This is a genomic window from Streptosporangium longisporum, assembly GCF_039534895.1.
GTDB classification, from domain to species: Bacteria; Actinomycetota; Actinomycetes; order Streptosporangiales; family Streptosporangiaceae; genus Streptosporangium; species Streptosporangium longisporum.
The window spans coordinates 572,546-630,216 of record NZ_BAAAWD010000015.1 but is presented as its reverse complement, the minus strand read 5'-3'; the positions used below and the strand labels follow the sequence as shown (position 1 = coordinate 630,216).

Below are 57,671 nucleotides of genomic sequence, written 5' to 3'. Positions count from 1 at the left end.
ACCGTCACGTCGCTGGCCGACTACCTGTTCACCGCGCTGGCACCCGAGGCGCCCTCGGCGGAGGACGCGCTGCGCGCCGCCGTGGACCAGGCCGAGTCGGCGCTGCGGGCGGCCAACGGGGAGTCGGAGATCGTCCGTGGCCAGCTCGTCGCCATCCTGCAGAGCGCGCTCACCAGGATCGGTGCCTCCGCCGTCACCCCCTCCGCCGGTCCCATCGGCTCCGGCGGGGTCGAGGAGATCGGTTCCGCTTCGGACGAGGAGATCTTCGCCCTCATCGACAACCGGGCGATGACGTCCCCACTGTCTATGGAAAGGCCAGAGCGTGGCGAATGACGAGAAGCTCCGCGCCTACCTCAAGCGGGTGACCGTCGAGCTGGCGGAGACCCGCAGACGTCTCGCCGACGAGGAGGGTCGCCGGCACGAGCCGGTGGCGATCGTCGGTATGGCCTGCCGTTTTCCCGGTGGGGTGACCGGTCCGGAGGAGTTGTGGGATCTGGTGGCCTCCGGCAGGGACGCGATCAGCGGTTTCCCGGACGATCGCGGCTGGGACCTGGAGGGGTTGTACGACCCCGATCCCGAGGCGCTGGGCAGGTCGTACGTGCGTCATGGCGGGTTCGTGCACGATGCGGGGGAGTTCGACGCGGCGTTCTTCGGGATGAGCCCGCGCAGCGCGCTGGCGACCGATCCGCAGCACCGGTTGTTCCTGGAGTCGTGCTGGGAGGCGCTGGAGCGGGCCGGGATCGACCCGGGCACGCTGCGCGGCAGCCGCACCGGCGTCTACGCGGGAAGCATGTACGAGCTCTACTCGAACCGGTTCCTCGACCGGTTGCCCGAGTCGGTCGAGGGTACCCTGCTCACCTCCAGCACGCCGAGCGTGCTGTCCGGCCGCGTCTCCTACACCCTCGGCCTCGAAGGGCCGTCCATCACGGTCGACACCGCCTGCTCCTCCTCCCTGGTCGCGCTCCACCTCGCGACCCGCGCGCTGCGCCAGGAGGAGTGCACGCTCGCGCTGGCCGGGGGCGTCACCGTGATCGCCACCCCCGACGTCTTCGTGGAGTTCTCGCGGCAGCGGGCGTTGTCGGCGGACGGGCGGTGCAAGTCGTTCTCGGCGTCGGCCGATGGTGCGGCGTGGGCCGAGGGGGTGGGGGTGCTGGTGCTGGAGCGCCTGTCGCAGGCGGTGCGTAACGGGCATCGGGTGCTGGCGGTGATCCGGGGCTCTGCGGTCAATCAGGACGGGGCCAGCAACGGGATGACCGCGCCCAGTGGTCCGGCGCAGGAGCGGGTGATCCAGCAGGCGTTGGCGGATGCGTTGCTGGACACGCGGGATGTGGACGCGGTGGAGGCGCACGGGACCGGTACCCGGCTGGGGGACCCGATCGAGGCGGGGGCGTTGCTGGCGACCTACGGGCGGGGGCGGGGCGAGGATCGGCCGCTGTGGGTGGGGTCGGTGAAGTCCAACATCGGTCACACCCAGGCCGCCGCCGGGGTGGCCGGGGTGATCAAGATGGTGCAGGCGATGCGGCACGGGGTGCTGCCGCCGACGTTGCACGTCACCGAACCCACCCCCCACGTCGACTGGTCGGCCGGACGGGTCGAGCTGCTCACCGGGGCCCGTGCCTGGCCGGCCGGTACCCGGCCCCGCCGCGCGGGCGTCTCCTCGTTCGGCATCAGCGGCACCAACGCCCACCTCATCGTCGAGGAGGCCCCCGGACCCACGGTTCCCCAGAGCACCCCCGTCCCGGGCGCCATGGGCGACGTTCCCGCCCCGGCGATCCCGTCCCCGGCGACCGGCACCGGCCCGGAGCCGGAGGTTCCCGTCCCGGGACCGATCGCCTGGCCGATCAGCGCCCGCAGTGCCCGGTCCCTGCGGTCCCAGGCCGTCCGGCTGCACGCGGCCGTCACCTCCGGCGAGCGGCCCGCCCCCGCCGACGTGGCGCGCGCGCTCGCCGGCCGCGCCGCCTTCCCCCACCGCGCCGTCGTGACCGCCCACGATCATGACGGCCTCACCGCCGCGCTCTCGGCGTACGCCGCCGGTACGCAGGAACTCGCGGCCGTCGCCGAGGGAGTGGCCACGGAGCGGCCGAGGACGGCGTTCCTGTTCACCGGGCAGGGCGGGCAGCGCGCCGGGATGGGCCGGGAGCTCGCGGCCACCGCGCCTGTGTTCGCCGCCGCCCTCGACGAGGTGTGCGCCGCCCTCGACCCCCACCTCGGCAGGCCGCTGCGCGACGTCATGTGGGCCGAACCCGGCAGCCCCGGCGCCGGCCTGCTCGACCGGACCGCCTACACGCAACCGGCGCTGTTCGCCTTCGAGGTGGCCGCCTTCCGGCTGCTGGAGTCGTACGGGATGAGCCCCGACCTCGTCGCCGGGCACTCGGTGGGCGAGTACGCGGCCGCGCACGCCGCCGGGGTCTGGTCCCTGGCCGACGCGGCCCGCCTCATCGCCGCCCGCGGCCGGCTCATGCAGGAACTGCGCGAACCCGGCGCCATGGTCGCGGTGGAGGCGACGGCCGAGGAGGTCGCCGAGACGCTGGTCGGGCTGGAGTCGCGCGTCGGCGTCGCCGCCGTCAACGGCCCCGCAGCCGTGGTCGTGTCCGGCGCGGAGCGGGAGTGCCTGGCGCTCGCCGAGCAGTGGAGCTCCCGCGGCCGGCGCACCCGGCGGCTGTCCGTCAGCCACGCCTTCCACTCCCCGCTCATGGAGCCGATGCTCCCCGCGTTCGCCGCCGAGCTGGCGAGGGTGACGTTCGGCCACCCCCGCACGGCCGCCGTCACCGGCATCGACGGGACCTGGACCGACGCCCGCTACTGGCTCGACCAGATCACCCGGCCCGTCCTGTTCCGGACGGTGATCTCCCGGCTGGAGGACGAGAGAGCCGGTGTCCTGGTGGAGGTGGGGCCGCGGGCGGTGCTGTCGGGCATGGCGCACGACTGCGTCACCCGCGAGGGCACCGTGATCCTCCCGCTGCACCGGCGCGACCGTACCGAACCCGACGCGCTCGCCGACTGCCTGGCCCGCGCCTGGACGGCCGGGGCGGGCGTGGACTGGTCCGCGCCGGTGGGTGCGGGCGACCACGCGGACCTGCCCACCTACGCCTTCGAGCGCGAGCGCTTCTGGCTCGACCCGCCCGCGTCCGCCGCAGACCTGGCCTCGGCGGGCCTGCGCGAGGCCGGGCACCCGCTGCTCGGCGCGGCCGTCAACCTGCCCGAGGACGGCCCGGACGTGCTGACCGGCAGGCTGTCGGTCACCGCCACGCCGTGGCTGGCCGGGCACGTGGTGTCCGGCACGATCGTGCTCCCCGGGGCCGCGCTCGCCGAGCTGGTCCTGGAGGCCGGTGGCCGCGCGGGCTGCGACCTGGTCGACGAGCTGGTGTTCGAGGCCCCGCTGACGCTGCCCGCGGGCGGCGGCACGGCGGTCCAGGTGGTCGTGGAGCGCGCCGACGCCTCCGGCGCCCGGCCGGTACGCGTGTACTCGCGCCCCTGCGACCAGAACTCCGCGAGCTCCGCGGGCTCCGCCGACTCCTCCTGGACCCGTCACGTGTCGGCCACGGTCACCCCCGCCGGTGACGGCCCCTCCGCGCCGGGCTCCGGTGTCTCGTACGCGTGGGCGGTGGAGTGGCCGCCGGTGGGTGCCGAGGTGGTGGAGGTGGAGGGTGGTTATGAGCGGCTGGCCGAGCGGGGGTATGAGTACGGTCCTGCGTTTCAGGGGTTGCGTGCGGTGTGGCGCCGGGGTGACGAGGTGTTCGCCGAGGTGGCGCTGCCCGCCGAGGTCGACCCTGCCGGGTACGGCATCCACCCCGCCCTCCTCGACGCGGCCTTCCACCCGCTCCTCGTCGCCGGGGAGACCACGACGGTACGGCTGCCGTTCGAGCTGCGCGGCCTGCGACTTCTCCAGCCCGGGACGGGCGCGCTGCGGGTCCGCCTGAGGGGCGCGGAGACGGACGAGTGCGCCGTCGAGGCCGCCGACACCGCCGGGCGTCCCGTGCTCTCCCTCGCCTCGATCCGGGTGCGGGCGGTTCCGTCCGGGGCCCTGACCGGCTCCGCCCAGGCCGCCTACGGGGTGGACTGGGTCGAGACGCCGGCCGGGGACGGTGTGGCGGAGGCCGTGGTGATCCCGTGCGTGAGCGACCTGCCCGACGTGCCCGCCCGCGTCCGCGAGCTGACCACGCAGGTGCTGGAGGCCATCCGGGACGAGCGGCTGGCCGAGTCCCGGCTGACGTTCGTCACCCGGGCGGGCGACCCGGCGGGTGCCGCGGTCTGGGGCCTGGTGCGGTCGGCGCAGTCGGAGCAGCCCGGCCGGTTCGTCCTGGCCGAGGTCGAGGACGACCACACCGACTGGGGGCCGCTGGCCGCGGTCACCGAGCCCCAGGTACGCGTCCGCGACGGCAGGATGCTGACCCCCCGGCTCACCCGCCGCACCCTTGAGGCACGGCCGTCGGTGCCCGTGCCGGGCACGGTGGTGGTGACCGGTGGCACCGGTGGTCTCGGAGCTCTGGTGGCGCGGCGGCTGGTGACGGGCCACGGGGTGCGGGACCTGCTGCTGCTGTCGCGGCGGGGTCTGTCGGCCCCGGGAGCGGCCGAGCTGGTGGCCGACCTGGAGGGCCTGGGTGCCCGTGTGGCGGTGGTGGCGTGTGACGTTTCCGATCGTGACGCGCTGGCCGCGGTGCTGGACGGCGTGGTGCTCGGCGGGGTGGTGCACACCGCCGGGGTGCTGGACGACGCGGTGGTCGAAGGGCTGTCGGCCTCGCGTCTGGACGCGGTGCTGGCGCCGAAGGCGGATGCGGCGTGGTACCTGCACGAGCTGACCGCCGGCCGTCCGCTGTCGATGTTCGTGCTGTTCTCCTCCTTGGCCGGGGTGGTGGGCAATCCCGGGCAGGGTAATTACGCGGCGGCGAACGCGTTCTTGGACGCGCTGGCCGCTCATCGTCGCCGGGAGGGGCTGGCGGGGGTGTCGATCGCGTGGGGACTGTGGGACACCGCCTCGCAGATGACCGGTGGCCTGTCCCCGGCGGATGTGGCGCGTCTGGCACGGGCCGGGGTGGCGCCGTTGAGCGTGCAGCAGGGACTGGAGCTGTTCGACGCCGCACTGGCAAGTCCCGACCCGCTGGTGGTGGCGGCGCGGTGGGATGCGGCCGGGTTGCGGGCCCGCGCCGAGGCGGGGGACCTGCCGCCGATGCTGCGCGGGCTGGTCCGCACCCCCCGGCGTACCGCGGGAACCGGGAGTGCCACCGGCGTGGCCGAGCTGATGACCCGACTCGCCACCCTCACCAGGGACGAGGCGATCCGGTTGCTCACCGAGAGGGTCCGCGTTCACGTCGCCGCCGTCCTCGCCCACGGCAGCCCCGAGCAGGTCAGCGTGGACCGCGCCTTCAACCAGCTCGGCTTCGACTCCCTGACCGCCGTCGAGCTGCGCAACCGTCTCAACACCGACACCGGGCTCCGCCTGCCGCCCACCGTCGTCTTCGACCACCCCACGATCAGCTCGCTCGCCGAGTTCCTGTTCAGCACGCTCGCACCGGCACCGCCCTCTCCCGAGGAGATGCTGCGCGGCGCGCTCGAACGCGTGGGATCCATGCTCACCAGCGCCAACGGCGACGGGGAGGCCGTCCGCAGCAAGCTCGTCGCCGTACTGCAGAGCGGCCTGGCCAGATTCGGCGCGGCACCGGACGGCGCGGACCGTCCCGACACGGTGGTGGGAAAGATCGACTCCGCATCCGACGAGGAGATCTTCGCCCTCATCGACAACGAACTCTGACGACATGAACGCGACCGGAAAGGCCCGACCGATGGGAACCGAGGACAAGCTCCGCGCCTACCTCAAGCGTGCGACCGTCGAGCTGGCGGAGACCCGCAGGCTACTCGCCGACGAGGAGGGTCGCCGGCACGAGCCGGTGGCGATCGTCGGTATGGCCTGCCGTTTCCCGGGTGGGGTGACCGGTCCGGAAGAACTGTGGGATCTGGTGGCCTCCGGCAGGGACGCGATCAGTGGCTTCCCCGAGGACCGCGGCTGGGATCTGGAGGGGTTGTACGACCCCGATCCGGAGGCGCTGGGCAGGTCGTACGTGCGTCATGGCGGGTTCGTGCACGACGCGGGGGAGTTCGACGCGGCGTTCTTCGGGATGAGCCCGCGCAGCGCGCTGGCGACCGACCCGCAGCACCGGTTGTTCCTGGAGTCGTCGTGGGAGGCGCTGGAGCGGGCCGGGATCGACCCGGGCACGCTGCGCGGCAGCCGCACCGGCGTCTACGCCGGATGCATGTACGAGCACTACTCCACCCGCTTCCTGGAACTCGCCCCCGGCTCCGTCGAGGGCACCCTCTTCACCTCCAGCGCCTCCAGCGTGCTGTCCGGCCGCGTCTCCTACACCCTCGGCCTCGAGGGACCCAGCATGACCGTCGACACGGCCTGCTCCTCCTCCCTGGTCGCCATGCACCTGGCCGTGCAGGCGCTCCGCCGCGGGGAGTGCTCGCTCGCCCTCACCGGAGGGGTGACCGTCATGGCCTCACCGGTGCCGTTCGTGGAGTTCTCGCGGCAGCGGGCGTTGTCGGCGGACGGGCGGTGCAAGTCGTTCTCGGCGTCGGCCGATGGTGCGGCGTGGGCCGAGGGGGTGGGGGTGCTGGTGCTGGAGCGCCTGTCGCAGGCGGTGCGTAACGGGCATCGGGTGCTGGCGGTGATCCGGGGCTCTGCGGTCAATCAGGACGGGGCCAGCAACGGGATGACCGCGCCCAGTGGTCCGGCGCAGGAGCGGGTGATCCAGCAGGCGTTGGCGGATGCGTTGCTGGACACGCGGGATGTGGACGCGGTGGAGGCGCACGGGACCGGTACCCGGCTGGGGGACCCGATCGAGGCGGGGGCGTTGCTGGCGACCTACGGGCGGGGGCGGGGCGAGGATCGGCCGCTGTGGGTGGGGTCGGTGAAGTCCAACATCGGTCACACCCAGGCCGCCGCCGGGGTGGCCGGGGTGATCAAGATGGTGCAGGCGATGCGGCACGGGGTGCTGCCGCCGACGTTGCACGTCACCGAACCCACCCCCCACGTCGACTGGGACTCCGGAGGCGTCCGCGTGGCCACCCGCCCGGTGGAGCTCCCCGGCGACCGGCCGGCCCGCACCGCGGTCTCCAGCTTCGGCGTCAGCGGCACCAATGCCCACATCGTCCTGGAAGGCCCGCCCGCTCCCGCCCCCGGCCCGGACGAGCGCCCCGCCGCCCCCGGCGAACCGCTCGTCTGGATCGTGTCGGCCAAGACCGACACCGCCCTGCGGGCCCAGGCCGGACGGCTGCACCGGTACGCCACCGGCGCCTCCGACGACGACCTGCGCGCCACCGGCCGTACCCTGGCCTCACGGGCGGGGTTCGCCCACCGCGCCGTGGTGGTGGCCGCCGGCCGCGACGAGCTGCTCGCAGCGCTCGCCGCCGTCGCCGACGGCACCCCCCACGCCGCCGCCGTCCAGGCGGAGGCGCTGCCCGCCGCCCGGCCCGTGTTCGTCTTCCCCGGCCAGGGCTCCCAGTGGGAGGGCATGGCCGTCGACCTCCTGGACACCAGCGAGGTCTTCCGCACCCGTCTGCTGGACTGCGACGAGGCACTGCGACCGCACACCGGATGGTCGGTCGTCGACGTGCTGCGCGGACGTGACGGCGCCCCCGCCCTGGAGGGCACCGACGTCATCCAGCCCGTCCTGTTCGCCGTCATGGTCTCCCTCGCCGAGCTGTGGCGCTCCTGCGGCGTCGACCCCACGGCGGTCGTCGGCCACTCCCAGGGCGAGATCGCCGCCGCGTGCGTCGCCGGGGCGCTCACCCTGTCCGACGCCGCCACGGTCGTCGCCCTGCGCTCCCGGGCACTGATCCGGCTCAGCGGCACCGGCGGCATGCTCGCGGTCGCCCTGCCCGCCGCCGAGACCCGGACACGGCTCCAGCCGTGGGAGGGCCGCCTCTGGGTGGCCGTCCACAGCGGCCCGGCCTCCTGCGTCGTCGCCGGGGAGGCCACCGCGCTGGACGAGTTCACCACGGCCTGCGGCGAAGACGTCCGCGTGCGCCGCATCGCCGTCGACTACGCCTCCCACACCCCGCTCGTCGAGCCCATCGCCGACGAGCTCGCCACCGTTCTCGACGGCATACGGCCGGACGACACCGGAATCGCCTTCTGCTCCTCCCTCGCCGGACGGTTCATCGAGCCGTCCCGGCTGACCGCCGGCTACTGGTACGACAACCTGCGCAACCCGGTGCTGTTCGACGAGGCGATCAGGGCGTGCGCGGGAGCGGGCACGCCGCTGTTCGTCGAGGTCAGCCCGCACCCGGTACTGGGCGCCGACGCCGACGAGATCTGCCACGCCGCGGGCGTCACCGCCGGGGTCTGCGCGACCCTGCGCCGCGGCGCCGGCGACCGGCCGCGTTTCCTGCTCGCGCTCGCCCACGCCTGGGCGCTCGGCGCGGACGTCGACTGGCTCACCACGCTCGCCCCCGCTCCGCGACCGGAGACGGACCCGCCCACCTACGCCTTCGAACGGCGCCGCTACTGGCTCGGGGACCACGAGCCGGTGGCCCGCCCCACCGGCGCGGGCATCGACGCCGCCCGGCACCCCCTGCTGGCCGCCGTCGTCCCCGTGGCCGGTGACGCCTACGTCCTGTCCGGCCAGATCTCGGCCGGGAGCCCGGCCTGGCTCGCGGACCACGCCGTGGAGGGCGGCGTCCTGCTGCCCGGCACCGCGTTCGCCGAACTCGCCCTCGAAGGCGGTACCCACGCGGACTGCGGGCGCCTGGACGAGCTCGTCATCGAGGCGCCGCTGCTCCTCCCGCAGAGCGGCTCCGTCACCGTCCAGGTCACCGTGGACCCGCCCGACGACGAGCGGCGCCGCGCCGTCGCCGTCCACTCCCGCACCCCCGACGGCTGGCTCCGGCACGCCTCCGGCACCCTGTCGGCCGACGCCCCCACCGGTGTCTCGTACGCGTGGGCGGTGGAGTGGCCGCCGGTGGGTGCCGAGGCGGTGGAGGTGGAGGGTGGTTATGAGCGGCTGGCCGAGCGGGGGTATGAGTACGGTCCTGCGTTTCAGGGGTTGCGTGCGGTGTGGCGCCGGGGTGATGAGGTGTTCGCCGAGGTGGCGCTGCCCGCCGAGGTCGACCCGGCCGGGTACGGCATCCACCCCGCCCTCCTCGACGCCGCCCTGCATCCCCTCGTCCTGACCGGCGACGGCGACGAGCTGCTCCTGCCCTTCGCGTTCGGCGGCGTGCTGCTGCACGCCACCGAGGCCCCCGAACTGCGGGTACGGCTGATCACCACCGGCGAGGACACCCTCGTCGAGGCGGCCGACCCGGCCGGCGCGCCGGTCCTGTCGATCGACGCCCTCCGCGTACGGGCCGCCGCCCCCCGCCGGAGCGCCCCGGGCGGTACGGCGGTGCACGGCGTCGACTGGATCGAGGCACCCGTCGTCACCGACGGAACCGCCGGGGATGCTCCGGCGGAGACCGTGGTGATCCCGTGCGTGAGCGACCTGCCCGACGTGCCCGCCCGTGTCCGCGAGCTGACCGGCCGGGTCCTCGACGCCATCGCCGTGCACCCCGCCGATACCACCCTGATCTTCGTCACCCGGGCGGGCGACCCGGCGGGTGCCGCGGTCTGGGGCCTGGTGCGGTCGGCGCAGTCGGAGCAGCCCGGCCGGTTCGTCCTGGCCGAGACCGAGGACGACCATGTCGACGATGTCGACGATGTCGGCCACGTCGACCGGTCCCTCGTCACGGCGACCGGCGAACCCCAGGTCCGCATCGTGCACGGCAGACCCCTCGTCCCGCGCCTGACGCGGCGTGAGGTGCCCGCCGAGGCACGGCCACCGGTGTCGGGCACGGTGCTGGTGACCGGTGGCACCGGTGGTCTGGGGGCGTTGGTGGCGCGGCGGCTGGTGACGGGTCACGGGGTGCGGGATCTGCTGCTGCTGTCGCGGCGGGGCCTGTCGGCCCCGGGAGCGGCCGAGCTGGTGGCCGACCTGGAAGGCCTGGGCGCCCGCGTCGCGGTCGTGGCGTGCGACGTGTCCGATCGTGACGCGCTGGCCGCCGTACTGGACGGGGTGGTGCTCGGCGGGGTCGTGCACACCGCCGGGGTGCTGGACGACGCGGTCGTCGAAGGACTGTCGGCCTCGCGTCTGGACGCGGTGCTGGCGCCGAAGGCGGACGCGGCCTGGTACCTGCACGAGCTGACCGCCGATCACCCGTTGTCGATGTTCGTGCTGTTCTCCTCCCTGGCCGGGGTGGTGGGCAACCCCGGGCAGGGCAACTACGCGGCCGCGAACGCGTTCCTGGACGCGCTGGCCGCCCACCGCCGCCGGGAAGGCCTGGCGGGGGTGTCGATCGCCTGGGGACTGTGGGACACCGCCTCGCAGATGACCGGCGGCCTGTCCCAAGCCGACGTGGCCCGCCTGGCGCGGGCCGGGGTCGCGCCGCTGAGCGTGCAGCAGGGCCTGGAGCTGTTCGACGCCGCACTGACAAGCCCCGACCCGCTGGTGGTCGCCACCCGCTGGGACGCGGCCGGACTGCGGGCCCGCGCCGAGGCCGGGGACCTGCCGCCCATGCTGCGCGGGTTGGTCCGCACCCCCCGCCGCACCGCGGGAACCGGCACGGTCACCCCGGCCGGACCCGGCGCGCTCGCCGGACGCCTGGCCACGCTGCCCCGGCAGGACGCGCTCCGCCTCCTCGTCGACACCGTCCGCGCCCAGGTCGCCTCCGTCCTCGCGCACGGCGGCCCCGACAGCGTCGAGCTCGAACGCCCCTTCAACCAGCTCGGCTTCGACTCCCTGACCGCCGTCGAGCTGCGCAACCGCCTCAACACCGACACCGGACTCCGCCTGCCGCCCACCCTCGTCTTCGACCACCCCACCGTCAACGCCCTGGCCTCCTACCTGGCCGAGGTCCTCACCCCCGCGCCACCCTCGGCCGAGGACACCCTGCGCGGCGCGCTGGAACAGATCGACGACCTGCTCCTGGCCGCCAACGGCGAGGGGGACGCCGTCCGCGCCCGGCTGGTGCCGATCCTGCAAGGGGCCCTCACCAGGCTCGGAGCCGCCCCCGCGGACGCCGGCGGGGTGATGGCCACGATCGACTCTGCATCCGACGAGGAGATCTTCGCCCTCATCGACAACGAACTGTGACGACATGACCGCGACAGGAAAGGCTCCGCCGATGGGGACCGAGGACAAGCTCCGCGCCTACCTCAAGCGCGTGACCGTCGAACTGGCCCAGACCCGCCGCAACCTTGCCGAGGTGGAGGAGCGACGCGACGAGCCCATCGCCGTCATCGGCATGGCCTGCCGCTACCCCGGCGGCGCGGACACCACCGACGACTTCTGGGAACTGCTCAGGGAGGGCCGGAACGCGGTCCGCGAGATACCGGCCACCCGCTGGGACATCGACGACTACTACGACCCCGACCCGCGCGTCCCCGGCGGCATCTACACCCGCTACGGCACCTTCCTGGAGGACGTCGCCGGCTGGGACGCCGAGTTCTTCGGCCTGTCGCCCCGCGAGGCCCTGCGCATGGACCCCCAGCAGCGCATGCTCCTGGAGCTCGCCTGGGAGGGACTGGAGAGCGCCGGCCTGTCACCGTCACGCCTGCGGGGCAGCCGCACCGGCGTCATGGTCGGCTACATGGACACCCTGCAGTACGGCAGGCTCCAGATGGAGTGGCAGGGCCGCGACGCCCTGTCCGACCCCTACCTCGGCCAGGGTGCCATCGCCAGCGTCGCCGCCGGGCGCATCGCCTACCAGCTCGACCTGATCGGCCCCACCCTCACCGTCGACACCGCCTGCTCCTCCTCGCTCATCGCCGTCCACCTGGCCGCCGAGAGCCTGCGCAGGGGGGAGTGCGACCTCGCGCTGGCGGCCGGGGCCTCCCTGTCGCTGCACCCCACCCTCTACATCCAGGCGTGCGCCGGGCTCATGATGTGCTCCGACGGCCGGTGCAAGACCTTCGACGAGAACGCCGACGGCTACGTCATGGGCGAGGGCGGCGGCCTGGTCGTGCTCGAACCGCTGTCGAAGGCCCTGGCCAACGGCCGCCGCATCCGCGCCGTGATACGCGGCTCGGCCGTCAACCAGGACGGCCGCAGCAACGGGCTCACCGCTCCCAGCCGCAAGGCCCAGGTCGACGTGATCACCCGCGCGCTCGCCGCCGCCCGCGTCACGCCCGACGAGATCGACTACGTCGAGGCGCACGGCTCCGGCACCCACCTCGGCGACGCCATCGAGCTGTCGGCGCTGCACGACGTCTTCGGCGGGCGCCGCGCGGACCACCCGCTCCGCGTCGGAGCCGTCAAGACCAACATCGGCCACACCCAGGCCGCCGCCGGGGTCGCCGGGCTGATCAAGACGGTGCTCATCCTGGAGAACGAGCTGATCCCGCCCAACCTCAACCTCACCGTCCCGGCCGCCGCCATCCCCGGCGACGGCACCGTGCGGCCCGTCACCGACCCGCTGCCGCTGCCGCACCGGGACACCCCCCGGCTCGCCGGCGTCAGCTCCTTCGGGCTGTCGGGCACCAACGCCCACCTCGTCGTCCAGGCGGCCCCGTCCCCGGAGAGCCCGGCCCTCCCGGCCGGCACGACCCCGGCCGCGCCGTACGTGCTGCCGCTGTCGGCGGGCGACGAGACGGCGCTGCGCGAGCAGGCGGACCGCCTCGCCGGCTGGCTCCAGGAGCGGCCCGGCGCCGACCTGGCCGACGTCGCCCACACGCTCCAGACCGGCCGCGCCGAGCTCGACCACCGCCGCGCCGTCGTCTGCGCCGACACGGCCGAAGCCCTGCGGCGGTTGCGCGCCACCGCCGCGGACGGCCACCGCGTCAGGCGCCGCCCCCGCATCGCGTTCCTGCTGCCCGGCGTCGGCGACCAGTACGCCGGCCTCGGCAGGGAACTGTACGCCGCGGAACCCGTCTACGCCGAGGCCGTCGACCGGTGCGTCGAGCTCGTCCACCGGCGCTCCGGCGTGGACCTGCGTCCCCTGTTCTTCCCCGACGACGCCCCCGCCGCCCCCGCCGTCACCGACCTGGCCGCCCTCCTCGGCCGGGCCCCCGAGAAGTCCCGCGACGACCGCGGCACCGGCGATGCCAGTGATGCCGGTGACGCACACGACCCGCTCGACCAGGCCGCGATCGCCCACCCCTTCCTGTTCACCGTCGAGTACGCGCTCGCCCGCCTCCTCGCCCACTGGGGCGTCACCCCCGACCTGCTCGTCGGCTACAGCCTCGGCGAGTACGTCGCCGCCACCCTGGCCGGGGTGTTCACCCTGGAGGACGCCCTGCACGTGGTCGTCGAGCGGGCCCACCTGATCGGCACCGTGCCCGCCGGGCGCATGGTCGCGGTCGCCGCCCCGGAGGACCGCGTCCGCGCCGTCCTCGCCGCGAGCGGGACCGACGTGGACGTCGCCGCCCGCAACGGGCCCGCGATGACCGTGCTCAGCGGCCTGCCCGCCGAGATCGACGCCGCGACCGCCGCGCTCGCGGCCGACGGCCTGGCCTGCCGCCCCCTGCGCTCGGCCCACGCCTTCCACTCCACGCTGCTGCAGCCCGCCCGGGAGAAGCTCGCCGCCGTGCTGGAGGGCGTGACCATGCGTCCCCCCCGCCGTCGCCATCGTGTCCAACCTCACCGGGAGCCGCCTCACCGCCGAACAGGCCACCAGCGCCTCCTACTGGGCCGACCAACTCGTCGGCACCGTCCGCTTCGCCGACGGCGTACGGCACTGCCTGGAGCAGGAGGTGTCCGCGTTCGTCGAGCTCGGCCCCGGCCAGACGCTCGGCGGGCTGGTCCGCCAGAACCTCACCGGTGGCGGCGGTGGAGCCGCCGTCCTCGGCACGCTCGCCCCGCACTGGAACGCGGCGGGGAGCCGGGACGCCCACGGCGACCTCCTGGCCACCTGCGCCACGCTGTGGGAGCTCGGCGCCGACGTCACCTGGGACCTCGCCCGGCCGGGCGGCGGCCGGGTCGTCGACCTGCCCACCTACCCCTTCCAGCGCGTCCGCTTCTGGCCCGAGCCGACCCGGGGCCTGCCGGAGCCCTCCCGGGCCGGGGCGGCGGAACCCGCCGACCACGTCTTCGTCCCCACCTGGCGGCACGACCCGGCCGCCCGCGCGACCCCGCCGGCCGCCCGCCCGCTGCCCGGCCCGCTCGTCGTCTTCACCGACCCGGGCGGGACCGGCACGGCACTCGCCGACCTGGCCGCCGCGTCCGGCACCCCCGTCGTCGAGGTCGTGCCCGGCCCCGGGCCGCACCGCGACGGCCGCCGCCTCACCATCGACCCGACCGACCCCGGGCAGTACGCCGAGGCGTTCGCCGGGCTCGGTGACGGGCCCGTACAGGTGGCCCACCTGTGGAGCCTGGCCGTCCCAGGCCCCGCGGCGGGCACCTCGCCCGGGGACGACGACCTGCGCGCCGCCGTCGGGCACGGCTTCGACAGCCTCATGCTCGTCCTGCAGGCACTGGGGGAGCGGCCCGCCCGGCTGCTCACCGTGACGCGGGGGGGCCGCCGACATCCTCGGCGGCGACGCCACCGCACCCCACCAGGCACTGGCCCACGGGCTGGGCCGGGCGGCGCGGCACGAGTACCCGGGCCTGACCTGGTCCGGCGCCGACCTCGACCCCGGCGACCCCGGCGACCCCGGCGACCGGGCCGCCTCGTTCGAGGGCGCGGCACGGCAGCTGCTCACCGAACTGCTCACCGAACCCGGCGCGGGCGACACCCCCGAGTCACCCGACCCGCTCACCGGCTGGCGGCGCGGCCGGCGCTGGGTACGCGGCTGGACCCCGGTCCCCGACACGCCCCCCGGCACCGTTCCCGCCACGACCTCCAGCACGGACACGGAGCGCACGGGGCAGGACCGGCCCGTCTGGCGTCCCGACGGCGCCTACCTCATCACCGGCGGCACCCGCGGCCTCGGCATGGCCCTGGCCGGGCACCTCGTCCGCTCGGGCGTCCGCCGCCTCGCCCTGCTGGCCCGTACCGCCCCGCCCGACGGCGACGAGGGGGTCGCGCGGCTGAAGGCCGCGGGCGCCGAGGTGCTGCTGCTGACCGCCGACGCCGGGATGCCCGACCAGCTGCGCGCCGCCCTGAAGCGGGCACGGGAGCACTTCGGCGGTCTGCACGGCGTGATCCACGCGGCCGGGCTGCCCGCCGGGGGACTGCTGCTGCGCCGCACCCCCGCCGAGACCGCCCGGGTGCTCGCCCCCAAGGTGCACGCCATGGGCCCGCTCGCCGAGCTGGTCGGCCCCGGCACCCCCGAGAGCGAGCGGCCCGAGCTGCTCGTCCTGTACTCCTCGGCCGTCACCGCGTTCGGCGGCATCGGCGAGGGCGACTACTGCGCCGCCAACACCGTGCTCGACGCCTACGGCCAGGCCCTGGCGGGCACCGCACCCTCCACCCGGGTCGTCACCGTCGCCTGGGGACCCTGGCGGCACGACGTCTGGCAGTCGGAACGGCTCAAGACCGCCGGCGGCCTCGCCGACAAGGTCGCCGCCTACCGCGACCGCTACGGCTTCGCCGACGAGGCCGGATGTGTCCTCCTGGACCGGATCGTCGCCGGAGGCCACGGCTGCGTCATGGCCGTCCGGCAGCCGCTCCGCGAGGTGCTCGACGCCTGGACGAACATGCTCGACCTGGACGGCCTCCTGCAGTCGGCCACCGCCACGCCGCAGGGCGAGCGCTTCCCCAGACCCGGCCTGCGCACCGACTACACCGCCCCCAGGACCGAGGCCGAGGCCAGGATGGCCGACCTGTGGGGCGCCTACCTCGGCATCGACCGGGTCGGCGTGCACGACCCCTTCTTCGACCTGGGAGGCAACTCCCTGACCGGCATGGCCATGGTGCTCGCCATCGAAAAGGACCTCGGCCGCCCCGTCGCGCCCGCCGTGCTGTTCGAGCACCCCACCGTGGCCGCGTTCGCCGCCGCCCTGGACGGCGACGACGACCCCGGCGCCCAGGAGGCGCTCGCCGGCAGTTCCGCACGGGGGCAGCGGCGCCGCCGCGCCCGTTCCAGCAACCGCACATGAGACCGGACACGAGGACGGTAGACGTGATGGACGACATCGAGGGCCCGGGCACCGACATCGCGATCGTCGGCATGTCCGGCCGCTTCCCGGGGGCGTCCGGCGTCGCCGAGCTCTGGTCCGCGATCCGCGCCGGAGCCTCCGGGATCACCCGCTTCACCGACGACGAGCTGCGCGCCGCAGGCGTCCCCGCCGACCTCGTCGACGACCCCGCGTACGTGAAGGCCGCACCGGTCATCGACGGCGTCGAGGAGTTCGACGCGGCCTTCTTCGGCTTCGGCCCGAAGGAGGCCCAGATCCTCGACCCGCAGCACCGGCTGTTCCTGGAGCACAGCTGGGCGGCGCTGGAGGACGCGGGCTGCGACCCCAAGCGGTTCGACGGCTCCATCGGCGTGTTCGGCGGCTGCGCCCACAGCTCCTACATGCAGAACAACCTGCTGCCCAGCGGCATCAGCGCCATCATGGGCGACCTCGCCGTCGGCCTGGCCAACGACAAGGACTCCCTCACCACCCGGGTGGCGCACACGATCGGCCTGTCGGGCCCCAGCTACGGCGTGCAGAGCTACTGCTCGACCTCGCTCGTCGCGGTGTGCGCCGGCGCCTCCAGCCTGGCCGGCTACGAGTGCGACCTGGCCCTGGCCGGCGGTGTCGCGGTCAACGTGCCGCAACGGGTCGGCTACCTGTACCAGCAGGGCGGCATCGCGCCGCCCGACGGCCTGTGCCGCGCCTTCGACGCGCGCGGCCTGGGCAGCCCGCTCGGCAGCGGCGTCGGCGTCGTCGCCCTGCGACGCCTGGAGGACGCCCTCGCCGACGGCGACCAGATCTACGCGGTCATCCGGGGCTGGGCGGTCAACAACGACGGCGGTCGCAAGGTGGGCTTCACCGCGCCCGGCGTGCAGGGCCAGGCCGCCGTCATGGCCGAGGCGCTGGCCAGCGCCGACCTCGCACCGGCCGACATCGACTACGTCGAGGCGCACGGCACCGGCACCGCGCTCGGCGACGCCGCCGAGCTGGCCGCGCTCCAGCAGGTCTACGGCGGACAGTCGCTGCTGATCGGCTCCGTCAAGCCCAACGTCGGCCACCTGGACCGCGCCGCCGGCGTCACCAACCTGATCAAGGCCGCGCTCGCCCTGCGTCACGACGAGATCCCGCCCACGCTCAACCTGTCGGAGCCCAACCCGCAGCTCGGCGCCGGTGAGGCCCGCCTCGACGTGGTCACCCGGCTGCGGAGCTGGCCGCGCGAGGCCGGCCGCATCCGCCGGGCCGGGGTGAGCGCGTTCGGCATCGGCGGCACCAACGCCCACGTGGTCCTGGAGGAGGCGCCGCTGGTGCCCAGGACCGAGGAGACGCCGCGCCCGGAACCGCTGATCTGGTCGGCGCGCACGGCCGCGGCGGCCGACGAGATGACCACCCGGCTCGCCGGCCACCTCGCCGGCGACGGGAGCGGGCACCGGCTCGCCGACGTGGCCCACACCCTTCAGGCCGGACGGCAGGGGTTCGGCCACCGCAGGCTGCTGGTCGCCTCCTCCGCCGCCGAGGCCGCCGAGGCGCTGGCCGCCGGGGACGTGCTCGGCCGCGCCGAGAGCCGCGCCGACCGGCCCGTCGCCTTCCTCGTCGCGGGCACCGGTGAGCAGTACCCCGGCATGGCCGCCGAGCTGTACGAGAGCGAGCCGGTCTTCCGCGAGGTGCTCGACGACTGCCGCGCGCGGCTGCGCAGGCTCATGGGCGGCACCGACCCGCTCACCGAGATGCTCGCCCCCCGGACGCCCCCCGCGGACGGCGGCCTCGGCGCGCTGCTCGGCCGCGCGCCCGGACCCGCCGCCGCGACCCCGACCGCCGTCCTGCAACCGGCCCTGTTCGCGGTCGAGTACGCGCTCGCCGTGCTCGTCCGGTCCTGGGGGATCCAGCCGTCGGTGCTGGCCGGATACAGCCTCGGCGAGTACGTGGCCGCCTGCCTGGCCGGCGTGCTCTCCCTGGAGTCGGCCCTCGCCCTGGTCGCCCACCGTGCCCGCCTCATCGGCGAGCTGCCCGCGGGCGCCATGGCCGCGGTGCCGCTGGCCGCCGAGGACGTGATGGAGCGCATCGGACGCGCGGGCATCACCGGCGTCGGCGTCGGCGCGGTCAACGGGCCCGAGCTCACCGTGCTGTCCGGCGAGGTGCGGGGCATCGCCGCCGTCAGGGCCCTGCTGGAGGCCGACGCGGTGCCGTGCCGTCCGCTGGCCACCACCCACGCCTTCCACTCCGCCATGATGGAGCCGATCCGCGAGCGGCTGACCTCCTGGATCGCCGCCAACGTGACGCTGCACGCGCCGAGCGTCCCGTACGTGTCCAACGTCACGGGCGAGCGGGCCACCGCCGAGCAGGTCACCGACCCCGCCTACTGGGCCGAGCACATGTGCGCGCCCGTCCGGTTCCACGACGTGCTGCGCACCCTGCTGCGCCACGAGGGCGAGCCCGCGCTCCTGGAGATCGGCCCCGGCCGGTCGCTGGGCGCGATGGCGCGCGGCCACGCCGACTGCCCGCCGGAGCGCTGGCCGCTCATCGTGGCGACCCTGCCCGGCGCGAGCGACCCCGGCCCGGCCCAGGCCGTGCTCGCCGAGGCGGCGGGACGGCTCTGGCTGACGGGCGTCCCGATCGACTGGGCCGGCTACCGCCAGGACCGCCCCGTCGCCAAGGTCGGCCTCCCGACGTACCCCTTCCAGCGTGAGCGCTTCTGGGTGAACCCGCCCGCGCCCGGCGCCGCCCTCCCCGGCGAACCCGCGCTCTCCCCGAACGGACGGGGCCACGGCGCGTCCTCCGGCGGGACGCTCCTGGACGGCGCGTCCCTCGGTGGCGTGCCCTCCCCGGGCGGGACGGCCGGCGGCGCCTCACGGACCGCGCACGTGACGCTGATGACCCCCCGCTGGGTTCCCGGCGCACCCGGCGCACCCGGCGCGATCGGCGCGTCCGGCGGGACCGGTGCGATCGGCGCGGCGGGGGAGCGGGCCGCGCGCTGCGTCGTCCTGCCCGACGCCACCGGAGCCGGTGAGGCACTGGCCCGCGCGCTGCGCGCCGAGGGCACCGAGGTCGTCACCGTCACCGCCGGGGACGCCTTCGCCGAGACGCCGGACGGCTTCACCGTCGACCCCGCCTCGCCCGCCGACCACGCCGCCCTGGCGGGCCGCCTCAGTACCCCCGGCGGCGTCACCGTGGTCGACCTGCGCCTTCTCGACCGCCCCGGCGGCGGTGACGGTGACGGCCGGGACACGCTTCCCGCCGTGGCGCGGCTGCTCGCCGCCTGGGGGGAGGAGGCCGCCGACCCCGTCCGCGTCCTCCTCGTCACCCGGGGCGGCCAGGCCGTGACCGGTGACGACCGTCCCGACCCCGGCCAGGCCGCCGCCGCGACGCTCCCCATGGTCGCCAACCAGGAGTACCTGAACCTCGACTGCGCCACCGTCGACGTGGCGGCCGGCGCGGAGGCCGCCGACGTGGCCGAAGCGCTCGCCGCCGAGGTGTGCCGCCCGTCCGGCGACGTCTTCGTCGCCTACCGGGACGGCTCCCGCCTGGTCCGCATCTACACCCCCGCCGAGACCGGGACTACAGCCGGGACGGAGACCGCAGCCGGGACGGGGACCGGGGTCACGCCCGGGACCGATCCCGGGGAGGGAACCGCAGCCGGGGCACCCATCCGGAAGGGCGGGACGTACCTCGTCACCGGCGGCCTCGGGGACGTCGGCCTGCTGCTGGCCGCGCACCTGGCCGACGAGGGCGCCGGAAGGCTGATCCTGCTGAGCCGGGGCGGCGTACCCGACTCCGCCGACGGCGAGGCGCACCCGCGCCGCACGGCCGTGGACGCGCTGCGCGCGCGGGGCGTCGAGGTGAGCACCCCCAGGGTGGACGTCGCCGACGCCGGCGCCCTGCGCGCGCTGCTCGCGCAGGAGAGCCGCCTGGACGGCGTCGTGCACGCCGCCGCCGTCACCACCCCCGACACCTTCGCCCCACTGCGGGACCTCGACGGCGACGGCGTCGCCCGGCACTTCGACGCCAAGGTCACCGGCGCCCTGGCGCTGGAGCGGGCCCTCGCCGGGACGGGCCTCGCACCGGACTTCTGCGTGCTGTTCTCCTCCACCTCCGCGCTGCTCGGCGGCATCACGTTCGGCAGCTACGCCGCCGCCAACGCCGCGCTGACCGCCGTCGCCCACCGCCACCACGGCGGGCCCGTCCGGTGGACGGCCGCGAGCTGGGACACCTGGTCGGTGACGCTGGAGCGCATCGAGGGCGGGCTCGGCGCGGCCATGGCCGCCCACTCCATGTCCGCGGACGAGGCCCTGGCCGCCTTCGACCGGCTGCGGGCCGGAAGCGGCCCGCACGTCGTCGTGGCCGCGGGCGGCCTGGACGACCGGCTCCCCACGGCGGTGCTCGCCCCGGCCGACGCGGGATCCGGCACCGGGCCGGGCGCCGGCTTTGCGGGGGGTGCCGACCGGTTCCCGCGGCCCGAGCTGCCCCAGCCGTACGCGGCGCCGGTCTCGCAGTCCGAGCGGGACCTCGCCGGGCTCTGGTCGGAGGTGCTCGGCGTCGAGCCGGTCGGCACCCGCGACAACTTCTTCGACCTGGGCGGCAACTCCCTGGTGGCGCTGCAGATGCTGGCGCTGGTCAGGAAGCGCCACGGCGTCGCGGTGCCGACCGTGACCCTGTTCGAGGCGCCGACCGTGCGGACGCTGGCCGCCTTCCTCGACGAGCGGCGCGCCACCGTCCAGGGCTCCCCGCCGCGGCCCGCCCCCGCCCCGAGGCCCGTCCGGGAGACGCCCGTACGCGTCACCGGGCGGGCCGACGACGACCGGCGGATCGCGATCGTCGGCATGGCCGGTCGTTTCCCCGGCGCCCCGGACGTGTCCGCGTTCTGGCGGAACCTCCGCGACGGCGTCGAGTCGATCACGTTCTTCTCCGAGGAGGAGCTGCTCGCCGCCGGGGCCGACCCCGAGCAGGTGCGCGACCCCGCCTACGTGCCCGCCAGGCCGGTCCTCGACGACGTCGGCGGCTTCGACGCGTCGTTCTTCGGCATGAGCCCGCGGATGGCCGCGATCACCGACCCGCAGCAGCGGGCCTTTTTGGAGGTCTGCTGGGAGGCCCTGGAGCAGGCCGGCTACGCCGCGCCGGGGAACCGAGGCCGGGTCGGCGTGTTCGGCGGCGCCAACATCAGCACCTACCTGCTCAGGATGACCGACCACCTGCTCGGCGGCGGGCAGAAGGACTTCAGCGACTTCGAAGTGATCATGGGCAACGACAAGGACGCCCTGCCCACCACCGTCTCCTACCTGCTCGACCTGCACGGGCCCAGCGTCGCGGTGCAGACGTTCTGCTCCACCTCGCTGGTCGCCGCCCACCTGGCGGTGCAGAGCCTGCGCAACGGGGAGTGCGAGCTGGCCCTGGCAGGCGGCGTCTCCATCCGCGTGCCGGACCGGGTGGGACACCTGTACGGGCCGGGCGGGCAGGAGTCGCCCGACGGGCACGTGCGCACCTTCGACGCCTTGGCCAAGGGCAGCATGTTCGGTGACGGCGCCGCCGCCGTCCTGCTCAAGCGGCTGCCCGACGCGGTACGCGACGGCGACCACATCTGGGCGGTGATCCGCGGCACGGCCATGAACAACGACGGCGCCCTCAAGGTCGGCTACACCGCGCCGAGCGTCGTGGGCCAGTCCCGCGTGATCGCCGACGCGATGGCCGACGCCGGCGTCACCGGCGAGGACATCAGCTACGTCGAGGCGCACGGCACCGCGACCGAGCTGGGCGACCCGATCGAGGTGGCGGCCCTCGCCCGCGCCTTCGGGCCCACCCGCGACAACCGGTACTGCGCGATCGGCTCGGTCAAGACCAACGTCGGACACCTCGACCGCGCGGCCGGGGCGAGCGGCCTGATCAAGACCGCGTTCTCGCTGCGCGACGGGGTGATCCCGGCCAGCCTGCACTACACCAGCCCCAACCCGGAGATCGACTTCGAGTCCGGCCCCTTCTACGTCAACACCGAGCTGTCGCCGTGGCGGACCCGCGACGGCCGGCCGCGCATCGCGGGACTCAACTCGCTCGGCATGGGGGGCACCAACGTGCACATGGTGATCGAGGAGCCGCCCGCCCGTCCCGACGCCCCGCCGCCCGCCCGGCGCCACCAGGTGCTGCCGATCTCGGCCCGCGCCGCCGCCGCGGCCGACGAGTCCTGCCGCCGCCTCGGCCGTCACCTGGCCGCCGAGCCGGGCACGCATCTCGCGGACGTGGCCTACACCCTGCAGGCCGGGCGGAAGACGTTCGAGCACCGGCGCGTGCTGGTCGCCGCCGACACCGCCGCTGCGGCCGCCGCGCTGGAGGACGGCACGGGCCTGCTCGCCCGCGTGGAGACCGCCCAGGACCGAAAGGTCGCCTTCCTGCTCGCCGGGGTCGGCGAGCAGTACCCCGGGCTCGCCGGGGACCTGTACCGGCACGAGCCCGTCTTCCGCCGGGCCCTCGACGAGTGCCTCCACCTGCTGAACGAGACCCTCGACGGCCTCGACGGTGACGGCGAGGGGCCCGGCGCGGACGGCGGTGCCCGGGTGGACATCGCCGGCCTGCTGACCGGCGCCCGCGCCGCGGGCCCCGGCCTGGCCGCCCTGCTGGGCCGCGACGGCTCCTCCAACGGCACCCGCGACGGCTCCCCGAACGGCTCCCCGAACGGCACCCCGAGCGGTTCACCGAACGGCACCCCGAGCGGTTCACCGAACGGCACCCGCGACGAGCGGGCCGCGGCGCTGGCACGGACCGAGATCGCACAGCCCGCCCTGTTCGCCGTGGAGTACGCGCTGGCGCGCACCCTCATGGCATGGGGCCTGCAACCGGAGATCATGCTCGGCTACAGCCTCGGCGAGTACGTCGCGGCCTGCCTGGCGGGCGTGCTCTCCCTCGAGGACGCCGTCGCCCTGGTCACGTACCGGGCCCGGCTCATCGCCGCCCTGCCCGCCGGGTCCATGCTCGCCGTCTCGATGCCCGCCACCACGCTGGACCGCCGCTTCCGGCTGGAGGGACGCGGGCTCGACGTCGCCGCGGTCAACGGCCCCCAGGTCACCGTCGTCGCCGGCCCCGCCGAGCCCGTCGCCGCCCTGGCCGCCGAGCTGCGCGCGGACGGGATCCCCTGCCGCCCCCTGGAGACCACCCACGCCTTCCACTCCCGCATGCTGGAACCGGCGGCCCACGACCTCACCCAGTGGATCAAGGCCAACGTCACGCTCAACCCGCCCGCCGTCCCGTACGTCTCGAACGTGACCGGCGACGTCGCGGACGCCGAGCTGGTGTGCGACCCCGGCTACTGGGCCCGGCACATGTGCGCGACCGTGCGGTTCGCCGACGGCGCCGACCGGCTGCTGGCCGACCCCGGGTCTGCCGTCGTGGAGATCGGGCCCGGCCAGTCGCTCGGCGCGCTGGTGCGCGGCGGCGGCTGCCCGCCGGAGCGATGGCCGCTGATCACGCACACCATGCCCGCCGCGGGCGACGCCACGCCCGGCGACAAGGCGCTGGCCGACTGCCTGGGACGGCTCTGGCTGTCCGGCGTCACCCTCGACTGGGACGCCTACCACGGCCGCACCGCGGACCCGGCCGCCGAAGTCATCGCCACCGAAGCCCTCGCCACCGCGGAGCGCGCCGGAGACCCCCTCGGAGACCCCGCCGGGTCGCCCGGCCGCGTCCCGCTGCCCACCTACCCCTTCCAGCGGCAGCGCCACTGGATCGACCCGCCCGCCCGCCGCGCCATGGTCGCCGCCGAGCCCGAGGACCTGTTCGAGGCCGTCGCGAGCCTGGCCAGGTTGCCCGAGGACGAGTGGCTCTACCTGCCCGTGTGGCGGCAGACCGCGGCCCCCGCGCCCGCCGCCCACGGGCCCGGCTCCCGGCTGGTCCTCACCCGGGACGGCCTCGCCGACGACGTCGCGCGACGGCTGGCCGCCGACGGTGCCGACGGTGCCGACGGTGCCGACGGTGCCGACGGTGCCGACGGTGCCGACGGTGCCGACGGGGCCGACGGGGCCGCCGTCACCCTGGTACGGCCGGGCGAGGCCTACGCCGCCACCCCCGGCGGGTACACGATCCGGCCCGGCAGCGTCGCCGACGCCGCCGCCCTGCTGCGCGACCTGCGCGCCACCGGCCGCCCCCTGGAGCGGGTCGTCCACCTGTGGACGCTGGAGCCCGGACCGCACGACCTCACCGTCGCCCGCGGCCTGCACACGCTCGTCGCGCTCGCCCGTGCCGCCGGAGAGGCGGGAATCGGCGAATGGTCGCTCGACGTGGCCGTCTCCGGCACCCAGCAGGTGCTGGGCGAGGAGGTGACCGACCCGTCGGGCGCCACCCTGACCGGCCCCTGCCTGGTGATCCCGCTGGAGTACCCGGGCGTGACCACCCGCCTCGTCGACCTGCCCGCCGATCCGGCCGCCGCCGACCTGGACGCGCTGGCCGCGGAACTGGCCCGCCCGCACGGCGACCGCACGGTGGCGCTGCGCCGGGGCCGGCGCTGGCTGCCCGGCCACGACCGGATGCCCGTACCGGCCGTCCCGGAGACGCTGCGCGACGGCGGCGTCTACCTGATCACCGGCGGGCTCGGCGGCATCGCCCTCGGCCTGGCCGAGCAGCTGGCGCGCGAGCACCGCGCCCGGCTCGTGCTGCTCGCCAGGAACGGCCTGCCGCCCCGCGCCGAATGGTCCGCCGTCCTGGACGGCCGGCAGGCGGCCACCGAGACCGTCCGGCGGCGCGTGGCCCAGGTCACCGCGCTGGTAGAGCTCGGCGCCGAGGTCGAGGTCGTCACCGGCGACACGGCACGGGCCGAGGACGTGCGGCGCGCCGTGGAGACGGCCCTGGACCGCTTCGGCGCCCTGCACGGCGTCCTGCACGCCGCCGGGGTGCCCGCCATGGGGCTCATGCAGTTCAAGCGCCCCGAGGAGCTCGACGCGGTGCTCGCCCCCAAGGTCGAGGGCACGCTCGCGATCGCCGAGGCGCTGCGCATCGGCCGGCCCGACGAGATCGAGCTCGACTTCCTCGTCCTGTTCTCCTCGATCACCTCCGCCACCGGCGGCGGACCCGGCCAGGTCGACTACTGCGCCGCCAACGCCTACCTGGACGCCTACGCCTGCGCGCTCTCGGCCACCGGCCGCCGCGTGGTCGCCGTCGGCTGGGGCGAGTGGGCCTGGAACGCCTGGGAGGCCGGGCTCGAAGGGTACGAGGAGGCGCTGCGCGACTTCTTCCGCGAGAACCGGGCCCGCATCGGCATCGGGTTCACCGACGGCTGGCGCGCCCTGCTGCGCGCCCTGGCCACCGGGGAGCCGCGCGTCGTCGTCTCCACCCAGGACTTCCCCACCCTGGTGGCCGGCAGCGCCCGGTTCACGCTGGAGGCGGTGACCTCGCCCGGGCTGGGCGGCACGGGCGGCGAGCGGCACCCCCGCCCCGAGCTGCTCACCCCCTACCAGGAACCGGCCGGCCCCACCGAGGAGGCCATCGCCGCGATCTGGCAGGAGTCGCTGCGCCTGGAACGCGTCGGCGCGTCCGACAACTTCTTCGAGCTCGGCGGCAACTCCCTGCTCGGCGTCTCCATCGTGGCCGCGGTGCGCCGCGCGTTCGCGCTGGACGAGCTGCCGCCGCACATCCTCTACGAGTCCCCGACCGTGGCCGCGCTCGCCCGTACCGCCGAGGCCCTCGCCTCCGGTACGGCGCCCGAGACCGCCGACACCGGGGGCAGCCAGGTCCGCGCACAGCTGCGCAGATCCGGCCTCGAAGCCTCGGCCGCCCGCAGACGCGGCCGCTGACCACACCCACGATAAGGAACCCACGATGATCGGAACGGAGCGCACATGAGCGTGATCGGTGTGATCGGCGCCGGTGTGATGGGCGTCGGCGTCGCGCAGAACCTCGCCCAGACGGGCCACGACGTGGTCCTGGTCGACAAGGACGAGCGCGTCCTGCAGGAGGCGCTGGCCACGATCGGCCGCAACACCCGGTTGAGCCGCCTCATGGGCGGCCCCGCCCTGGACGTCGAGGAGGTGCTGTCCAGGATCACCACCGCGGTCGGCGTCGCCAACGCGGCCAAGGCCGACCTCGTCATCGAGAACGTGACGGAGAACTGGGACGTCAAGCGGGAGGTGTACGAGACGCTGGACGCCGAGTGCGGTCCCGACACCGTCTTCGTCGTCAACACCTCCGCCATCCCCATCACCAAGGTCGCGGCCGTCACCGGGCGGCCCGACAAGGTGGTCGGCGTGCACTTCATGAACCCGGTGCCCGCCAAGCCCGCCGTGGAGCTGATCCCCGGCTTCCACACCTCGCCCGACACGGTCCAGCGCACCCGGGACCTGCTGACCGCCATGGGCAAGAAGGCCATCGACGTCAAGGACTCGTGCGGGTTCGTCTCCAACCGGGTGCTGATGCTGACCGTCAACGAGGCCGCCTACCTGGTGCACGAGGGCGTGGCCGACGCCGCGTCGGTGGACGAGGTCTTCCGCAGCTGCTTCGGCCACCCGATGGGCCCGCTGGAGACCGCCGACCTCATCGGCGTCGACACCATCCTCTACAGCGTCGAGGTGCTCCACGAGCACTACGCCGACAGCAAGTACCGCCCCTGCCCCCTGCTGAAGCAGATGACCGACGCCGGGCTGCACGGACGCAAGTCCGGCCGCGGCTTCTACACCTACGAAACGCAGAACTGAAGGAGTCATCGCATGTCCATCACGGTCAAGGGCCAGATCCTCGAGTTCATCCGCGGCAGGTACCCGCAGGCGGAGATCGACGAGTCGCAGGACATCTTCGCGCTCGGATTCGTCAACTCCCTGTTCGCCATGGAGCTGGTGATGTTCGTCGAGAAGACGTTCGACGTCGTCATCCCCAACGAGGAGCTGCGCATCGACAACTTCCGCACCGCGGACGCCATGTCGAGGCTGGTGTCCCGCCTCTCGCCCGACCTGGTCGTCGCGTGACCCTCACCAGCACGGCGCCCGCCACCGCGGCGGGCGCCGTACCCGCCACCGGCCCGGACGCCGTGGACGCCGCGACCGTCATGCCCGTCGCGCCCGTCACCGACCGGAGCTCGGCCCGCGCGTTCGTCGACACCCACGTCGTGCCGCACGCGGACGCCTACGACAGGAGCGGCCGCGTCCCCGAGGACCTGCTGCGGCGGGTCGCCGAGGCCGGCCTGTGGGCCCCGTTCCTGCCGCCCGACTCGGGCGGCATCGGGATGGACATGGTCACCCTCGGCGAGGTCCACGAGGAGGTCGGCCGGGGCTGCTCGTCGCTGCGCAGCCTGCTCACCGTGCACACCATGCTGTCGTGGACCGTGCAGCGCTGGGGCACTCCCGAGCAGCGCGAGCGGTGGACGCCCGCGCTCGGGCGGGGGGGACGCGCTCGGCGCGTTCTGCCTGTCGGAGCCCGGCGCGGGAAGCGACGCCGCGGGCATCGTCACCACCGCCGTCCAGGCGGGCGGCGGCTGGGTGGTCAACGGGGTGAAGACGTGGACGACCGGCGGCCAGCGGGCCGACGTGTTCCTCGTCTTCGCCCGCACCGCCACCAGCATCGGCGCGTTCCTCGTGCCGAGGGACACCCCCGGGGTGGAGGTGCGGCCGATCGACGACATGCTCGGCACCCGCGCCTCCATGCTGGCGGAGATCTCCTTCACCGACGTGGTCCTCGGCCCCGACGCGCTGCTCGGGCCGAGCGGCTTCACCGCCGGCATGGTCCTGACCGGCACCCTCGACCTCGGCCGCTACAGCGTGGCGGCCGGGTCGCTGGGCATCGTCCAGGCGTGCCTGGAGGCCTCCTCCGCCTACGCCGCCAAACGCGAGGTGGGCGGCCGGCCGCTGGCGGAACTGCCGCTGATCCAGGCCAAGCTCTCCGACATGGTGACCGACGCGCGGGCGGCCCGGCTGCTGATCGAGCAGGCCGGACGGCTCAAGGACGCCGGGGAGTCCGCCACGCTCATGGCCACCTGGGTGGCGAAGTACTTCGCCTCCACCGCCGCGGCCCGGCACGCCTCCGAGGCCGTCCAGATCCACGGCGCGAACGGCTGCGCGCCCGGCTCGGCGGTGGCGCGCTTCTACCGCGACGCCAAGGTGATGGAGATCATCGAAGGCAGCAACGAGGTCCAGCGGATCACCATCGCGGGCCAGGCAGAACGGGAGACGACCAGATGACCGTGACCACCGAGCGGGCCGGCGCGGTCCCCGCCAAGCCCGTCCAGGGCCGCATCAAGTGCATCGTGTGGGACCTGGACAACACGCTCTGGGACGGGGTGCTGCTGGAGGACGGCGAGGTCACCGTGCGGCCCGTCGTCGTCAAGCTCATCCACGAGCTCGACCGCAAGGGCGTGCTGCACTCCGTCGCCAGCAAGAACGACCGCGACGCGGCCATGGAGAAGCTGCGCGAGTTCGGCCTGGAGGAGATGTTCCTGCACCCGCAGATCAGCTGGAACGCCAAGTCCGAGTCGATCAAAACCCTCGCCAAGGCGCTCAACCTCGGCCTGGACGCCTTCGCCTTCGTCGACGACCAGGAGTTCGAGCGGGCCGAGGTGGCCCACCAGGTCCCCGAGGTGACCTGCGTCGACGTCCTGGAGCTGGAGGAGAGCCTCGCCAGGCCCGAGTTCCATCCCCGGTTCGTCACCGACGAGTCGGCGCAGCGGCGCGCCATGTACCGCGGCCAGCTCGCCAGGGAGGAGCTGGAGCAGGAGTTCGTCGGCACCAACGAGGAGTTCCTCGCCGGCCTGGACATGACCTTCACCATCGCGCCCGCCCGCAGGGAGGACCTGCAGCGGGCCGAGGAGCTCACCGTCCGCACCAACCAGCTCAACTCCACCGGCCGCACCTACTCCTACGACGAGCTCGACGCGCTGCGCGAGTCGCCCGACCACCTGCTCCTGGTCGCCTCCCTCACCGACGTGTTCGGCAGCTACGGCAAGATCGGGCTGGCACTGGTGGAGAAGGGCGAGGACGCCTGGCGGCTGTGCATGATGCTGATGTCGTGCCGGGTGATGTCGCGCGGCGTGGGGATGGTGCTGCTCAACCACATCATGCGGCTGGCCGCCGAGGCGGGCGTCGCCGTGCGGGCCGACTTCGTGGAGACCGGCCGCAACCGCATGATGCAGATCACCTACGCGTTCGCCGGGTTCAGGGAGGTGAGCAGGGACGGCGCCCACGTGGTGCTGGAGGCGGACCTGGGCGCCGTGCAGCCGCCACCGGCGTACGTGAAACTAGAGATCGCCGAGTGAGGGACCGACCATGACCGTCCACGACCTGATCGGCGACGACGTCCTCGTCCGCTGGCTGCCGTTCCGGACCCTGACCGGTGCCGAGCCGGGGGCGCTGCCGCTGTACTGCCTGCCGCACGCCGGCGGCGCGGCCTCGGCGTTCCGCATGTGGCAGCGCAAACTGCCGGGCGTCGCCGTCCAGCCGGTGCAGCCGCCCGGCAGGGAGGGCCGGCACGCGGAACCGCCCTACCTGCACATGTCCGAGCTGGTCCCGGACCTGGCCGACGTGGTGCTCGCCGACGTCGAGCTGTCCGCGGCCGGCCGCCGCTACGCCCTGTACGGGCACAGCCTGGGCGCGCTGGTGGCGTTCGAGCTGGTCCGGGAGATCCGGCGGCGCGGCGGGCCGGAGCCGGTGCACCTGTTCGTCTCCGGCGCCGACGCCCCGCACGTCACCGACGAGCCCGGTCCGCCGGTGTCGGGGATGACGCGGGCGGAGGTGGCCGCGCTGCTGCGGCGGCTCGGCGGCACCCCCGAGTGGCTGCTGGCCGACCCGGAGGCGCTGCAGATGATCCTGCCCGCCGTGCAGGCCGACTTCACCGTCAAGGAGACCTACCGCTACCTGCAGGAGGCGCCGCTGGACGTGCCGATCTCCGCGCTCCCGAGCGCCTCGGACCCGCGGGTCGCACCGGCGAAGGTGGCGCGCTGGCGCGACCAGACCGCGACCGTGTTCGCGCTGCACCCGTTCGACGGCGGGCACTTCGCGGTGTTCGAGCAGGCGGAACTGACCCACCGGCTGATCGCCCGGGCGCTCGCGCCGTGGGTGTGAGGAACCGGCGGACCCCGTACGGGGGGCGGGTGACGCCCCTCGGGCCGCATCCGGCGGACGCGCACGGTGTGCGGGTGTGGCGGGTGCGGCTCGACCGGGCGGGCGCCCCCCGCGGGTGGCGCCTGCTGTCCGGCGCCGAGCGCGAGCGGGCACTGGCCTTCGCCGACCCGGCGGAACGACGCCGGTACGTGGTGGCGCACGCCGCCCTGCGCACGGTGCTGGCCGGGGTGTGCGGCGTGCCCGCCGGGCGGCTCGGCTTCGGCCGCGACGACTCGGGCCGCCCGTGCCTGCTGTCCCCGGGCGGGCGGCCCGTGCCCGACTTCAACCTGTCGCACTCCGACGCGTGGGCCCTGGTGGCGGTCGCGCCACCGGGCGCCCGCGTGGGCGTGGACGTCGAGCGGGTCCGCGACGGCTTCGACCACCTGGAGATGGCCCGGCGCTTCTACCAGCCGGAGGAGGTCGCCCGGCTGCCGTCCGCCGGTCCGGAGGGGTTCTTCCGGCTGTGGACCGCCAAGGAGGCCTACGTCAAGGTCTCCGGCGCGGGCCTGGCCGGCATGAGCGACGTCCTGGTACGCGAGAGGAGCGCGACGCACGCCACCGTGCTGTCGCGCTCCGCGCGTTCTCCCGAGTGCCGGGTCCGCTGGCTGGACGTCGCCCCCGGCTACACCGCCGCCCTGGTCACCCCCCTGGGGTGACCGGGATCCGGCCGCGCCTCGGCGGGCGGATCATCACCGAGCCGCACGGCGGTTCCGTGGTCAGTCGGTGATGACGTCGTCGCGCGGGCCGCCGTAGACGGGGTTCCTGTCGTAGCGCTTGTCGGTGACGAGCAGCCGGACCGTGTCCGAGGCGGCTTCTTCGGCCTCCCAGACGATCCAGTCCTTGCCGACGGGGGCGCTCTGCCTGTTCGGGTCGACGCCGAAGCCGCCCGGGTTCCCGGGACCGACGGTCATGATCAGATAGGTGACCTTCAGGCCGCGCTTCTCGATCTCCGGCACGACCTCGCCCACGGTCCTCTCGTCCACCCGGTACCCGGCGAGCGAGCCGCCCTCGGTGGTGGCGGTCATCTCCCCGTCCTCGTCGTAGGCCTCTCCGGGGCCGGCCTGGCGTCCCAGCCTGAGGTAGGCCTTTCCTGTGAGGTCGACCGGGATGCGTAACACCAGGTAGCAGCCCTTCTGCCGCGCCGTGCACGATTTCCCGTCGCGGTCCTCCATGCCGGAGGGGGAGGTCCGCTCGCCGGATTCGCGCACGCCGCCCTGCACCCCCGTCACTTCCTGGCCCACCTTGCGCGGCGCCACGGGGACGATGCGCACCTCGACGTCCAGGCCGAGCGCCTTGAACGCCTCGCGGTACTTCTGGTGGTCGGCGTAGGGATCCTTGATGAGGGCGACGTACTCGTCGCCCTCGCGCCGGATCTCGATCTCCGAGCTGGCGTAGGAGGTGGCCGCGCCACGGCCGTTCTCCAGCAGGCCCGGGCCGACCACGATGACCGTGGCGAGCACGGCCGCGGCCGCCAGACCCAGGACGAGGCGCCGGGGACCGTGGTGGCGGGCACGGTGGTGGCGGGCACGGTACGGCTCGCCGACGGCCGTGGCGGGCTCCTCGGCCGTGATCAAGGCCAGGAGCCTCCGTGCCTCCGGGTCGGACGGGTCGCCTGCCGGCTGTCCGGGCCGGACCCTGGCCAGTGCCCTCGTCATCGCGTCGATCTCGTCGGTGTTCTTCACAGCGACCTCTCCGCCGGTACCGGCCGGCTTTTCGGCGTCGAACGGATGCCCGCCTCGGTGAGCGCGCGGGAGAAGCGCCTGCGGGCGCGGTGGAGCCTGACGCGTACGGCGTTGCGCGACAGGCCCATCGCCGTGGCGATCTCCCGGCGGTCCAGGCACTCCCAGGCGACCAGCGACAGCAGTTCGCGGTCGTCGTCGGGCAGGGCCCGGAAGATCTGGGCGATCGCTTTCAGTTCGCCTCCGCTGTCGGGGGAATCCGCGTAGAGGTCGGCCATCCCGGCGTCGAGTTCGACGCTGCGGGCCTGGCGGCGGGCCTCGCTACGGTGATGGTTGGCCAGCACGTTGCGTGCCACGCCGTACAGCCACAGCGTGGCCTCTTCCCCCGGTGGCAGCTCGTCCATCCGCCGCCAGGCGACGGTGAAGGTCTCCGCGACCACGTCCGCGGCATCCTGCGGCGAGTCGCAGCGACGCGCGGCATAAGCCCTGATCTGACCGTACGTCTCCCGGTAGACGGCCTCGAACCTGGCCGGCCGTGCGTTATCCACGGGCGGTTCCCATGAGTGGTTTCCTTTGTCAGTGCGAAATGCGGACATCCTCCCTATGTGCGAAGCACGCCCATCATTACCTGCCACCCGAAAAATCTCAGCGCGCCGGAAGCACACTCGAAGCGTGCGCACCTTACGTTCCCGGAAACGACTTTTCCGGGAGGAAGGTCAACGGCAGGCGCCGGGGAAGGCCGGACCACCCGATCCGTTCTCAGAAACCTCGCGGATCTCCGCGACGCCGACACCGCGCTGACGGCCGCCGCGGTCACGGCCCGCCCCGTCCGGCCCCGGCTCACGAAGGCGGCCGCCCCGGTCACCATCACCGGAGCGGCCGCCTCGTCACGAAAGCCCCGTCACGACCGCTTCGAGGCCGGCACCACGTACCGGCTGAACACCAGCTCGCGCAGCACGTCGTCACCGCCCTCCACGATCGAGACGTAGCGCATGTCGCGCAGCAGCTTGCCGATGACGGACTCGTGCGTGTACCCGAGCCCGCCGAACATCTCCGAGGCCGCCGAGGCGATCCGCCACCCCGTCTGGCCGCAGAACATCTTGGCCGTCAGCGCCTGCTTGAGCGTGCCGACGCGCAGGAACTCCTCGCCCGCGTCCGGCCGGGCCGCGATCGCGTCGTAGGCGCGCGCCGCGGCCAGGCACTGGCCGGCCATGACGTCGATCTCCATCTCGAACTGGCCGAGCCGGCCGGCGAACACCGCGTTGCCGGTCAGCGGGACACCCTTCACGACCTTGGACGCGCCGTACTCCATGCACACGTCGCGCACGCGGCGGGCGACGCCGAGCGCCGTGGCGGCGATCAGGATGCGGCTGGCGTTCAGCCCCACCTCCAGCAGGCGCAATCCGTTGCCGCGCAGCACGTTGCCCGCGGGGACGCGCACGCCCGACAGCGACACCTGGTAGGTCGCCGACGAGCGCAGCCCGATCACGTCCCACCGCTTGTCCACGGTGACGCCCGGCGTGTCGCGCGGCACCAGCACGGCCAGGTACCCGGACGGGTCGTCCTGGGCGCGCGCCACCACCACGAGGAACCGGGCGAAGTCGGTGTTGGTGGAGAACGCCTTGCACCCGTCGAGGACGATCGTGCCGCCCTCGGCGCGCGCGGTGGTCGTGATCCTGGCCAGCTCGCTGCCGGCCTCGTGCTCGCTGCCCAGCGTGGCGCAGAAGCCGTTGCCGGTCACGAGGTCGCCCAAGTGGCGCTCCTTGAGCTCCTCGCTGCCGTACCACGTCACCATGCTCGTGGTCAGCACCGGGATGAACAGGGTGAACGCCACCCCGGCGTCGGCGTAGGCGAGCTCGGCGGCGATGCGCACGCTCTCCTCCAGCCCGAGGCCGAGGCCGCCGATCTCCTTGGGCAGCCACCAGTTGGCCAGGCCCGTGCCGGCGAAACGCTCGTACAGGGGGAGCGGCGCGTCGGCGAGCGAGTCAAGGTAGGCGTCCTTGCCCGCCAGCTCGCGGCGGGCGAACCCCTGCACCGACCGCAGGTACGCGGGTTGCTTCATCGGCGCCTCATCCCTCCTCGTCGTCGCGGACGTCGAGCAGCTCGGCGAGCTGGCGGACCGTCGGGCACTCCAGCAGGCCGGTCACCGGCACCGACGCGCTCAGTGACTTACGGATCCGGGTGGTGAGCTCGATGGCGAGCAGCGAGTGGCCGCCGAGCTCGAAGAAGTTGTCCAGGGCGCCGATCGGCTCGATGCCCAGCACCCGGGACCAGATCGCGGCCAGGGTGGCCTCGGTGCCCTCGGACGGCTCCACGTAGGCGTTGTTCAGCTCGGGACGGGGGTGCCGCTCCCGGTCGTCGTCGTCGTCACCGGCCTCGTGGATGTCGCCGGTGACCCACTGCGCGATCCGGGCGTCCAGCGAGCCCGTCGAGATGACGAGATGGCCGGCGCGGTCGGCGGCCGACAGTGCCCGCTCCAGCACGTCCACGCCCTCGGCCGGGGTCATCGCGAAGTCGACGACGGCGCCGCTGTGGCCCGCGACCCGGTCCGGGTCGATGTTCCAGGTGTCCCAGTCCACCGTGACCCACCGCCCGGCGCCCCGGGTGCGGGCGACGCGGACGTAGGCGTCCAGGGCGGCGTTGGCGGCCGCGTACGGCCCCAGCGTCATGCCGCCGAGCACGGCCGCGACGGACGACAGCGTGATGCGCCGGTCCGGGCAGTGGTCGCCGAGGACCTTCTGCAGGACGTGGAAGCCGCCCACCTTGGCGGCCATGTGGGCGTCGCACTGCTGGCGGTCCATCAGGTGGGCGAAGTTGAAGTAGGCGCCGTCCTGCACGCCCGCCCCGTGCACCACCACGTCGATGCCGCCGAACCGGGCGACCGCCTCCGCCACCACGGCGCCCATCTTCTCCTCGTCGGCCACGTCGGCCGACAGGGCGAGCACGGTGGCGCCGCGCTCCTCCAGGTCGCGGACGTTGCGGATGTGGCGGGCGGTCCGCTCGCCACCGGGCGGCACGTCCGCCAGGTAGGCGTCCCACTCCTGCCGGGGCGGCAGCGCCGAGCGGCCGGTCAGCACCAGGCGGCAGCCGTAGGCACCGGCCAGGTGGCGCGCCAGGACCAGGCCGACGTCGCCGAGCCCGCCGGTGATGAGGACCGTGTCGCCGTCGCGGAACGGCCGCTCCTCCGGTTCGAGGTCGGCGATCGGGTAGGGCTCGTAGTGGCGCAGCCACGTCTCGCCCGCGCGGACGGCCACCGGGCCCTCGTGCGCGCAGACCGACGCGGCCAGTACCGCCTCCGCCAGCGCCTCCAGGCCGGGGGCGCCGCCGGCGCCGGCGGTGTCGAGGTCGACGTGGCGGCAGCGCAGCCGCGGGTTCTCCTGCTGGAGGCTGGGGGCGAGCGCCGCCAGCGTGGCGTGCTCGGGGTGGCGCAGCTCGGCCCCGGCGACGTTCACCGCGAGAGAGGTGAGCAGGACCAGCTCGGCCCTGGGCGCCGAGCCGGTGTTGTCGACCAGCTCGCGGGCCAGCTCCAGCGCCGAGTGGAAGCCGCGGTTCTGTTCCGCGGAGAAGTGCGCCGCCGGGTCGCCGTCCGGCCCGGCCTCGGCGGACGCGAGGCTGAAACCGTGCACGATCGCGCGCGGGCTCACCACCAGCGAGTAGAACAGCTCGGACATGTCGCCCGGCCTGCCCGAGCGGATCGTGAAGGAGCCGTCGTCGTGCTGCTCGAACCGGTCGCCGTCGCGTACCGCGGTCACCTCCGCGCCGGCCCGCTCCAGCCGCCCGACCAGGGCCTCGCCGCGCTCGTCGGCGGTGAGCACCAGCCAGGGCCCGGCCTCGCGCAGCCGCTCGTCCAGGCTGGCGACGGGTACCGGGTGCTGCCTCCAGGACGGCAGGTGCGTCCACTGCGACCGGTCGAAGTTCTTGCCCTCGACGGCCTGCGGGCGCGCGCTGCCGGCGGGGGGGATCGACCCAGAACCTGCGCCGCTGGAACGGGTAGGTCGGCAGCTCGACGCGGAGCCCGGCGCCGCCGTGCAGCTTCGCCCAGTCCAGGACGCTGCCCGCCAGCCAGAGCCGCGCCAGCGTGGACAGCAGGCACGTGGCGGCGTCGGCGCCCTCCTCGGGCGCGACCGGCACCTCCTCGGCCTGCGCGTCCTCACCGTCGCCCACCAGGTGGACGCCGAGCCCGGTCAGGCCGTCGGCCAGCGCGGCCAGCGCCTCGGCGCGGCCCACCGTCCCGGACGTCCTCGCGGACACCGTCCCGGCCGGTGTCGCGCCGGGGCGCAGCACCGTGTGGACGGCCGCGTGCAGCTCCGCCCACCAGGACTCCGGCACCGCATCGGCGTCCGTCCCGCCGGTCTCCGTCCCGCCCGCGATCGCGGCGTCAGAGGGTACGGCCAGCCGCAGCCGGGGGTTGCGCCGCTGGGTCCTGCCGTCGATCCAGCGCGACGGGTCGGCCAGCGCGGCCACCGCGTCGTCGCGGTCGGCGCAGACGACCGCGCGGCGCAGCGCGAAGGCGCCCCGCGACATCTGCAGGGTGAACGCCACGTCCGCCAGGTCGGCGGAACGCTCCTCGGCCAGGTGCCGGCGGAGCCGCTCGGTCAGGTCGGACAGCGCCTGCTCGTCGGACGCCGAGAACACCAGCAGGTGCGGACCCGGCCGGGCGGGCCGCGCCGGCCGGACGGGCGCCTGCTCCATCACCACGTGCGCGTTGGTGCCGCCGAGCCCGAAGGAGCTCACCCCGGCCCGCCGGGGGTGCGGGCCCGCGGCCCACGGCCGGTGCTCGTTCAGCACGGTGAACCGGTCGCGTGCCGTGGCCAGCGCCGGGTTGGGCGTCTCGTAGCCGGGCGTGCCCGGCAGCAGCTCGTGCTTGAGGACGAGCGCGGCGCGCATCAGCCCCGTGACGCCCGAGGCGCGGTCGAGGTGGCCCAGGCTCGGCTTGACCGAGCCCAGCACGCACGGCGTCTCGGTGGCCTGGGTGAACACCCGGCTCATGGCCGCCAGCTCGATCGAGTCGCCCAGCATGGTGCCGGTCGCGTGGCACTCGACGTAGCCGACGGTCTCGGGCTTGACCCCGGCCACGCCCAGCGCCGACTCGATCACCTCGGCCTGGCCGTCCACGCCGGGCGCCGTGTAGCCGGCCCGCAGGCGGCCGTCGTTGTTGGACGCCGACCCCAGGATGACCGCGTGGATGACGTCCCCGTCGGCGATCGCGTCGGACATGCGCTTGAGCGCCACCACGCCGGCCCCGCTGCCCATCACCGTGCCGCCCGCCTCGGCGTCGAAGCTGCGCACCCGGCCGTCGGGCGCCATGATGCCGCCCTGCTCGTACAGGTAGCCCGACCGCTGGGGGAGCGGGGTGAAGGCGCCGCCGGCCACGGCCACGTCGCACTCGTAGGTGAGCAGGCTCTGGCAGGCCAGGTGGACCGAGACCAGCGAGGTCGAGCAGAACGTCTGCACCGACACCGACGGCCCGCGCAGCCCCAGCTTGTAGGAGACCAGCGAGGCCAGGGAGTCGCGCTCGTTGCCGATGGCCATCAGCATGGCGCCTCCCGGCTGGGAGGTGAGGTGCTGGATGTTCTGCACGATGTAGTCGGGGAAGCCGCAGCCGCCGAACACGGCGACCTGGCCGGGCACGTCCGTGGGGCAGTAGCCGGCGCTCTCCAGCGCCTCCCACGAGCACTCCAGGAACAACCGGTGCTGCGGGTCCATCATCTCGGCCTCGCGCGGGTTGATGCCGAACACGCCGGCGTCGAACCGGTCGATGTCCTCCAGCGGGCCGCCGACGCGGACGTAGCGCGGATCGGCCAGCGTGCCGGGGTCCACCCCGGCCTCGCGCAGCTCGTCCTCGGTGATCGTACGCAGGCCCTTGACGCCCGCCAGCAGGTTGTCCCACAGCTCGGCGACGCCGCCGGCGCCCGGGAAGCGCCCGGACATGCCGATCAGCGCGACCGCGGACTCGTAGTCGGTTCCGGTCATGACGTCCTTCCGCTCCTGAGCATGTTGCGCCGCTGCGCGATCCTGGACCGTTGCTGCTCGCGGGCCTCGGCGGGCTGCCCGCCGGACTCCTGGTCGGCCGTGGCGGCCTCGGCCAGCGAGGCGATCGTCGGGGCCTGGTAGAGGATGTGCGGTGGCAGGTAGGACAGCTCCAGCGCCTTCCTGACCTCGGCGATGATCTCCATGCCGAGCAGCGAGTTGCCGCCGAGCTCGAAGAAGTTGTCGTGCACGCCGACCTGTTCCAGGCCGAGCGCCTCGGTCCACACCCCGGCGATGGTCTCCTCGGTGGGGGACTGCGGCTCGACGTAGGCGGTCGACAGGTCGGGCCTGGGGTGCCGGCCGAACGCGTCGCGGATCTTCTTCACCACCGCCTGGTGGCTCTCGATGGACGAGCGCCGGCTCATCGCCACCATCGGCGCGAAGTCCTGGGTGGAGGCCACCACGTGCGGCTCACCGCTGGCCAGCACCCGCAGCAGCGTCTCCCAGCCCTGGTCGAAGGTGAGGCCGAAGTTCTCCCGGTACCACTCGAAGTACTGCCGGGAGCCCTCGTCGTAGTTGTCGAGCCCGTCGGTCCAGCCGTTCCACGTCCACTCGCACCAGTCGATCGAGGTGACGGTCACGCCGGGCAGCGGGTCGCTGAGCGCGAACGAGTCCAGGAACGCGTTGGCCGCGCAGTAGTCGACCTGGCCCGCGCCGCCGCCCGTCGCCGACGTCGTGGACGAGAACAGGGCCAGGAAGTCGACCGGCACCTCGCGCAGCACCTCGGCCAGTGCCAGCGTGCCGGCCACCTTCGGCGCGAGCACACGGTCCATGTCGGCGACGGTCTTGAACTGCATCAGGCCCACCGCGGGCACGCCCGCGCAGTGCAGCACGCCGTCGAGCTCGCCGAAGTTCTCGATCGCGGCGTCCACGGCCCGCCGCACGTCCTCGACGCGGGAGACGTCCCCGGCGACGGTGATCACGCCGGAGCCGGCCGCCTCCAGGCGGCGCAGCCCCTCCAGCCGCCGCAGGACCTCGCCGGCGGCGTTCCCGCCGGCCAGGATCGACGCCCACTCCTCACGGGGCGGCACCGGCGTGCGGCCGAGCAGCACCAGCCGCGCCCGGTACCGCTCGGCCAGCCGCTCGGCCATGGCCAGCCCGATGCCGCCGAGCCCGCCGGTCACCAGGTAGACACCCCCCTGGCGGACCCGCGCCGCGGGCGGGGACTGCTCGATGACGCCGGCGTCGAGCGTCTCGTAGTCGGGGATCCAGCGCCGGCCGCCGCGCAGGGCCACGACCTGGTCGGCGGGCTCGGCGCGCAACTCGGCCAGCAGCGCCCGCGCGCCGGCCCCGGTGCCGGGTCCCGCCTCGGGGCCGAGGTCGATCAGCCGGGTACGCGTCCTGGGGTACTCGACGGGGATGAGCCGGGTGGGGCCCAGCAGCGTGCCCGCGGCGGCGTGCACGCGGTCGCCCGGGTGCACCCGGTGCGCGCCACCGGTGACGATGTCGAGGGTCCAGCCGTGCAGTCCCAGGTCGCCGCAGGCGCGGGCGAACGCGACCAGCGTGTGCAGGCCGCGGCGCAGGGACTCCTCCACGGGCCCGTCGCCGTCGGCGTTCCACAGGTGCACGATCCGCTCGGGCACCCAGTCGCGGCCGGTCAGCTCGCGCAGCACCGCACCCGCGTCCTCGGGCGAGCCGGGCCGTACCCGCAGGCCGTCGGGGCCGCTGGAGAACTCCTCGCCCGGCCGTACCAGCACCGCCTGGCGGCCGGTGGCCTCCAGGTGCGCCAGCAGCGGCGCGGCCAGCTCGTCGGCGAGCCCGGCGTCGGTGTAGACCAGCCAGCGGTCCGCCTCCTGCGGCACCGGCGCACGCGGGGTGGTCTCGCGCCAGGTCGGCGCGTGGATCCAGCGCGTGTCGGGCAGCCGGGGGTAGGCCTTGGCGATGCTCTTGGGATCGCTCTCGTCGAACGCGGGCGTGCCACCGCCGCCCAGCGCGGACTCGTCGATCTCCAGCCAGTACTCCTGGTGCTCGAACGGGTAGCACGGCAGCGGCACGCGGCCCGGCCTCCAGCCGTCGCCGTCGTCGTGCAGCGCGTCCCAGTCCACCGGCACGCCGGTCAGCCAGAGCTTGGCCACGGCCGTCGCCAGCGCGGCCCCCGCGTCCAGCGGGTCGCCGGCGGCGGGCAGCGTCGTCACGATGAGCGGCCAGCGCCCGCGCTCGCAGGCCGGGTGGCCGCGGGTCAGCGCTCCCAGCGACTGGCCGGGGCCGATCTCGGCGAGGGCCAGCTCGGGGACGCCGAGCACGTGGTCGAGCCCGGCGCCGAACTCGACGGTCTCGCACATGTGCCGCGCCCAGTACCCGGGGTCGGTGACGAGCTCGGCGGTGACGGGCGCGCCGGTCACGTTGCTCAGGTACGGCAGGGACGGCGCGTTCAGGGTGATGTTGTCGGTGATCCACGCGGTCAGCTCGCCGGCGACCGGCGCGAGCATCCGCGAGTGGAAGGCGTGCGTGGTCTCCAGCCGCCGGTGGCCGATCCTGGCCTCCAGCAGCCGGGCCGCCGCGGCCTCGACCGCGGCCTCCGGCCCGGCGAGCACCACCTGGGAGCCCGTCCGGACGGCCACGTCCAGGTCACGGATGCCCTCCTCGCCGAGCACCGCGGTCAGCCGCCGCTCGTTGGCCGAGACGGCGAGCATCGCGCCCTCGGGCTGGGAGGTGATGAGCTTGGCCCGGTAGGCCACCAGCCGCAGCGCGTCGGGCAGCGACAGCACGCCCGCGAGGCAGGCCGCGACGTACTCGCCCAGGCTGTAGCCGATCATGACCTCGGGGCGCAGGCCCCACCGCATGAGGCGGCGCGCCAGCGCGTACTCGGCGACGAAGACCGCCGGCTGCACCAGGTGGGCGTCGGTCGTGGAGCGCGGCGCCTGCGCGGCGCCTGCCCGGCCCAGCAACCTGGCCAGGTCGTCCGCGCCGACGGCGCCGCTCGCGCCGTTCGACCCGTTCGCGCCGCTGCCGGCGGTCCGCTCGGCGGGCGTGAACACGTCGGAGAGCTGACCGGGCTCGGTCAGCCCGAGGACGGCCAGGCACTCGTCGACGTCCGCCCGGAAGCCCGGGTCCTCGGCGTAGAGCCCGGCCACCATGCCCGGGTACTGCTCGCCGACCCCGGCGAGCAGGAAACCGACCTGGCGTCCCACGGTGGCGTCGTTGCGGCCCAGCGGTCCCGCCGGGTCGGCGAGCAGGGCGGCGGCCCGGCCCGTGGAGTCGGCGACGACGACCTTGCGGTGGTTGAACACCTTGCGCCCGGCCTGCAGCGTGTAGGCGATGTCCCCGAGGTCACTCGGGCCCACGGGGGAGCCGGGGGAGCCGGCGGGGCCGTTCAGGTGCTCGGCGAGCCGGGCGCAGGAGCGCTCGGCCGCCGCCGCCGAGCGCGCCGACACGGGCAGGATCTGCCAGCGGCGCGAGCGGGCCGGGCGCTCGGCGGGCAGCGGCGCCTCGGTGACGATCGCGTGCGCGTTCGTGCCGCCCATGCCCAGGGAGCTGATGCCCGCGATGCGGGGCCGGTCGCCGGTACGCGGCCACGGCGTCGGCTCGGCCGTGACGCGGAACGGGCTCGCCTCGAAGTCGATCTCCGGGTTGGGGGAGGTGTAGTGCAGCGTGCCCGGGATCAGCTCGTTGTGCAGCGACTGCACCACCTTGATCAGCCCGGTCACGCCGGAGGCCCTGTCGAGGTGGCCGACGTTCGGCTTGATCGAGCCGAGCACGCAGTACTGCCCGCGCCCGGTCGCCCCGAAGGCGCGGGTCAGCGCGGCCACCTCCATCGGGTCGCCGACCTCGGTGGCGGTGCCGTGCGCCTCGACGTAGGAGACGTCGGCCGGGTCGACGCCCGCGCGGGCGAGGGCCGCCGACACGCAGCGGCGCTGGCCGTCGATGCTGGGCGCCAGGTAGCTGAACTTCATCGCGCCGTCGTTGTTGATCGCCGAGCCGCGGATGACCGCGAACACGGTGTCGCGGTCGGCGATCGCGTCCGGCAGGCGCTTGAGCGTCACCACCGCGGCGCCGTCGCCGAACATGCTGCCCCGGCCCTCGGCGTCGAAGGTGCGCACGTGCCCGTCGGGCGACTCCTGGCCGCCCTCCTCCCACAGGTAGCCGATCCGGTCCGGGATGCGCACCGACACGCCCCCGGCCAGGGCCATGTCGCACTCGCCCCGGCGCAGGCTCTCGCTCGCCAGGTGCACCGCGACCAGCGACGTGGAGCAGAACGTCTGCACCGACAGGCTGGGCCCGTTCAGGTCGAGCCGGAAGGAGACGTTCGTGGCCAGCGAGTCCTTGTCGTTGCCGATCATCAGGGCGGAGGTGTCGACGCCCATCTGGAACGCCATGAGCCGGGTCAGCAGGTAACCGCTGATGTTCATCCCGGCGAACACCCCGACGCTGCCCCGGCTGTGGGGGGCCGCGTAGCCGGCGCACTCCAGGGCCTCCCACACGCACTCCAGGAAGATGCGCTGCTGCGGGTCGGCGAGGGTGGCCTCGCGCGGGTTGTAGCCGAAGAACCCCGCGTCGAACCCGCGGATGTCCTCCAGGATCGGCCGCGACCGGACGTAGTTCGGCTGCTGGAACGTGGCCGGGTCGACGCCCGCGGCGATCAGGTCCTCGTCGGAGAAACGCGTGAACGACTCGACACCGGTGCTGATGTTGCGCCAGAACGTCGCGATGTCGGTCGCGCCGGGGAACCGGCCGGCCATGCCGACGATCGCGATGTCGGTGTCGCCCGGTGGATGTCCGTGTTCCATCAACCTGCCTCAATTCACTGGAGTTGGCTTGCGGTGCTCACCGCGGTTCTCACCACGGCGTGCTCACCGCGGCGCGCACTGCGGCGTGCTCACCACGGCGTGCTGCCGCGGCGCGCACGAGGCGCTCGGGACGATCGCGCCGATGCTCACCTCGGTGCTCACGGCGTCGGCACCGGTGCTCACGTCCGTGTTCACGGCGTTCGCGCCGGTGCCCATGTCAGGTGCTCACATCAGCCCGCCGCGGCCCCAGCCGCGCGCGAGCCTGCGGGCGGCGAACGCGCCGGCCAGGACACCGATCGCCAGCAGCACGGCCGCGGGACGCAGCGTGCCCGCCACGTTCCCGGCGACCGCGGACTGCATCATGGTCAGGGCCCAGTAGCCGGGGGACGCGGGCGCGACCGCCTGCGCCCACGCGGGCATGAGGCTCAGCGGCACCAGCGCCCCGCCCAGCGAGCTGAGCGTGAGCGCGCCCACGTCGGAGATGACGCTGAGCTCGCCGTGGCTGCGCACGATCGTGGCGAGCGCCGCCCCGATCGCCAGCAGCGCGAAGGCCCAGATCACGATCGACATGAACACCACGAGCGGATTGGGCGGGACGGGCAGCCCGATCGCCAGGCAGCCGTACACGAGCAGGATCGACTGCTGGGTGACCATCACCACGAACAACGGCAGGGTCTTGCCGATGAGCAGCTCGGCCGCGGGGGCACGGCTCACCCGCAGCCGGTCCCAGGTGCGCCAGGTGCGTTCGGACAGGATCGCGTTCCCCGCCAGGGAGATCGCGAAGACGGAGAACATGACCATCAGTCCGGTGGCCACCTGGGTGGCGCCGGTGTCGAGAGCCCTGACGTACAGGGGCCGCAGCACCAGCATGAGCACCATCGGCATGGCCACGTAACTGATCATCTGGCCGGGGTCGCGCAGCCGCAGGGTCAGGTTGTGCCGGGCCAGGGCGGCGATCCGGTGCGCGGAGCCGACCAGGTCGATGCCGGGCCGCGGGGCGTCAAGGAGCATCGTGGACCGCCAGGGATCGGTAGAGGTCGTCCAGGGACGGGTTGCGCACGTCCACCGAGCTGATCGGGCGCTTGGTGCGGTGCAGGAGGTCGATGAGCGTCGCCGCCGGGTCCGAGGTGGAGATCGTGAGCTCCTCCTCGCCCTCCAGCGTCACCCGCACCTCGCCGGGCAGGTCCCTGGCCAGCTCCTCGTAGGCGCCCCGGGCGATGACCCGGCCGTCGCGCGCCACCGCGATCGTGGCCTGCAGCTCGGTGAGCTCGGGCAGGTAGTGGGTGGTGTAGACGACGGCGGCACCCTCGCCGGCGCGCTGCTTGACGACGTCGAGCATCGCCTGCCGGGTCTCCAGGTCCGCGCCCGCGGTGGGCTCGTCGAGGAGCAGCAGGCCCGGCCGGTGCACGAGCGCGGTCGCGGCCTGGGCACGGCGCTGCTGGCCGCCCGAGAGCTTGCCGGCCCGCCTGTCCATGATCTCGGTGAGCCGCAGCACGACCGACAGGTCCTCGATCGCCGAGCGCAGCGCGGCCCCGCGCAGCCCCGAGAGCCTGCCGTACAGCTCCAGGTGCTCGCGGACGGTCGCCGACGGGTACAGGGCGATGTGCTGGGGAGCCACGCCGACCTGGCCGCGTACGGCGGAGGGCGGTTTGCCGTCGATCGTCACCCTGCCGCCGTCCGGGCGGACCAGGTTCGACACGATCTCGACGAAGGTCGTCTTGCCCGCGCCGTTGTGTCCGAGGAGCCCGACGATCTCCCCGGCCGCCACGCTCAGAGTGAATCCGTCGAGTGCCTGGATGTCGCCGTAACGCTTGACGAGGTCGGTTGCTACCAGCAACGTGTCACCTCCCCATAATTAATGGAATAAGCAGGTGAGTAAGAATGAATCCATGTTCGCTTCACGTTAGCGATAAGTACCGCCTCTCTCGCTGACAGGTAGTTACCGTAAAAAACGGTCACCGCCTTGGCGTATTGACGCACCGGCTTTACCGCCTAACCTGACAGGCATGCAGGTTGGATCGTTGATCGTCGCCGGCTACGACTGTGAGATCTTCGAGGCGGGGCCCGGCCGGGTCGTCCGCCGCTCGCGTGACGGCCGCAGCCTCGAACGCGAGGCCGCGGTGATGCGGCACGTCCGGCGGCACGGCTTCCCGGCCCCGGAGATATTCGACGCCGACGGGCCCGACATCCTCATGGAGCACGTGGACGGGCCGAGCCTGCTCCAGGAGGCGGCCCGCACCCCCGGGCGGGCCGCCGAGCACGGCGCGCTCCTGGCCGGCCTGCTGCGGGCGCTGTCCGCGGTGCGGTCGCCCGGCTGGCTGCAGGCCGCCGTCGGCCGCCCCGGGAACCGGCTGCTCCACCTGGACCTGCATCCCGGCAACGTGCTCGTCACCCCCGACGGCCCGAAGGTCGTCGACTGGGCCAACGCCGCCAGGGGCGCGCCCGCCGTGGACGCCGCGTGCACCTGGCTCATCCTGGCCACCGCCACCGTCACGGAACCGTTCCTGCGGGTCGGGCGGGCCGACCTGCTCGCCGCCTTCCTCGACGGCGTCGACCCGGCGGCGGCCCGCCCCCACCTGAGGGCGGTGGCGGAGCGGCGGTGCGCGGAACGCGACCTCCCGGCCGCGGAGAAAGCCGAGATCGACCGTTTCCTGGCCCGCGAGGCCGGAGAGACGTCTTCGTAGCCCCCACAGGAGGTAGAGATGGCCGAGCACGGCGACGTGCGGGCGTCGGACGACGATCGCGAGGCCGCCACCCGGCGGCTGCGGCTGGCCGTCGAGGAGGGCTGTCTCGACATGCCGGAGTTCGACGACCGGGTGGGCCGGGCGCTGTCCGCCACCACCCGCGGCGAGCTGACCGTGCTGCTCGCCGACCTGCCCGCCGAACGACGGCAGAGCCCGCCGCCGGTCCGCAGGGACGTGACCCGGTGGCTGAGGATCCTGTGGCTCGTCTGGGGCGCGATCCTGGCGGTCAACGTCGTGGCCTGGGGCGTGGCCAGCGTGGTGGAGGCGTGCCCGCTGGAGTTCTGGCCCAAGGACATGCTCGGTCCCGCCGCCGTGCTGGCCGTGGTCACGGTGGTCCACACGGCCCGCCGGCGCTCCCTCCCGCCGGAGGGCCGAGCATGACCTCTCCCCCGACGCCCCCGACGCCCCCGGCCTCCCCGACCGGACCCGGGTCCTCGGCCGGGCCTGTGACCGGGCCTCCGGCCGGGCCGCCGACCGGGTCGGCGACAGGACCCGCGACAGGACCCGCGATCGGGTCCGGGCCCGAGCCTGCGACAGGATCCACGGCAGGGCCCGGGTCCGCGACCGGCCCTCCGGTCGCGGCCGGCACCGCGACGGGGCGGCGGGCGGAGGTGGACCTCCTGCGCGTCGTGGTGGTGGCCGGGCTGGTGCTCTTCCACTCGGCGCTGGTGTTCGACGCCCGCGACGACTTCTACGTCAAGAACGCCGAGACCACCGGCCTCACCATGGTCGTCAGCGTCCTGGGCGTGCTGTGGGCGATGCCGCTGCTCTTCTACCTCGCCGGCCTGGCCGCGCGCCACTCGCTGGGCCGTCGCGGCCCGGCCGGCTACGCCGTGGAGCGCCTGCGCAGGATCGCCGTGCCGCTGGTGTTCGCCACGGTGGTCATCGTCCCGGTGCCGCAGTGGCTGCGCCTGCGTGCCGACCCCGCCAACCGGGAGTCGTACCTGGAGTTCCTGCCCCGGTTCTTCCGGGTCGAGCTCGACCTCGCCGAGTTCCCCTTCGTCCTGCAGGGCGAGTACTTCGAGACGGGACACCTGTGGTTCCTCGTCCTGCTGCTGACGTTCTCGCTGCTGCTCTCGCTCGCGGTGCGGTGGCTGCCGTCGCCGGGCCTCGGCGAGCGGGTCGCCGGGCTCGCCCGCGTGCGCGGCGCGGTGCTGCTGCCCGCCCTGCCGCTGGTCCTGATCAGCATGGTCCTCGGCCTGGAGGAGGAGTACGCCGGGTGGAGCCGGTGGGCGTACCTGGCCTTCTTCTGTTACGGGTTCGCGTTCGCGGCCGACGAGCGCTTCCGCGGGGCGGTGCGCCGCGACCTGCGCGTGGTCGCCGCGTGCGGGCTGGCGTTGTTCGCGGCCGGGGTGCCGGTGCTGCTGTCCGCGGGCGACGACGCCTTCACGGCCTCGGCGCCGCTCGCCGTCCTCGGACGGGCGCTGTACGGTGCCGCCGGATGGTGCTGGATGCTGACGATCGTCGGCGTCCTCGACCGGGGTGCCGCCCGTTCCGGCACCCGGCCCGACGCGGGTCCCTCCGGCGTCCCCCCTCACGCGGACTCCTCCGGTGCCCTTCCCCGGGCGGGTTCCTCCGGCGTCCGCCCGGTCACCCGTTCGCGGAACGGGAGCGGAGGCGGCCTGCGCGGTTACCTGGCCGAGGCCGTCCTGCCGCTGTACGTGTTGCACCAGCCCGTCGTGGTCGCGGTCGCCTACCAGGTGGTGCGCTGGCAGGCACCGATCGCGGTCAAGTACGTCGTCATCGTGACCTGCTCGCTCGCCCTGACGGTCCTGGCCTACGACCTGCTGGTACGGCGGACCCGGCCGACCCGCTTCCTGTTCGGGATGCGGCCCGGCAAGCCCGGCGCGGCGGATCACCGACCGCTCGCGGAGACATCCCGGTCGCGGGGTACGGAGTATTCACCGTGACCGGCGGGCCGTCCTCACCCGGTGAAATTCGAACGACCGTGAATGACCACCGTTGACCGTTCATGGGCATTAATGCCGACATAATAGTGAACAGTCGTGAATTGTCGGGTGGGGTGCACCGTCTCCGTAACGCGCGCGTTCTTTTCCGCGACGCCCATGCCGGGAGAGACGGCGGGACGTGAGGATAAGCCCGACGGGAAGGGGTAGCTTCGGCCCGTGCCGCCTCACCAGACCCCCGCCCCCTCGCCCGAGAACCCCGGCTCCTCGCGCAGGAGCCCTGGCCCGCTCCACGAGAACCCGCCTCGCGAGAGCCGCCCGGCGGGAGGGTCGGGCTCGCTCCACGAGAGCCCGCCCCGTCGGCGCCCGCCCGGCGAGGGCCCGGGGTCGCCGGTCCGGCGGCCGAGCCGGGCCGAGCTGGAGGCCTCCACGGACCGGACGATCGAGGACGTGCTGGGCCCCGACCTGGACGTGCTGTTCTGCGGCATCAACCCCGGCCTGTACTCCGCGGCCACCGGCCACCACTTCGCGCGTCCGGGCAACCGCTTCTGGCCCGCGCTGTACCGCTCCGGGTTCACGCCCCGGCTGCTGTCCCCCTCCGAGCAGGATCTGCTCCCCTCCTACGGGCTGGGCATCACCAACGTGGTGCAGCGTCCCACGGCGCAGGCGGCGGAGCTGTCGGCCGAGGAGTTCCGCGAGGGCGGCAAGAGGCTGGCGAGGCTCGTCGCCGAGGTCCGGCCCACGGTGCTGGCGGTGGCCGGGGTGACGGCCTACCGGCAGGCGTTCGGGGCGCCCAAGGCGGCGATCGGCCCGCAGCGGTCCCGGATCGGGGGCGTCGCGGTCTGGGTGCTGCCCAACCCGAGCGGCCTGAACGCGCACTGGACGCTGGACGGCATCGCGGGGGAGATGCGGAGGATCCGGGAGTTCCTCCTCTCCGGCGGACCGGGACCCGGTGACGGTCCGGACGCGGAGCCCGAGACGCTCTGGTGACGCGCCCCGGTCCGAAGGCCGGGGGAACCGGGGAATCCGGGGGAGTCGGGGATCCGGGCCGTCGCGAGCGGTGGTCCGCGACGCGCCCCGCGACCGCGTCCGCCCGCACGGTCCCCTGTGGACCCGGAGTCGCTCAGGCGGCGCCCGGAGGGCCGATCCGGGAGTGTCCGCCGGTGCGCGCCCGCCCCCGGCGCAGGGCACCCACCACGGTCAGCACCAGGGCGATCGCCAGAAGGACCTTCAGCACCCCGAGCCCGGTGAACGCCACCCCGGCCACCAGCAGCAGGATCAGTGGCACGGGGAACCCGGGCCCGCCCCGGTGCTTCCGGCGCCGGTACTCACGGGCGGCGCGGTGGTGCATCCACGCGTCGGGGTGGTGGTGCGCCCAGGCCCGGCCCGGCCCGTCCGCCCACGACCGGGGGCCGTGACCGCCCGGCCGGCCGTGCCCCCACGGCCCACCGGCGTGCGCCCACGACCTCATGGCGCGCTCCCACGGATCCGCGCGTCCCCACGGCCCGGCGTGATCCGGTGCCCCCGGGACGCCTCCGACGCTCTCGCCGTCCCCGCCCCGGCCGGGCAGGTCGGCGCTCACCCTGGCCAGGTCGCCGTCCGTCCGCGCGGACAGTGTCAGCTCCAGCCGCTCGTCGAGCTCCTCGTGGGTCAGGCGGCCCTGGGCGTAGTTCTCGCGCAGGAACTCCATCGCCGCGTCGCGCTCGGCGTCTCCGATGCGAAGTCCTTCTCGGGGCGTCATGTCCGGGTCACTCCTCGCCGGTGTCGCCGTCGGCCAGGATCTGGTAGAGCTTGCGGCGCGTCTCGACCAGCGCCTGCTTCGCCTCCCGGATCTGGGCCTCGCTGCCGGTCTGCAGGATCTGGAGCATCGCGAAGCCCGACTGGCGGGTGATGTCCATCAGCTCCCAGGTGCTGTCGTCCACGTCGGGGGTCATCTCCTCCCACGGGGCGCGCACCTCCTCGGGGTGCTCGGCCACGTAGGCCCGCCCGGCCTCGGTGAGGCTGAACGTCTTGCGTCCCTCGTTCTCCTCCGACAGGACCAGGCCCTCGTCGGTGAGCTGCTGCAGCGCGGGGTAGACCGCGCCCGGACTGGGCTTCCAGCCCCCCTCGCTGCGCCGCTCGATCTCCTGGATGATCTGGTAGCCGTTGCAGGAGGTCTCGGTCAGCAGGGCGAGGATCGCCGCGCGGACGTCGCCGCGCTTCGCCTTGCGCCCGCGGCCGAACGGCGGCCCGCCCCCGCCGAACGGGCCCCTGCGTCCCCAGCCGCCCCGGGGGAACTCCCAGGGGAACCCGCCTCCGGGGAAGGGGCCGCCGGAGAAGGGCCCGCGGTGGCCGCGGTGGCGGTGCTCGTGCGGCCCGCCCTCGGCGTGCCCGTGCGAGCGGTGCTCGTGGGAGTGGTGGTGCCCCTCGTGCCGCGCCCCGCCCCGCTGCCAACCGGCGGCCGCCTGCCGCCAGGCCTCCTTGGCCGCGCGCTTCATCTCACGCCTGATCTCATCCGGGCCGATGCCCGCCCACGGGCCGCCCGATGCTGCGGATGTCATGTCCGACCTCCATATCGCGATCGTCCTTCGATCGCTCTCGATGCTTCAAAGATATATCGAGAACATTCTGATGGCAACCATACGTCGCGAAAGTGGGGTCTGTGGGCATCCGGCGGCACGATCTGTGCCGCCGGGCCGGGGCCGCCTCGGCCCGGCCCGGCCCGGCCCGGCCCGGAGGACGGTCAGGACCAGGCGATCTCCCCGAACCGGTCGACGAAGCGGCCCGAGCCCGCGCCGGGTCCCTCGGTCGCCAGGGCCACGATCGCGTCCGTGCCCTCGGTGACGGTCTGGGTGCCGCTGTTGCCGTTCAGGTCGGTCGCCGTGTAGCCGGGGTCGGCGGCGTTGACGCGGACGTCCGGCAGTGCCCTGGCGTACTGGGTGGTCAGCATCGTCAGCGCCGCCTTGGAGGCGGCGTAGAGCGGCGCGACCACCGAGGACTCGATCCGCGACGGGTCGTGGGTGAAGGCGAGCGACCCCAGCCCGCTGCTGACGTTGACGATGACCGGGTCCGGTGACCGGCGCAGCAGCGGCAGGAAGGCGGTGGTCGTGCGGACCACGCCGACGAGGTTGACGTCGAGGACGCCGAGGGCGTCGGCGCCGGTCAGGGCGGTGGGATCGGTCCGGGGGCCGGCGATGCCGGCGTTGTTGACCAGGACGTCGATCGAGCCCTCGTGCTCGGCGACGTCCGCGGCCGCGGCGGCGACGGACGCGTCGTCGGTCACGTCGATGGGGACGAACCTGGCGCCGAGCTCGGCGGCGGTCCGCCCGCCCTGCTCGGCGTCGCGGGCGCCGACGAGCACGGTGTGACCGAGTTCGGCGAGACGGCGGGCGGTCTCGCGGCCGAGACCCTTGTTCGCTCCGGTGATGAAGGTGATCGTCATGTCTTCATTGTCCGCCTCACCTGCGGAAACAGGCCGGGGGCCCCTCGGTGGCGGGAGTGGCGGTGCCGTCGGTGCCGCCGGGCGATCTCTCGTCGTCGCCGCCCCGGCCGCGCATCCTCGCCCGCGACGGAGCTCCCCCCGGGTGGACCTCCCGTGCGCCGGGATCCCGCCCCGGACGGTCGACGGGCGATCTCCGCATGCGTAGGATGCAACCACCAAAAGCCTATAGGTGGTGTTTCATGCGGCGTAACGAGTTCGTGCTCGTGGGTTTCACGGTGGCCACCAACCTCGCCGACGGCGTGGCGAAGATCACCCTGCCCCTGCTGGCGGTCGGCCTGACCACCTCGCCCGGCCTGGTGGCCGGGGTGGGCCTCACCCTGACGCTGCCCTGGTTGCTGGCCTCGCTCCACGTCGGGGTGCTCGTCGACCGGGGGGACCGCAGGAGGCTGGCCGCCTGGGCCAACCTGGTCAGGCTCGCCGCCGCGCTCGCCCTGGTGGCGGCCTACGCCGCGGGCGTGCTGTCGCTGCCCCTGCTCTACCTCGCGGGCCTGACCATCGGGATCGCCGAGGTGGTGGCCAACTCCTCGGTCGGCGCCCTGATCCCCGCCGCCGTGTCGCGGGACCGGCTGGGGCCGGTCAACGCGTGGATCGCCGGGAGCGAGACCGTCGCCAACGAGTTCGCCGGCCCGGCCGTCGGGGGTCTGCTCGCCGGGGTGGGGACGGCCCTTGCGCTGGGCTCGTCGGCCGCGGCCTTCGCGTTCGGAGCGGTGCTGCTGGCCCTGCTGACCGGCCGCTTCCGGGCGACCGGCCCGCGGGAGACCGCGGACGCCGGGGGCCGGGACGGCCGGGTGCCCGCGCGGGAGCCGGGGCGGGTCCGGGCCGAGATGGTCGAGGGCCTGGCCTTCCTGTGGAACCACCGCCTGCTCCGCACCATGACGCTGACCATCGCCGTGCTGTCGGCCTGCTGGAGCGCCTGGCTGGCGTTGTTGCCCTCCTACGCGACGCGGGTGCTCCAGCTCGACGCGTTCGGCTACGGCCTGCTGATCAGTTCCATCGGCCTGGGCGGCCTGCTGGGCGCGGTGGCGGTGGCGGCGGTCAACCGCCTGCTGGGGATCCGCTGGGCGCTGTTCACCGACATCGTCTTCACCGTCGTCATGATGATCGTTCCGGCCGTGTTCCCGCGGGCGTGGGCGGTCGGCATGGCCGCGTTCCTCGGCGGCCTGGGCGGGACGCTGTGGACGGTCAACGCCCGGACCCTGGGGCAGATGCTCGTCCCGGACCGGCTGCTGGGCCGTTACGGCGCCGCGAGCCGCCTGCTGAGCTGGGGGACCCTGCCGCTGGGCGCGGCGCTGGCCGGGATACTCGCCGAGATCACGGGCCTGACCTGGGCCTTCGGGGTCTTCGCCGCCCTCGCCGCGCTGCCCCTGGTGCCGTTCCTGTGGATTGTCACCGAGAGTGAGATCGTCGATGCCCAGCGTAGAAGTGAGGCAGATCACGGAATTCTTGCCGGAATCAGGAACAAGCACTGAGACCGGCACGTTACAAAGGACGTAGACGGGATTCGTTCCGTGCCGGAAGGGCTGGGGGGTGCTTTCGGTGCGGAACGGTCCCGTCTGTCGTTTCCCCAGGTGTCGTCCGCGCGCGACACGCCGGTGATCTTCCCCGGCTCCCGGCGATCCCGCCCCCCGTGACCCGGCGATCCCGTCTCGCGCAACCCGGTGATCCCGCCCCGCGTGACCCGGTGATCCCGCCCCGCGTGACCGCCTCCGGCCCGTCCGCAGACCGCTCGCCTTCCTGTCGATCAAGCCGTCCGCGGCGGCAATCGTCGCGTCTTCTTCCGCGTCCGTTCCGCCCGGACGGGCCTGTCGGGTGGGTGATCTTCCCGGATCGTCCGGTCCGCGGGTGGACCGTTCCCGCTCGTCACGGCCGGAACGGCGCTCCGGCCGCGCTTCCCGGCACCAATCGTCCGTTCCATCCGTTCTCCGTTCATAGGAAGATGCCAGGGGCAGGCACACCTCGTGAAGGGACGGGAAGATCGAAGCGGACGATCGTCGCCCTCGGGCGGCAGGGGAATCGGACGGGAACGATCGGCACCAGCGGGTCCGGGCCACAGGGCCCGCGCGACACGCCGGTGATGCGGGACACCGTGATGCGCCGTCCGGGGAAGGCGGCGGCGTACGGTCTCTCGGGATGATCTCCATGGTGGTGTCCGGGCGATGATGGGACACACGCACGCCCTGACCGGGGCGATCGTCTGGCTGGGCATCGCGCCCCCGCTGGCCGCGTTCCCGCTGCTGACCGAGTCCCACCGGTTCATCGAGACCGGCGTCATGGTCAACGCGCTCGACCCGGCCGAGCTGGTCGCCGGGACCATCATCTGCGCCGGTGCCGCGATGCTGCCCGACCTCGACCACCCGAGTGCGACGATCGCGCAGACGTTCGGGCCGGTCACCTGGGCGCTGAGCAAGGCGGTGTCGTGGCTCGCCGGGGGGCACCGCAACATCACCCACTCGCTGGCGTTCGCGGTCGCCGCGGGCTTCGGCGCGCACTACCTGGCCAACACCTACCCGCTCGGCCGCGACATCATGGTGATCCTGCTCATCGGCCTGGCGCTGCGGGCCGTCGGGATCGCCATCCCGGGCAAGAAGTTCGCCTCGGCGATGCTCAACGTCGGCATGACGGGCGGGCTGTTCATCGTGTTCCGCAGCGACAACGTGGGGTACGCCTGGCTGGGGCTGGCGGTGGCCATCGGCTGCCTGACCCATGTCGCGGGGGACTGCTGCACGGAACGGGGCTGCCCGGTGCTCTGGCCGATCCGGCGGAAATGGCTGCTGCCCTGGAAGATCGGCATCAAGACGGGCCGCGCCTTCGAGCAGAAATTTCTCGGTCCGGCACTTTCGGTCGTCGTTCTCGGGCTGCTGTACCTCCGTCTCGCCCCGCTCTGACCATACTGGTGAGTAATTTGATGTCGAGATATCCAGGAGATATCTTGATGTCGAGAGATCCGTCGCGACCCGTCGATGACCAGGAAGTTAGGCGTACCTAACCGACATGGGCACTCGGGCGGTGCGGCAGGATTCAGTTGCGCCTTATGTGCCGGCGCGCCAGACATCAGGGTGATGAGGAGGCGAACCGTGTCCGCGAACAGCTTCGGCAGCCGTGACACGCTCCGCGTCGGTGACGCGGGATACGAGATCTACCGGCTGGACGCCGTGGAGGGGTCGGGCCGTCTCCCGTACAGTCTGAAGATCCTTCTGGAGAATCTGCTCCGCACCGAGGACGGCGCGAACATCACCGCCGACCACATCCGGGCGGTCGCGGGGTGGGACCCGTCCGCCACGCCGAACGTGGAGATCCAGTTCACGCCGGCCCGCGTGATCATGCAGGACTTCACCGGCGTCCCGTGCGTCGTCGACCTGGCCACCATGCGCGAGGCCGTCCGCGACCTCGGCGGCGACCCCGCCAGGATCAACCCGCTCGCCCCGGCCGAGATGGTCATCGACCACTCGGTCATCGTCGACTTCTTCGGCGGCGCCGACTCCTTCCGCCGCAACGTCGAGCGGGAGTACGAGCGCAACCGCGAGCGCTACCAGTTCCTGCGCTGGGGCCAGACGGCCTTCGACGAGTTCAAGGTCGTCCCCCCGGGCACCGGCATCGTGCACCAGGTCAACATCGAGCACCTGGCCCGCGTGGTGATGACGCGCGACGTCGAGCGGGACGGCGAGAGGGTCCTGACCGCCTACCCCGACACCTGCGTGGGCACCGACTCGCACACCACCATGGAGAACGGCATCGGCGTCCTGGGCTGGGGCGTCGGCGGCATCGAGGCCGAGGCCGCGATGCTCGGCCAGCCGATCTCCATGCTGATCCCGCGCGTGGTCGGCTTCAAGCTGACCGGCAAGCTCCCGGCCGGCGCCACCGCGACCGACCTGGTCCTCACGATCACCGAGATGCTGCGCCAGCACGGCGTCGTCGGCAAGTTCGTGGAGTTCTACGGCGAGGGCGTCTCCAGCGTGCCGCTGGCCAACCGGGCCACGATCGGCAACATGAGCCCCGAGTTCGGCTCGACCTGCGCGATCTTCCCGATCGACGGCCAGACGACCGACTACCTCACGCTGACCGGCCGTCCCGCCGAGCAGGTCGCCCTGGTCGAGGCCTACGCCAAGGCCCAGGGCATGTGGCTGGACCCCTCGGCCGAGGAGCCGGTCTTCTCCGAGTACATCGAGCTTGACCTGTCCACGGTCGTCCCCTCGATCGCCGGCCCCAAGCGCCCGCAGGACCGCATCGCGCTCGCCGACGCCAAGCGCGCCTGGCGCGCGGCCGTCAAGGACTACGTCTCCAGCGTGCAGGGCCCGCTGGACGAGGCCTCCGCCGAGTCGTTCCCCGCCTCCGACCCCCCGGCCGTCTCCGGCCAGGACAACGGCGACAAGCCCAACGAGGCCGACCTCGACGGCGACCGCCCGCACCGGGTCGTGCCGGTCACGCTGGCCGACGGCACCACCTTCGAGATCGACCACGGCGTGGTGACCATCGCCGCGATCACGAGCTGCACCAACACCTCCAACCCGTACGTCATGATGGGTGCCGCGCTGCTGGCCAGGAACGCGGTCGAGAAGGGCCTGACCCGCAAGCCGTGGGTCAAGACCTCCCTGGCCCCGGGCTCGCAGGTGGTCACCGGCTACTTCGACCGCTCGGGCCTGCAGCCGTACCTGGACAAGATCGGTTTCAACCTGGTCGGCTACGGCTGCACCACCTGCATCGGCAACTCCGGCCCGCTGCAGGAGGAGATCTCCGCGGCCATCCAGGAGAACGACCTCGCGGTCACCGCGGTGCTGTCGGGCAACCGCAACTTCGAGGGCCGGATCAACCCCGACGTCAAGATGAACTACCTGGCCTCGCCGCCGCTGGTCGTCGCCTACGCCCTCGCGGGCACCATGGACATCGACCTGAACAACGAGCCGCTGGGCACCGGTTCGGACGGCGAGCCGGTCTTCCTGGCCGACATCTGGCCGGCCCCCGAGGAGATCGCGCAGGTCGTCGCCTCCTCGATCGACCAGCAGATGTTCCTGGACGACTACGCCGACGTGTTCAAGGGCGACGAGACCTGGCGCTCGCTGCCGATCCCGACGGGCAACACCTTCGAGTGGGACCCGGCCTCGACCTACGTCCGCAAGGCCCCCTACTTCGACGGCATGCCGCCGGAGCCGGAGCCGGTGACCGACATCTCCGGCGCCCGGGTGCTCGCCAGGCTGGGCGACTCGGTCACCACCGACCACATCTCCCCGGCGGGCGCCATCAAGGTCGGCACCCCGGCCGCCGACTACCTGAAGGAGAACGGCGTCGAGGTCAAGGACTTCAACTCCTACGGCTCGCGCCGGGGCAACCACGAGGTCATGATCCGCGGCACCTTCGCCAACATCCGGCTGAGGAACCTCCTGCTCGACGGCGTGGAGGGCGGCTACACCCGCGACTTCACGGTCGAGGGCGGGCCGCAGGCCTTCATCTACGAGGCCTCGGCCCACTACCAGGCCGCCGGGATCCCGCTCGTCGTCCTGGCGGGCAAGGAGTACGGTTCGGGCTCCTCGCGCGACTGGGCCGCCAAGGGCACCGCGCTGCTCGGCGTCCGCGCCGTCATCGCCGAGTCCTACGAGCGCATCCACCGCTCCAACCTGATCGGCATGGGCGTGCTGCCGCTGCAGTTCCCCGAGGGCGAGACCGCGGCCTCGCTGGGCCTGACCGGTGAGGAGACCTTCGACATCACCGGTGTCGAGGCGCTCAACACCGGCGGCGTCCCGTCCACCGTGACGGTCAGGGCCGGCGACAAGGAGTTCCAGGCCGTCGTGCGCATCGACACCCCCGGGGAGGCCGACTACTACCGGCACGGGGGCATCATGCAGTACGTGCTGCGCTCGCTGCTCGCCAAGCGCTGATCCGGGCAGCGCGTTCTCCTGACGAAGCCGCCCGGCGGGACACCGTCCCGCCGGGCGGCTTCGTGCCGCCGGGGACCCGCATGCCGTCAGGGCCTCGCGTCCTGGGTGCCGTCAAGGCCCCGTGTGCCGCCGGGGCCCGGCGTCCCGGGCGCCGTCACCCCCTGGGGCCGTAGAGGTTGCCGAGGATGTGACCGGCGACGAACACGACGATCCACACCATGGCGCGCCTGCTCGGGGCGGGGCCGCTGCGCAGCAGGGAGACGCCCAGGGGGATGAGGGCGACGCACAGGCCGCCGACGGCGACGAAGGACTGCGGCTCGGTGCCCTTGAGCGTCCCGAGAGCGAGCGCCGACATCAGGCCGAGCGCGATCGAACGGCCCAGCCCCAGGGCCCCGGAGCGGTAGGCGCCGACGGCCAGCACGACCCAGCCCAGGAAGGCGGGCCCGGACAGTGCCCTGAACGGGTGCCAGCGCGTGTCCCGCCACGCCACGTAGTAGTCGTCGACGGCGCCGAGCATCGTCTGCAGCCCGAGGCTGTCGGTCATGTGGAAGGCCAGGTGGTCGGTGCCGAACTGGAAGACGCGGGTGAACAGGCCCAGGATCACCAGGCAGCCGCCCCAGATCCCCCACAGCGGGCTGGTGGCGGCGATCCGCTGCGCCAGCGTCACGATGGCCGGGAGCAGCAGGATGAACCCGCAGGCGAAGCAGGCGTAGGCGGCGGTGATGAGGGCGGGGTGGCGGTCGTAGGCGGCGAGCTGCTGGGGGACGAAGTAGTGGAACGGGGAGCGCAGGACGGTCGCGGTCATGATCAGCAGGGGGCCGCCGATCAGCCCGGCGGCGCTCACCCACCGTCCCGGGAAGGGGGGCTGCCGCTCCAGGGCGGCCGCGGCGTTGGCGGCCCGCCGCTCCGCGCCGGCCTGCCGCCACCGGGCGATCCGCCCGCGAGTCTCGACGTTCATGTGTCCCGTGCCCATCTGTTCGGTTCCGGCGCGTCCCGGCTCGGCATCATCGTGACGGGCGGTGCCGCGTCGGCGCGTCCGGCCGGGGTCGGATCCCGGGCGGCGCGCACGGGCCGGCGCTATGACCCTGGGCGGAGGCCGATGTCCGACCCGGGGCAGACGCCGGGGGGCCGGTGAGGCGGTAGCTTCCCCTCATGAA

General features: G+C 74.0%; 31 protein-coding genes and 4 pseudogenes (2 of these 35 running past the window's edge). 22 read left to right on the top strand and 13 right to left on the bottom strand.

The features are described from left to right. The 14 genes and pseudogenes from ABD832_RS29085 to ABD832_RS29025 form a co-directional block, all read left to right on the top strand. On the top strand, positions 1-333 hold the 3' portion of the coding sequence (locus tag ABD832_RS29085) for a type I polyketide synthase (protein WP_344901112.1). Its footprint begins 8,586 nt before the window's first position; 333 of the gene's 8,919 nt are visible here — the last part of the coding sequence; its start codon lies beyond the left edge, outside the window; the stop codon is at positions 331-333. Next, positions 323-5,749, top strand: a complete 5,427-nt coding sequence (locus ABD832_RS29080; protein ID WP_344901109.1) for an SDR family NAD(P)-dependent oxidoreductase — start codon at positions 323-325, stop codon at positions 5,747-5,749. The genes ABD832_RS29085 and ABD832_RS29080 overlap by 11 nt, the downstream gene beginning before the upstream one ends. Positions 5,750-5,753: 4 nt before the next feature. Beyond that, complete coding sequence (locus tag ABD832_RS29075) at positions 5,754-11,123, top strand: type I polyketide synthase (protein ID WP_344901106.1); 5,370 nt, start codon at positions 5,754-5,756, stop codon at positions 11,121-11,123. Positions 11,124-11,127: 4 nt separating this feature from the next. After that, positions 11,128-13,575 (top strand): annotated as a pseudogene (locus ABD832_RS29070) (type I polyketide synthase); the annotation flags it as partial. Between the two features lie 22 nt (positions 13,576-13,597). Continuing rightward, positions 13,598-14,236 (top strand): annotated as a pseudogene (locus ABD832_RS42330) (beta-ketoacyl synthase); the annotation flags it as partial. Positions 14,237-14,492: 256 nt separating this feature from the next. Beyond that, the gene (locus ABD832_RS29065; protein WP_344901801.1) at positions 14,493-16,007 is read left to right on the top strand and encodes an SDR family NAD(P)-dependent oxidoreductase; all 1,515 of its coding nucleotides are present in this window, start codon (positions 14,493-14,495) and stop codon (positions 16,005-16,007) included. Positions 16,008-16,033: 26 nt separating this feature from the next. Beyond that, positions 16,034-25,789 carry a beta-ketoacyl synthase N-terminal-like domain-containing protein gene (locus tag ABD832_RS29060; protein ID WP_344901100.1) on the top strand — a complete coding sequence of 3,252 codons (9,756 nt, stop codon included), beginning with the start codon at positions 16,034-16,036 and terminating at the stop codon, positions 25,787-25,789. A 45-nt stretch (positions 25,790-25,834) separates the two neighbouring features. Next, on the top strand, positions 25,835-26,686 hold the full coding sequence (locus ABD832_RS29055) for a 3-hydroxyacyl-CoA dehydrogenase family protein (protein WP_344901097.1): 852 nt from the start codon (positions 25,835-25,837) through the stop codon (positions 26,684-26,686). A 12-nt stretch (positions 26,687-26,698) separates the two neighbouring features. Then, entirely contained in the window at positions 26,699-26,953 is a 255-nt protein-coding gene (locus tag ABD832_RS29050; RefSeq protein ID WP_344901094.1) for an acyl carrier protein, read from the top strand. Positions 26,954-27,033: 80 nt separating this feature from the next. After that, a pseudogene (locus ABD832_RS29045) lies at positions 27,034-27,309 on the top strand (acyl-CoA dehydrogenase family protein); the annotation flags it as partial. Positions 27,310-27,391: 82 nt separating this feature from the next. Then, positions 27,392-28,162 (top strand): acyl-CoA dehydrogenase family protein, encoded by a 771-nt coding sequence (locus tag ABD832_RS29040; protein WP_344901797.1) that lies wholly within the window; start codon positions 27,392-27,394, stop codon positions 28,160-28,162. Next, the gene (locus ABD832_RS29035; RefSeq protein WP_344901794.1) at positions 28,159-29,232 is read left to right on the top strand and encodes an HAD-IIIC family phosphatase; all 1,074 of its coding nucleotides are present in this window, start codon (positions 28,159-28,161) and stop codon (positions 29,230-29,232) included. Before ABD832_RS29040 ends, ABD832_RS29035 begins: the two co-directional genes overlap by 4 nt. Before the next feature lie 10 nt (positions 29,233-29,242). Continuing rightward, entirely contained in the window at positions 29,243-30,037 is a 795-nt protein-coding gene (locus tag ABD832_RS29030; RefSeq protein WP_344901091.1) for a thioesterase II family protein, read from the top strand. Between the two features lie 29 nt (positions 30,038-30,066). After that, positions 30,067-30,732 carry a 4'-phosphopantetheinyl transferase family protein gene (locus ABD832_RS29025; protein ID WP_344901088.1) on the top strand — a complete coding sequence of 222 codons (666 nt, stop codon included), beginning with the start codon at positions 30,067-30,069 and terminating at the stop codon, positions 30,730-30,732. A 60-nt stretch (positions 30,733-30,792) separates the two neighbouring features. Here ABD832_RS29025 and ABD832_RS29020 read toward each other — a convergent pair whose 3' ends face one another. The 9 genes and pseudogenes from ABD832_RS29020 to ABD832_RS28975 form a co-directional block, all read right to left on the bottom strand. Further along, on the bottom strand, positions 30,793-31,758 hold the full coding sequence (locus ABD832_RS29020) for a hypothetical protein (RefSeq protein ID WP_344901085.1): 966 nt from the start codon (positions 31,756-31,758) through the stop codon (positions 30,793-30,795). After that, complete coding sequence (locus ABD832_RS29015; RefSeq protein ID WP_344901082.1) at positions 31,755-32,303, bottom strand: RNA polymerase sigma factor; 549 nt, start codon at positions 32,301-32,303, stop codon at positions 31,755-31,757. The genes ABD832_RS29020 and ABD832_RS29015 overlap by 4 nt, the downstream gene beginning before the upstream one ends. A gap of 353 nt (positions 32,304-32,656) precedes the next feature. Then, complete coding sequence (locus tag ABD832_RS29010; RefSeq protein ID WP_344901079.1) at positions 32,657-33,817, bottom strand: acyl-CoA dehydrogenase family protein; 1,161 nt, start codon at positions 33,815-33,817, stop codon at positions 32,657-32,659. A 7-nt stretch (positions 33,818-33,824) separates the two neighbouring features. Beyond that, entirely contained in the window at positions 33,825-35,909 is a 2,085-nt protein-coding gene (locus ABD832_RS29005) for an SDR family NAD(P)-dependent oxidoreductase (protein WP_425582668.1), read from the bottom strand. Positions 35,910-36,264: 355 nt separating this feature from the next. After that, a pseudogene (locus ABD832_RS42325) lies at positions 36,265-37,686 on the bottom strand (beta-ketoacyl synthase N-terminal-like domain-containing protein); the annotation flags it as partial. Positions 37,687-37,724: 38 nt separating this feature from the next. Beyond that, positions 37,725-42,512 carry a type I polyketide synthase gene (locus tag ABD832_RS28990; RefSeq protein ID WP_344901068.1) on the bottom strand — a complete coding sequence of 1,596 codons (4,788 nt, stop codon included), beginning with the start codon at positions 42,510-42,512 and terminating at the stop codon, positions 37,725-37,727. A gap of 63 nt (positions 42,513-42,575) precedes the next feature. Then, positions 42,576-42,728 (bottom strand): hypothetical protein, encoded by a 153-nt coding sequence (locus tag ABD832_RS28985; RefSeq protein ID WP_344901065.1) that lies wholly within the window; start codon positions 42,726-42,728, stop codon positions 42,576-42,578. Positions 42,729-42,737: 9 nt separating this feature from the next. Continuing rightward, complete coding sequence (locus ABD832_RS28980) at positions 42,738-43,523, bottom strand: ABC transporter permease (RefSeq protein WP_344901062.1); 786 nt, start codon at positions 43,521-43,523, stop codon at positions 42,738-42,740. Beyond that, positions 43,513-44,349, bottom strand: coding sequence for an ABC transporter ATP-binding protein (locus ABD832_RS28975; RefSeq protein ID WP_344901059.1), 837 nt, complete (start codon positions 44,347-44,349; stop codon positions 43,513-43,515). The genes ABD832_RS28980 and ABD832_RS28975 overlap by 11 nt, the downstream gene beginning before the upstream one ends. Positions 44,350-44,518: 169 nt before the next feature. Between ABD832_RS28975 and ABD832_RS28970 the strand changes: the two genes are divergently transcribed. From ABD832_RS28970 to mug, 4 genes are all read left to right on the top strand, one after another. Continuing rightward, a complete protein-coding gene (locus ABD832_RS28970; protein ID WP_344901056.1) occupies positions 44,519-45,196 on the top strand; it encodes a phosphotransferase in 678 nt (225 codons plus the stop codon). An 18-nt stretch (positions 45,197-45,214) separates the two neighbouring features. After that, positions 45,215-45,637, top strand: coding sequence for a DUF1707 SHOCT-like domain-containing protein (locus tag ABD832_RS28965; protein WP_344901053.1), 423 nt, complete (start codon positions 45,215-45,217; stop codon positions 45,635-45,637). 230 nt (positions 45,638-45,867) lie between these two features. Then, complete coding sequence (locus ABD832_RS28960; protein WP_344901050.1) at positions 45,868-47,166, top strand: acyltransferase family protein; 1,299 nt, start codon at positions 45,868-45,870, stop codon at positions 47,164-47,166. Between the two features lie 414 nt (positions 47,167-47,580). After that, positions 47,581-48,153, top strand: a complete 573-nt coding sequence (gene mug, locus ABD832_RS28955) for a G/U mismatch-specific DNA glycosylase (RefSeq protein WP_344901791.1) — start codon at positions 47,581-47,583, stop codon at positions 48,151-48,153. Between the two features lie 133 nt (positions 48,154-48,286). Here the strand turns inward: mug and ABD832_RS28950 are convergent, their stop codons facing one another. The 3 genes from ABD832_RS28950 to ABD832_RS28940 all read right to left on the bottom strand — a co-directional run bounded on the left by ABD832_RS28950 (position 48,287) and on the right by ABD832_RS28940 (position 50,584). Continuing rightward, entirely contained in the window at positions 48,287-48,904 is a 618-nt protein-coding gene (locus ABD832_RS28950) for a DUF1707 SHOCT-like domain-containing protein (protein ID WP_344901047.1), read from the bottom strand. A 7-nt stretch (positions 48,905-48,911) separates the two neighbouring features. Further along, positions 48,912-49,703 carry a PadR family transcriptional regulator gene (locus ABD832_RS28945; protein WP_344901044.1) on the bottom strand — a complete coding sequence of 264 codons (792 nt, stop codon included), beginning with the start codon at positions 49,701-49,703 and terminating at the stop codon, positions 48,912-48,914. 182 nt (positions 49,704-49,885) lie between these two features. Then, a complete protein-coding gene (locus ABD832_RS28940; protein ID WP_344901041.1) occupies positions 49,886-50,584 on the bottom strand; it encodes an SDR family NAD(P)-dependent oxidoreductase in 699 nt (232 codons plus the stop codon). A 239-nt stretch (positions 50,585-50,823) separates the two neighbouring features. Between ABD832_RS28940 and ABD832_RS28935 the strand changes: the two genes are divergently transcribed. The 3 genes from ABD832_RS28935 to acnA all read left to right on the top strand — a co-directional run bounded on the left by ABD832_RS28935 (position 50,824) and on the right by acnA (position 56,514). Continuing rightward, positions 50,824-52,113, top strand: a complete 1,290-nt coding sequence (locus ABD832_RS28935) for an MFS transporter (RefSeq protein ID WP_344901038.1) — start codon at positions 50,824-50,826, stop codon at positions 52,111-52,113. 687 nt (positions 52,114-52,800) lie between these two features. Continuing rightward, a complete protein-coding gene (locus tag ABD832_RS28930) occupies positions 52,801-53,529 on the top strand; it encodes a metal-dependent hydrolase (protein WP_344901036.1) in 729 nt (242 codons plus the stop codon). A 174-nt stretch (positions 53,530-53,703) separates the two neighbouring features. Then, complete coding sequence (gene acnA / locus ABD832_RS28925) at positions 53,704-56,514, top strand: aconitate hydratase AcnA (protein WP_413224660.1); 2,811 nt, start codon at positions 53,704-53,706, stop codon at positions 56,512-56,514. Positions 56,515-56,668: 154 nt separating this feature from the next. On the opposite strand, the gene ABD832_RS28920 is transcribed toward acnA, so the two are convergent. After that, the gene (locus ABD832_RS28920; RefSeq protein ID WP_344901032.1) at positions 56,669-57,472 is read right to left on the bottom strand and encodes a hypothetical protein; all 804 of its coding nucleotides are present in this window, start codon (positions 57,470-57,472) and stop codon (positions 56,669-56,671) included. A gap of 194 nt (positions 57,473-57,666) precedes the next feature. Between ABD832_RS28920 and ABD832_RS28915 the strand changes: the two genes are divergently transcribed. Continuing rightward, positions 57,667-57,671, top strand: partial view of a sensor histidine kinase gene (locus tag ABD832_RS28915; protein WP_344901030.1) — the 5' end (the start) only. Its footprint extends 1,234 nt past the window's final position; only the first 5 of its 1,239 coding nucleotides appear in the window; it begins with the start codon at positions 57,667-57,669; its stop codon lies beyond the right edge, outside the window.

What these genes read in the sequence shown, in the direction of transcription:
- ABD832_RS28980 (WP_344901062.1), bottom strand. Translation starts at nt 43,523, where the DNA reads ATGCTCCTTGACGCCCCGCGGCCCGGCATCGACCTGGTCGGCTCCGCG.
- ABD832_RS28985 (WP_344901065.1), bottom strand. Translation starts at nt 42,728, where the DNA reads ATGGGCACCGGCGCGAACGCCGTGAACACGGACGTGAGCACCGGTGCC.
- ABD832_RS29075 (WP_344901106.1), top strand. Translation starts at nt 5,754, where the DNA reads ATGAACGCGACCGGAAAGGCCCGACCGATGGGAACCGAGGACAAGCTC.
- ABD832_RS29050 (WP_344901094.1), top strand. Translation starts at nt 26,699, where the DNA reads ATGTCCATCACGGTCAAGGGCCAGATCCTCGAGTTCATCCGCGGCAGG.
- ABD832_RS28970 (WP_344901056.1), top strand. Translation starts at nt 44,519, where the DNA reads ATGCAGGTTGGATCGTTGATCGTCGCCGGCTACGACTGTGAGATCTTC.
- ABD832_RS28945 (WP_344901044.1), bottom strand. Translation starts at nt 49,703, where the DNA reads ATGACATCCGCAGCATCGGGCGGCCCGTGGGCGGGCATCGGCCCGGAT.
- ABD832_RS28950 (WP_344901047.1), bottom strand. Translation starts at nt 48,904, where the DNA reads ATGACGCCCCGAGAAGGACTTCGCATCGGAGACGCCGAGCGCGACGCG.
- ABD832_RS28940 (WP_344901041.1), bottom strand. Translation starts at nt 50,584, where the DNA reads ATGACGATCACCTTCATCACCGGAGCGAACAAGGGTCTCGGCCGCGAG.
- ABD832_RS29035 (WP_344901794.1), top strand. Translation starts at nt 28,159, where the DNA reads ATGACCGTGACCACCGAGCGGGCCGGCGCGGTCCCCGCCAAGCCCGTC.
- ABD832_RS28965 (WP_344901053.1), top strand. Translation starts at nt 45,215, where the DNA reads ATGGCCGAGCACGGCGACGTGCGGGCGTCGGACGACGATCGCGAGGCC.
- ABD832_RS29055 (WP_344901097.1), top strand. Translation starts at nt 25,835, where the DNA reads ATGAGCGTGATCGGTGTGATCGGCGCCGGTGTGATGGGCGTCGGCGTC.
- ABD832_RS29010 (WP_344901079.1), bottom strand. Translation starts at nt 33,817, where the DNA reads ATGAAGCAACCCGCGTACCTGCGGTCGGTGCAGGGGTTCGCCCGCCGC.
- ABD832_RS28920 (WP_344901032.1), bottom strand. Translation starts at nt 57,472, where the DNA reads ATGAACGTCGAGACTCGCGGGCGGATCGCCCGGTGGCGGCAGGCCGGC.
- ABD832_RS28935 (WP_344901038.1), top strand. Translation starts at nt 50,824, where the DNA reads ATGCGGCGTAACGAGTTCGTGCTCGTGGGTTTCACGGTGGCCACCAAC.
- ABD832_RS28990 (WP_344901068.1), bottom strand. Translation starts at nt 42,512, where the DNA reads ATGGAACACGGACATCCACCGGGCGACACCGACATCGCGATCGTCGGC.
- ABD832_RS28930 (WP_344901036.1), top strand. Translation starts at nt 52,801, where the DNA reads ATGATGGGACACACGCACGCCCTGACCGGGGCGATCGTCTGGCTGGGC.
- acnA (WP_413224660.1), top strand. Translation starts at nt 53,704, where the DNA reads ATGAGGAGGCGAACCGTGTCCGCGAACAGCTTCGGCAGCCGTGACACG.
- ABD832_RS29060 (WP_344901100.1), top strand. Translation starts at nt 16,034, where the DNA reads ATGGACGACATCGAGGGCCCGGGCACCGACATCGCGATCGTCGGCATG.
- ABD832_RS29030 (WP_344901091.1), top strand. Translation starts at nt 29,243, where the DNA reads ATGACCGTCCACGACCTGATCGGCGACGACGTCCTCGTCCGCTGGCTG.